60 protein-coding genes and 2 pseudogenes (1 of these 62 running past the window's edge) are annotated in these 57,671 nt (G+C 39.9%); 28 read left to right on the forward strand and 34 right to left on the reverse strand.

What is annotated here, in order from left to right; translation table 11 throughout:
- Positions 1-21: 21 nt before the first annotated feature.
- The 3 genes and pseudogenes from B2W36_RS02530 to B2W36_RS02540 all read right to left on the reverse strand — a co-directional run.
- Positions 22-507: pseudogene (locus tag B2W36_RS02530) on the reverse strand (transposase); the annotation flags it as partial.
- Positions 508-584: 77 nt separating this feature from the next.
- Positions 585-2,477 (reverse strand): P-loop NTPase fold protein, encoded by a 1,893-nt coding sequence (locus B2W36_RS02535; RefSeq protein WP_293886366.1) that lies wholly within the window; start codon positions 2,475-2,477, stop codon positions 585-587.
- A 224-nt stretch (positions 2,478-2,701) separates the two neighbouring features.
- Positions 2,702-3,421: a helix-turn-helix domain-containing protein gene (locus B2W36_RS02540; RefSeq protein WP_293886367.1), complete on the reverse strand. Its 720-nt coding sequence runs from the start codon at positions 3,419-3,421 to the stop codon at positions 2,702-2,704.
- 154 nt (positions 3,422-3,575) lie between these two features.
- Here B2W36_RS02540 and B2W36_RS02545 point away from each other — a divergent pair, with 154 nt between their 5' ends.
- The 6 genes from B2W36_RS02545 to B2W36_RS02570 all read left to right on the forward strand — a co-directional run bounded on the left by B2W36_RS02545 (position 3,576) and on the right by B2W36_RS02570 (position 9,028).
- Complete coding sequence (locus tag B2W36_RS02545) at positions 3,576-4,211, forward strand: DNA polymerase Y family protein (RefSeq protein WP_293886368.1); 636 nt, start codon at positions 3,576-3,578, stop codon at positions 4,209-4,211.
- On the forward strand, positions 4,189-5,238 hold the full coding sequence (locus tag B2W36_RS02550; protein WP_293886369.1) for a PHP domain-containing protein: 1,050 nt from the start codon (positions 4,189-4,191) through the stop codon (positions 5,236-5,238). The genes B2W36_RS02545 and B2W36_RS02550 overlap by 23 nt, the downstream gene beginning before the upstream one ends.
- Positions 5,239-5,733: 495 nt before the next feature.
- On the forward strand, positions 5,734-6,066 hold the full coding sequence (locus B2W36_RS02555; RefSeq protein ID WP_293886370.1) for a hypothetical protein: 333 nt from the start codon (positions 5,734-5,736) through the stop codon (positions 6,064-6,066).
- 156 nt (positions 6,067-6,222) lie between these two features.
- On the forward strand, positions 6,223-7,449 hold the full coding sequence (locus tag B2W36_RS02560; protein ID WP_293886371.1) for a nucleotidyltransferase domain-containing protein: 1,227 nt from the start codon (positions 6,223-6,225) through the stop codon (positions 7,447-7,449).
- Positions 7,439-7,891 carry a hypothetical protein gene (locus tag B2W36_RS02565; RefSeq protein WP_293886372.1) on the forward strand — a complete coding sequence of 151 codons (453 nt, stop codon included), beginning with the start codon at positions 7,439-7,441 and terminating at the stop codon, positions 7,889-7,891. Before B2W36_RS02560 ends, B2W36_RS02565 begins: the two co-directional genes overlap by 11 nt.
- Before the next feature lie 12 nt (positions 7,892-7,903).
- Positions 7,904-9,028 (forward strand): SAVED domain-containing protein, encoded by a 1,125-nt coding sequence (locus B2W36_RS02570; RefSeq protein ID WP_293886373.1) that lies wholly within the window; start codon positions 7,904-7,906, stop codon positions 9,026-9,028.
- A 144-nt stretch (positions 9,029-9,172) separates the two neighbouring features.
- On the opposite strand, the pseudogene B2W36_RS22610 reads toward B2W36_RS02570, so the two are convergent.
- Both B2W36_RS22610 and B2W36_RS02580 read right to left on the reverse strand, forming a co-directional pair.
- A pseudogene (locus B2W36_RS22610) lies at positions 9,173-9,654 on the reverse strand (SOS response-associated peptidase).
- A gap of 9 nt (positions 9,655-9,663) precedes the next feature.
- Positions 9,664-9,996 (reverse strand): hypothetical protein, encoded by a 333-nt coding sequence (locus B2W36_RS02580; RefSeq protein WP_293886374.1) that lies wholly within the window; start codon positions 9,994-9,996, stop codon positions 9,664-9,666.
- A 253-nt stretch (positions 9,997-10,249) separates the two neighbouring features.
- On the opposite strand from B2W36_RS02580, the gene B2W36_RS02585 reads away from it, so the two are divergent.
- The 7 genes from B2W36_RS02585 to B2W36_RS02610 all read left to right on the forward strand — a co-directional run bounded on the left by B2W36_RS02585 (position 10,250) and on the right by B2W36_RS02610 (position 14,780).
- Positions 10,250-10,468, forward strand: a complete 219-nt coding sequence (locus tag B2W36_RS02585; protein WP_349678858.1) for a toprim domain-containing protein — start codon at positions 10,250-10,252, stop codon at positions 10,466-10,468.
- Entirely contained in the window at positions 10,425-10,715 is a 291-nt protein-coding gene (locus B2W36_RS22560; RefSeq protein ID WP_313448134.1) for a type IV secretory system conjugative DNA transfer family protein, read from the forward strand. The genes B2W36_RS02585 and B2W36_RS22560 overlap by 44 nt, the downstream gene beginning before the upstream one ends.
- The gene (locus tag B2W36_RS22565) at positions 10,688-11,023 is read left to right on the forward strand and encodes a hypothetical protein (protein ID WP_313448133.1); all 336 of its coding nucleotides are present in this window, start codon (positions 10,688-10,690) and stop codon (positions 11,021-11,023) included. The genes B2W36_RS22560 and B2W36_RS22565 overlap by 28 nt, the downstream gene beginning before the upstream one ends.
- A gap of 52 nt (positions 11,024-11,075) precedes the next feature.
- Positions 11,076-11,585 (forward strand): TIR domain-containing protein, encoded by a 510-nt coding sequence (locus B2W36_RS02595; RefSeq protein WP_293886376.1) that lies wholly within the window; start codon positions 11,076-11,078, stop codon positions 11,583-11,585.
- The gene (locus B2W36_RS02600; protein ID WP_293886377.1) at positions 11,582-12,460 is read left to right on the forward strand and encodes a macro domain-containing protein; all 879 of its coding nucleotides are present in this window, start codon (positions 11,582-11,584) and stop codon (positions 12,458-12,460) included. Before B2W36_RS02595 ends, B2W36_RS02600 begins: the two co-directional genes overlap by 4 nt.
- Before the next feature lie 13 nt (positions 12,461-12,473).
- Positions 12,474-13,142: a hypothetical protein gene (locus B2W36_RS02605; RefSeq protein WP_293886378.1), complete on the forward strand. Its 669-nt coding sequence runs from the start codon at positions 12,474-12,476 to the stop codon at positions 13,140-13,142.
- Positions 13,143-13,265: 123 nt separating this feature from the next.
- Entirely contained in the window at positions 13,266-14,780 is a 1,515-nt protein-coding gene (locus B2W36_RS02610; protein WP_293886379.1) for a hypothetical protein, read from the forward strand.
- Between the two features lie 323 nt (positions 14,781-15,103).
- Here the strand turns inward: B2W36_RS02610 and istB are convergent, their stop codons facing one another.
- The 4 genes from istB to B2W36_RS02630 all read right to left on the reverse strand — a co-directional run bounded on the left by istB (position 15,104) and on the right by B2W36_RS02630 (position 19,104).
- A complete protein-coding gene (istB, locus tag B2W36_RS02615; protein WP_209582190.1) occupies positions 15,104-15,820 on the reverse strand; it encodes an IS21-like element helper ATPase IstB in 717 nt (238 codons plus the stop codon).
- A gap of 44 nt (positions 15,821-15,864) precedes the next feature.
- Positions 15,865-17,442: an IS21 family transposase gene (gene istA, locus B2W36_RS02620; protein ID WP_293886380.1), complete on the reverse strand. Its 1,578-nt coding sequence runs from the start codon at positions 17,440-17,442 to the stop codon at positions 15,865-15,867.
- Between the two features lie 660 nt (positions 17,443-18,102).
- Positions 18,103-18,453, reverse strand: a complete 351-nt coding sequence (locus B2W36_RS02625; protein WP_293886381.1) for an ATP-binding protein — start codon at positions 18,451-18,453, stop codon at positions 18,103-18,105.
- Positions 18,454-18,585: 132 nt separating this feature from the next.
- Entirely contained in the window at positions 18,586-19,104 is a 519-nt protein-coding gene (locus tag B2W36_RS02630) for a hypothetical protein (RefSeq protein WP_293886382.1), read from the reverse strand.
- Positions 19,105-19,850: 746 nt separating this feature from the next.
- Between B2W36_RS02630 and B2W36_RS02635 the strand changes: the two genes are divergently transcribed.
- From B2W36_RS02635 to B2W36_RS02645, 3 genes are read left to right on the forward strand one after another with little or no spacing between them, the layout of a single operon-like run.
- On the forward strand, positions 19,851-23,048 hold the full coding sequence (locus B2W36_RS02635; protein ID WP_293886383.1) for a SusC/RagA family TonB-linked outer membrane protein: 3,198 nt from the start codon (positions 19,851-19,853) through the stop codon (positions 23,046-23,048).
- Positions 23,049-23,077: 29 nt separating this feature from the next.
- On the forward strand, positions 23,078-24,427 hold the full coding sequence (locus B2W36_RS02640) for a RagB/SusD family nutrient uptake outer membrane protein (protein ID WP_293886384.1): 1,350 nt from the start codon (positions 23,078-23,080) through the stop codon (positions 24,425-24,427).
- A 1-nt stretch (position 24,428) separates the two neighbouring features.
- On the forward strand, positions 24,429-25,649 hold the full coding sequence (locus tag B2W36_RS02645) for a TlpA family protein disulfide reductase (protein ID WP_293886385.1): 1,221 nt from the start codon (positions 24,429-24,431) through the stop codon (positions 25,647-25,649).
- 49 nt (positions 25,650-25,698) lie between these two features.
- On the opposite strand, the gene B2W36_RS02650 is transcribed toward B2W36_RS02645, so the two are convergent.
- From B2W36_RS02650 to B2W36_RS02660, 3 genes are all read right to left on the reverse strand, one after another.
- Entirely contained in the window at positions 25,699-25,911 is a 213-nt protein-coding gene (locus B2W36_RS02650; RefSeq protein WP_209580628.1) for a hypothetical protein, read from the reverse strand.
- A 492-nt stretch (positions 25,912-26,403) separates the two neighbouring features.
- Positions 26,404-27,414 carry an AraC family transcriptional regulator gene (locus tag B2W36_RS02655; protein WP_293886386.1) on the reverse strand — a complete coding sequence of 337 codons (1,011 nt, stop codon included), beginning with the start codon at positions 27,412-27,414 and terminating at the stop codon, positions 26,404-26,406.
- 51 nt (positions 27,415-27,465) lie between these two features.
- Positions 27,466-27,867: a hypothetical protein gene (locus B2W36_RS02660; RefSeq protein WP_293886387.1), complete on the reverse strand. Its 402-nt coding sequence runs from the start codon at positions 27,865-27,867 to the stop codon at positions 27,466-27,468.
- A 193-nt stretch (positions 27,868-28,060) separates the two neighbouring features.
- Between B2W36_RS02660 and B2W36_RS02665 the strand changes: the two genes are divergently transcribed.
- The 6 genes from B2W36_RS02665 to B2W36_RS02690 all read left to right on the forward strand — a co-directional run bounded on the left by B2W36_RS02665 (position 28,061) and on the right by B2W36_RS02690 (position 31,828).
- The gene (locus tag B2W36_RS02665) at positions 28,061-29,251 is read left to right on the forward strand and encodes a hypothetical protein (RefSeq protein ID WP_293886388.1); all 1,191 of its coding nucleotides are present in this window, start codon (positions 28,061-28,063) and stop codon (positions 29,249-29,251) included.
- Positions 29,252-29,438: 187 nt separating this feature from the next.
- Positions 29,439-29,660, forward strand: coding sequence for a helix-turn-helix transcriptional regulator (locus tag B2W36_RS02670; protein WP_293886389.1), 222 nt, complete (start codon positions 29,439-29,441; stop codon positions 29,658-29,660).
- A 490-nt stretch (positions 29,661-30,150) separates the two neighbouring features.
- Positions 30,151-30,795 (forward strand): DUF6266 family protein, encoded by a 645-nt coding sequence (locus B2W36_RS02675; protein WP_293886390.1) that lies wholly within the window; start codon positions 30,151-30,153, stop codon positions 30,793-30,795.
- Positions 30,764-31,201 carry a DUF5675 family protein gene (locus B2W36_RS02680; protein ID WP_293886391.1) on the forward strand — a complete coding sequence of 146 codons (438 nt, stop codon included), beginning with the start codon at positions 30,764-30,766 and terminating at the stop codon, positions 31,199-31,201. Before B2W36_RS02675 ends, B2W36_RS02680 begins: the two co-directional genes overlap by 32 nt.
- A 212-nt stretch (positions 31,202-31,413) precedes the next feature.
- Entirely contained in the window at positions 31,414-31,668 is a 255-nt protein-coding gene (locus tag B2W36_RS02685) for a hypothetical protein (protein ID WP_293886392.1), read from the forward strand.
- Positions 31,652-31,828 carry a hypothetical protein gene (locus B2W36_RS02690; RefSeq protein WP_293886393.1) on the forward strand — a complete coding sequence of 59 codons (177 nt, stop codon included), beginning with the start codon at positions 31,652-31,654 and terminating at the stop codon, positions 31,826-31,828. The genes B2W36_RS02685 and B2W36_RS02690 overlap by 17 nt, the downstream gene beginning before the upstream one ends.
- Before the next feature lie 112 nt (positions 31,829-31,940).
- Here B2W36_RS02690 and B2W36_RS02695 read toward each other — a convergent pair whose 3' ends face one another.
- From B2W36_RS02695 to B2W36_RS02740, 10 genes are all read right to left on the reverse strand, one after another.
- Positions 31,941-32,360, reverse strand: a complete 420-nt coding sequence (locus B2W36_RS02695; RefSeq protein ID WP_293886394.1) for a c-type cytochrome — start codon at positions 32,358-32,360, stop codon at positions 31,941-31,943.
- A 91-nt stretch (positions 32,361-32,451) separates the two neighbouring features.
- A complete protein-coding gene (locus B2W36_RS02700; RefSeq protein ID WP_293886395.1) occupies positions 32,452-32,838 on the reverse strand; it encodes a hypothetical protein in 387 nt (128 codons plus the stop codon).
- 43 nt (positions 32,839-32,881) lie between these two features.
- Positions 32,882-33,538, reverse strand: coding sequence for a DUF1345 domain-containing protein (locus tag B2W36_RS02705; protein WP_293886396.1), 657 nt, complete (start codon positions 33,536-33,538; stop codon positions 32,882-32,884).
- Positions 33,539-33,549: 11 nt separating this feature from the next.
- A complete protein-coding gene (locus B2W36_RS02710) occupies positions 33,550-34,362 on the reverse strand; it encodes a hypothetical protein (protein WP_293886397.1) in 813 nt (270 codons plus the stop codon).
- A gap of 57 nt (positions 34,363-34,419) precedes the next feature.
- The gene (locus tag B2W36_RS02715; RefSeq protein ID WP_293886398.1) at positions 34,420-35,409 is read right to left on the reverse strand and encodes an LLM class flavin-dependent oxidoreductase; all 990 of its coding nucleotides are present in this window, start codon (positions 35,407-35,409) and stop codon (positions 34,420-34,422) included.
- A gap of 46 nt (positions 35,410-35,455) precedes the next feature.
- Positions 35,456-36,643, reverse strand: a complete 1,188-nt coding sequence (locus B2W36_RS02720; protein ID WP_293886399.1) for a class I SAM-dependent methyltransferase — start codon at positions 36,641-36,643, stop codon at positions 35,456-35,458.
- Positions 36,644-37,906, reverse strand: coding sequence for an aspartate kinase (locus B2W36_RS02725; RefSeq protein WP_293886400.1), 1,263 nt, complete (start codon positions 37,904-37,906; stop codon positions 36,644-36,646).
- A 23-nt stretch (positions 37,907-37,929) separates the two neighbouring features.
- Positions 37,930-38,721 (reverse strand): DUF3298 and DUF4163 domain-containing protein, encoded by a 792-nt coding sequence (locus tag B2W36_RS02730; RefSeq protein ID WP_293886401.1) that lies wholly within the window; start codon positions 38,719-38,721, stop codon positions 37,930-37,932.
- A 21-nt stretch (positions 38,722-38,742) separates the two neighbouring features.
- Positions 38,743-39,195, reverse strand: coding sequence for a GNAT family N-acetyltransferase (locus B2W36_RS02735; RefSeq protein WP_293886402.1), 453 nt, complete (start codon positions 39,193-39,195; stop codon positions 38,743-38,745).
- Positions 39,188-39,880 carry a YggS family pyridoxal phosphate-dependent enzyme gene (locus tag B2W36_RS02740; protein ID WP_293886403.1) on the reverse strand — a complete coding sequence of 231 codons (693 nt, stop codon included), beginning with the start codon at positions 39,878-39,880 and terminating at the stop codon, positions 39,188-39,190. Before B2W36_RS02740 ends, B2W36_RS02735 begins: the two co-directional genes overlap by 8 nt.
- Positions 39,881-39,953: 73 nt before the next feature.
- On the opposite strand from B2W36_RS02740, the gene B2W36_RS02745 reads away from it, so the two are divergent.
- Together B2W36_RS02745 and B2W36_RS02750 are read left to right on the forward strand one after the other, a co-directional pair.
- The gene (locus B2W36_RS02745; RefSeq protein WP_293886404.1) at positions 39,954-40,700 is read left to right on the forward strand and encodes a DUF4296 domain-containing protein; all 747 of its coding nucleotides are present in this window, start codon (positions 39,954-39,956) and stop codon (positions 40,698-40,700) included.
- A 22-nt stretch (positions 40,701-40,722) separates the two neighbouring features.
- Entirely contained in the window at positions 40,723-43,092 is a 2,370-nt protein-coding gene (locus tag B2W36_RS02750) for an endonuclease MutS2 (RefSeq protein WP_293886429.1), read from the forward strand.
- Positions 43,093-43,211: 119 nt separating this feature from the next.
- Here the strand turns inward: B2W36_RS02750 and B2W36_RS02755 are convergent, their stop codons facing one another.
- The 9 genes from B2W36_RS02755 to B2W36_RS02795 form a co-directional block, all read right to left on the reverse strand.
- Positions 43,212-43,547, reverse strand: coding sequence for a hypothetical protein (locus tag B2W36_RS02755; protein ID WP_293886405.1), 336 nt, complete (start codon positions 43,545-43,547; stop codon positions 43,212-43,214).
- A 10-nt stretch (positions 43,548-43,557) separates the two neighbouring features.
- A complete protein-coding gene (locus B2W36_RS02760) occupies positions 43,558-43,803 on the reverse strand; it encodes a hypothetical protein (RefSeq protein WP_209580661.1) in 246 nt (81 codons plus the stop codon).
- Positions 43,804-43,905: 102 nt separating this feature from the next.
- The gene (gene gdhA / locus B2W36_RS02765; RefSeq protein WP_293886406.1) at positions 43,906-45,237 is read right to left on the reverse strand and encodes an NADP-specific glutamate dehydrogenase; all 1,332 of its coding nucleotides are present in this window, start codon (positions 45,235-45,237) and stop codon (positions 43,906-43,908) included.
- A 522-nt stretch (positions 45,238-45,759) separates the two neighbouring features.
- On the reverse strand, positions 45,760-47,004 hold the full coding sequence (locus tag B2W36_RS02770; RefSeq protein ID WP_209580669.1) for a sulfate adenylyltransferase subunit 1: 1,245 nt from the start codon (positions 47,002-47,004) through the stop codon (positions 45,760-45,762).
- Between the two features lie 35 nt (positions 47,005-47,039).
- On the reverse strand, positions 47,040-47,930 hold the full coding sequence (gene cysD, locus B2W36_RS02775) for a sulfate adenylyltransferase subunit CysD (protein ID WP_293886407.1): 891 nt from the start codon (positions 47,928-47,930) through the stop codon (positions 47,040-47,042).
- Positions 47,931-47,984: 54 nt separating this feature from the next.
- Positions 47,985-48,686, reverse strand: a complete 702-nt coding sequence (locus tag B2W36_RS02780) for a phosphoadenylyl-sulfate reductase (RefSeq protein WP_293883488.1) — start codon at positions 48,684-48,686, stop codon at positions 47,985-47,987.
- Entirely contained in the window at positions 48,676-49,254 is a 579-nt protein-coding gene (locus B2W36_RS02785; RefSeq protein ID WP_209580672.1) for a precorrin-2 dehydrogenase/sirohydrochlorin ferrochelatase family protein, read from the reverse strand. Before B2W36_RS02785 ends, B2W36_RS02780 begins: the two co-directional genes overlap by 11 nt.
- A 2-nt stretch (positions 49,255-49,256) precedes the next feature.
- Positions 49,257-50,015, reverse strand: a complete 759-nt coding sequence (gene cobA / locus B2W36_RS02790) for a uroporphyrinogen-III C-methyltransferase (protein ID WP_293886408.1) — start codon at positions 50,013-50,015, stop codon at positions 49,257-49,259.
- Positions 50,016-50,027: 12 nt separating this feature from the next.
- On the reverse strand, positions 50,028-52,133 hold the full coding sequence (locus B2W36_RS02795) for a HEPN domain-containing protein (RefSeq protein ID WP_293886409.1): 2,106 nt from the start codon (positions 52,131-52,133) through the stop codon (positions 50,028-50,030).
- A gap of 148 nt (positions 52,134-52,281) precedes the next feature.
- Between B2W36_RS02795 and B2W36_RS02800 the strand changes: the two genes are divergently transcribed.
- From B2W36_RS02800 to B2W36_RS02815, 4 genes are read left to right on the forward strand one after another with little or no spacing between them, the layout of a single operon-like run.
- Positions 52,282-53,250, forward strand: a complete 969-nt coding sequence (locus B2W36_RS02800; RefSeq protein ID WP_293886410.1) for a PstS family phosphate ABC transporter substrate-binding protein — start codon at positions 52,282-52,284, stop codon at positions 53,248-53,250.
- A 1-nt stretch (position 53,251) separates the two neighbouring features.
- Positions 53,252-54,148, forward strand: coding sequence for a phosphate ABC transporter permease subunit PstC (pstC, locus tag B2W36_RS02805; RefSeq protein WP_293883478.1), 897 nt, complete (start codon positions 53,252-53,254; stop codon positions 54,146-54,148).
- Positions 54,141-54,992: a PstA family ABC transporter permease gene (locus B2W36_RS02810; protein WP_293883476.1), complete on the forward strand. Its 852-nt coding sequence runs from the start codon at positions 54,141-54,143 to the stop codon at positions 54,990-54,992. The genes pstC and B2W36_RS02810 overlap by 8 nt, the downstream gene beginning before the upstream one ends.
- Positions 54,950-55,759, forward strand: coding sequence for a phosphate ABC transporter ATP-binding protein (locus tag B2W36_RS02815; protein ID WP_209580682.1), 810 nt, complete (start codon positions 54,950-54,952; stop codon positions 55,757-55,759). The genes B2W36_RS02810 and B2W36_RS02815 overlap by 43 nt, the downstream gene beginning before the upstream one ends.
- Before the next feature lie 105 nt (positions 55,760-55,864).
- Here the strand turns inward: B2W36_RS02815 and bshB1 are convergent, their stop codons facing one another.
- From bshB1 to B2W36_RS02830, 3 genes are all read right to left on the reverse strand, one after another.
- Positions 55,865-56,596: a bacillithiol biosynthesis deacetylase BshB1 gene (gene bshB1 / locus B2W36_RS02820; protein ID WP_293886411.1), complete on the reverse strand. Its 732-nt coding sequence runs from the start codon at positions 56,594-56,596 to the stop codon at positions 55,865-55,867.
- A 125-nt stretch (positions 56,597-56,721) separates the two neighbouring features.
- Entirely contained in the window at positions 56,722-57,213 is a 492-nt protein-coding gene (locus tag B2W36_RS02825; protein WP_209580686.1) for a glutathione peroxidase, read from the reverse strand.
- Between the two features lie 19 nt (positions 57,214-57,232).
- On the reverse strand, positions 57,233-57,671 hold the 3' portion of the coding sequence (locus tag B2W36_RS02830; RefSeq protein ID WP_293883471.1) for a DUF4294 domain-containing protein. It continues 194 nt past the right edge of the window; the window shows 439 of its 633 coding nt (coding positions 195-633); its start codon lies off the right edge, out of view — the gene reads right to left on this strand; its stop codon occupies positions 57,233-57,235.

Genomic DNA, 57,671 nt, shown 5'->3' on the forward strand with positions numbered 1-57,671 from the left:
ACAGTTTACTTTACACCCTCATTCAAGCGGACGGTTACGCCATTCATTCAGTGCAGGAATCACCTTGTCGGTAATATTGGAGATCTCCGTAGCAGATATATCCATGGCATACATTTCCTTCACATAGCTTGAAATATCCCGTGTGCTCATTCCTCTGGCATACATGGAGATAACATTGCCTTCAAGCTCCTCCGTAATGATCAATTGACGTTTAGGGACTATCTTAGGCTCGAAAGTACCGTTTCGGTCACGACCGCTCTCCAATTCAAATTGTCCGGACTGAAGGCTTCGTACAGTCTTTCTTGTCTTCCCATTTTTACGGTTAACCTCTCCTGAAGCTTTACTTTCCTGTAGATGATGATCCAGCTCACCTTCAAGCATACTTTCCAAAAGATGTTTCAACATCGGAGCGAAAACTCCGTCCGTACCGCCCATTTTCTTGCCTGCATAAAGGCCTCTCATTGCTTCCTCTTTGAAGCGTTTAAAATCAAATTCCTCTTTTTCCATTTGCTGTGTCTAATATAAAAATTCTTTATTTGACACAGTTTACTTTACACCCTCTAATTAAACCTACATTTTTTCATTTAATTTTCGACATTCAAGGACATATCTATCCTCTCAATAGCACTTTTAATTTCTTCTTGAAGAAATTTTAATTTTATACTTCGGAGTGGATGAATTTCATTGTTTATTTGATATTCATGAAGTTTTTCATAAAATTCTCTTAAGTATTTTAATTCCTCTTTATACACCAGGAATTCGGCTGTATCGGATTCTATTTCTTTGTATCTTTTTTTTATGAAATTTGCAAAAATTTTGGTAGCACTATTATTTAAAGCTAAAACGATTCGTACAAATTCATCAGTAGTAATTATCCCAAATATTTGATCTTTATGGCTGAATTCTGCTATGTCCTGATGAAGACCATACAATGTATCACTAATGTTATTATCTTTTAAGTCTTTTAACTTCTCACATATTGCCCTTCTAGATATTTTGTGTTTCATTTTGTCGATCTTTTCTTTTGCAATTTCTAATAATTTTTGAAATTCATTCGTTCTAAGCGAATGGTATTGTTTTCCCCAGGAGTTCTCAGTAACATACTTCATTTCGTGGAGAATGGCCAGATCTGATATTTCAGTATTCTCAATGAGTTCTTTTGCTCTCTTTAATACTTTTTCTTTAGAATTATCCATCAATAATCCTTCATCAATTAATCGTAATAAAATACCCGATACATGAAGGATTTCAGTAATTTCTAAGTTGTTTTCTTCATAAAATTCTTCTTCTACAGATTTTCGTAATCGATCAAATTCGTTTGATTCAAGATCAAACCAAAACCATAAATGCTCCCAATCTTTACTAACTCTTTCAGGCTTTAATAAATTAGATGTTTCAATATCCTTTACAAGTAATTCGTGTGCACCTTTTTGTATATAATCGCTGAGGTTATTATCCTGAAATAAAATGTCTGTTTGGGTTACTGTATACCTATCTAAAATTTCTCGATAATCTTTATTTACATAGTGATTTGTAAAATGAAAGATATCAGCTTCATTGGGTTTTATAGGATTCCCAGTTTGATATTCAAGAAAATAAATCAAAAAATATGGATAGTAATTCTTAATGACAATTGCACTTCTGTCTTTATCCTCCATTATTTTGGGATTGATAAATTTGCAAAGCCTTTCAAATTCGAACAATGCCATTTGTAATACTCGAAAATTTTTAGTCTTCGAACAGGTGAATATTTCGGATGTTATTTTCTGAAAATCTTCGTACCTTCCATTAATTTGATTGTTGCCTTTCTTCAGAAATTCATCTATTATAGAGTCACTGTTTGATTTTAGTTCAAATGTTCTACCTATTATTTTCTCCTTGAATTTTTTATATTCAAATTTAGATTCTTCTCGGCTCGTTTCCTCTAACTTAGACTCATCAGTAACAAGAATTACTTTACATTTGGAATGTTCGATAAAATCATTCAAAAATCCAAACAACTCGTCTATTGGTAATTTGCATCTTTCAATATCATCAAATATTAATATTTTATTGCCTGTTATTTTTTCACTGTCTAATTTGAAAAAAAATAGAGAATCAGGTTTGAAATCCAGTATAGCATCTTTATTCCCATCTTGATTAAAATCAAAATCAATTTTAAGAGTAGTTTTTAATACACCACTCAATATTTTCTTTGTAGCTTTTATCCCTTTAGAATAAAAAAAAGGAGATATTTTAGCTTTTAAAATATCAACCACTTCTTTTTTGGATGATACCCCATTCAGGGATGCGTAAATAGGTTTTAAGTAGATTTCATCCTTCTTTAAAACCTCGCTTTCATTCTCCCATTTTTCAATAATTTTTTTGATAAAAAATGTTTTTCCTGATCCCCATTTTCCGGAAAGCATTACAGCAAACTTTACTTCATTAGATTTTACATAAAAATCTAGATAACTCTCAATATGTTTATTATCCATTTCACTAAATATATCTAAATTAATAATTATTCAGGTTATATACGTGAAGATATGCCATTTGGCAACTATTTTTTTGGAAGCTTTTCCCCCAAGTTTTTAATTTCGCGTAGTACAATATCCAAGTCATTTGGAGGTATTGGTATGGATGAAGTTGAGTGTGAAAAATACTCCCATATCTCGAAGATATCCTCAAATCTAACAATAAACTCCTTATATTCACTATTTCAGGACCTGCATAAAATATTTCCAGAGTCTTTAACTGTTATATCCTTGAATACAATATCTTGACCTTTTAAAACTATGATTGATAATGTATTTGGTTTTATTGTGTTCCAATCAGAGACAAATCGGCCGGTTACATCCATCGCTTCTGGAAATGGAAGCATAGAATCACCTTCAATGGGAAAAGTTCTGAATGTCCCATACTTAGGAAGATTTGGATGGTAGTATTTAGGCAATTCGGCTATAAAGTCGGTATCAGCAAAACCTCCTGCAGCATAACCTGCCTTTCCTTTAATAGGAACATACTCTACATTTTCATTATTACTTCGATCCACTGTTATTGCCAGCACACGTATATTACCCCCTTTAATATAGATATCATCTCCATTTTCCAGTTCTCGGAGTTTGAGTTCGCCAATTTTTGCTAGGTCAATTTGTAATAAGGTATCAATACTGAGCCGGTAAAATCTCGACAGCTTCAGTAGCTCGCCCCGGTAGTAGAAAAGGCCAGCATTGACGAACACTACCTGGACATCATCGAGATAATCGTCCAGCAGCTTTGGTCTTACCTGGGGCAAAGGTTCCTCTAGGCCACGCTCAAGGGCTTTCTGTATCCGGGAAACTGTCTTGCGGCACATCCCAAGTTCTGAGGCTATCTCCCGTATCGATTTCCCGTGGGATAGCAGTGTTTTTATCGTATTATACATTGCCACTTTATACATAATGTCGGACTTTAATACTCCGACAAGTTAAACCTTAATTAAAAACTTAAGGTGGTGGCATTTTAGTGAGAATATATGGAGGTATTTTAGTGAGAATTAACACACTGGTGCAGAAAAGTCATTTCTGACACCACTTTCTATCCGTAAAATACCCATGGTAGGGGAAAAGTCCTATACAGTCCTACGAAATATGGGTATCTCCCAAATTTATATCCTGCAGGAAATGGAAGTCCTTACCATCCGGAAAGTGCTGGGCGAAAATGGCGTATCGATCTGGAACAAAGCTAATGGCCTGGATAAAAGTCCTGTGGTACCGTTCCGGGAACAAAAGTCCATGAGCAGGGAAACCACTTTTGAGGCCTATACCACCGATATGGAACGCCTCAGGAAAACCCTGGTCTCCATGGTCGATCAGCTGGCCTATGAATTACGAAAGGAGGGCAAGCTCACCGGGTGTATTACTTTAAAGATCCGCTATTCCAATTTCGATACCCACAACCAACAGGTAAAGGTATCCTATACCAATTCGGATAAACAGATCACCGAAAAGGTGATGGAGCTCTTTAAAAAACTCTACAGCCGCAGGATGCTCATCCGCCTGATCGGAGTAAAGTTCTCTAACCTGATCACCGGTAACTACCAGGTAGATATCTTTAATGATACCATGGAAGAAATACACCTGATGCAGGCAATGGACCACATTCGTAAGCGGTTCGGGGTGGAATATATTATGAAAGGCATTTGTTTGGAAGGAAAAGGAGGGAAGTATGCTACTCAATTTGCACAGTAATTATAGCCTTCGATATGGTACAATGAGCCTGGACGACCTGATCGCCGGGATGATGGCCACTGGTCATGATAGTGCCGTACTGACCGATATCAATAACAGTTCTGCATCCATTGACTTCATCCAAAAAGGTCGGAAGGCAGGGCTGAATATGCTGGCCGGTATGGAACTGCGCCAGGGCGATGAACTACGGTTTATAGCCATTGCTAAGAATACCGAGGGATTCCGCGAGATCAATGAATACCGTACCCAGGCCAACCAGCGGGAACTGTCGATTCCAAGTCGAGCGCCGGAGTTCCGCAATGTATTTGTGATCTACCCATTCGGTAGTATAGCCGTAAGCCAGCTTCGGGATTATGAGTATATCGGTATACGACCATCCGAGCGAAATCTTATTGTACTGGAACCCAAAGGCAACTATGAGCGCTATGTCATACTCGCCCCAGTCAGCTACCAGCCAACTGATTATAAACTACATTGCCAGCTTCGGGCTATTGACCATAATATCTTGTATTCCCAGCTGGAGAAGGGCCAGGTCGCCCCAAAGGACGAAGTATTTATCACTCGGGTAAAGCTGCTGGAATTGTATCAGCAGTTCCCACAGCTCATAGCCAATACCAACCGGTTGATGGGCCAGTGTTCCTTTGATATGGATTTTAAAAAGATCAAGAATAAGGAAACGTTCACCGGTGCACGGTACAGCGATAAAGAACTCCTGTTATTGTACACCAGGGATGGATTTACCAATCGATATCAGAAGCACGACAAAATAGCACAGGAGCGGATTGCAAAAGAACTGGAGATCATTGAGAACCTGAACTTCTCCAGCTACTTTTTAATCACCAATGATATCTGCCGCTATGCAAAAGGCCGGAACTTCCATTATGTAGGCCGAGGCAGTGGTGCAAACTCAGCAGTTGCCTATTGTCTGGGTATAACCGATGTAGACCCCATTGAGTTAAATCTTCCCTTTGAACGCTTTCTAAATCCGAAGAGACAGTCACCACCGGATTTTGATATTGACGTGTGACACGAAGTCGCTCAGTTAGAATATGGCTGATGCCATTGGGTCAGTGCTTAGACCTATCTCTAATCCTCAGGAGCGTCATTGGTAACGATAGGGTTTGTTGCAAGAGGAGAACGCCTAAGAAAAATCCAAGTTCTATGGAGGATTCGGGTACAGAGAAGACTGGACGGGTGAAAGAAATGAATCTTCGTTGAGGTTGCGTTACGAAAGAATCACTGAAAAATGGAACTGATACAGTGACTTTGGGATATAAAGGAAAACTCACCGTCGATAGAGTGTACAAGCACCCTAATCCCCGCAATAAAGAAGGCACCCACCCCAGTCGCACTTCTACTGAGTGGAACGTGGAAACCCCAATGATGTCCGTAGTTATACGGTAGGTCCTATCGCAAGAGAAGATACAATTCCTCAGTGGGAACAGGAAGACCCGAGAAGCGAACGCTGGCATACTGAAAAGTACAGGGAATACATAACCTGCCAGATAGGGAAATACCCAACTTGAAAGAGTGCAGACGCGGGTCTGGTGAACGACCCAAAGCATGGGATTTAATGAAATACCTGGGCAGAACAATACGCATTGTTGGCAATTTTGTGACAGATAAAACCGTAAAAACCAAGCATGGCACCTATATGAAATTTGGCACCTTCCTGGATGTTGATGGTGATTTCTTCGATACCGTACACTTTCCACCTTCACTAGTAGCCTACCCGCTCCGGGATTGGGGACTTTACCTCATTGAAGGAAAAGTGGTGGAGGAATTCGGCTGTCCGGCAATAGAGGTTTCCAGGTGTGGAAAGATGCCATTAAAGACTGATCCGAGGAGTGTTTAATTCCCTTTTTTTGTGCCATTTTGTCTAAGTTGCAACTATAATTATAACCTTTTTTCAAAGAGAATTGAAGTATTACAATTAATTCATGACAAAATGGCTAATTAATGTAAATGGCTATTTTTTTGATATACAAATATTTAATCAATTAAATATTTTATGATTGGAAAACTTACATCTCAACAAAAACTTCAATTTAACAATATCCTAGAGGAGTTAGGCAGAAATCTTGATATCAGCGAATCTCAGCATAATGCAATCTCAAAGAGTTATGATGCAGTTGGCCTTCATTTGGCTAAACATGACTCATTACTTGGTAAATATGCGCCAGAAATTCTTCCTCAAGGTTCATTTATGCTCGGCACAATGATTCAACCCGTCCATGAAAACGATGACTTGGATATCGATTTGGTTTGCCAATTGGTCGGCAAACAGGAGTCATGGACCCAATATGATTTAAAGCAAGCAGTGGGCGACCAATTAAAGGCGCATGGCACCTATAAAAGAATGTTGAAAAGTCCAGAAGGAAGAAGATGTTGGACATTAGTTTATTCTGAAGATGCTAATTACCACCTTGATATTCTACCATGTATAGTTGACAGCGGATACCGGGTATTATTAGAAAAAGCCTTTTCTGATAACGAAATGGAGGAAGCAAACGGTTTAGCTTTAAGGATAACAGATAACCTTGAACCTAATTATAAAAGTGAAGCTAATCATTTAAATTGGATGAAAAGTAATCCTTTTGGTTATGCAAACTGGTTCTTCAATCAGGCTAGTTTAGAACTTTCAAAATCAGCACTGCTCCTTGAATCAATCCAACCTGTTCCAAAATACTCTAAAGATAAATTACCATTACAAAGAGTAATTCAAATATTAAAACGTCATCGTGATATGATGTTTGATGGAGATATTGATAAACCAATTTCCATTCTTATCACAACCCTTGCTTCAAAGGCATATGAAAAGGAAACAGATATTCTCGAAGCGTTAGTAAACATCACACAAAAAATGGCTGGACTAGTAACTGAAGAATATTCGAAAAAGCATGGGAGATATATAAAATGGGTCGAAAATCCAGTTAACCCTGAGGAAAATTTTGCTGACAAATGGGCGGATTACCCAAAAAGGGAGCAAAATTTTTACAAATGGATTATACAAGTCCAAAGTGATATGGAAGAGGTCCTAGGCTTAACGGGACTTCACCGGATTCAGGAATCATTTTCAAAATCTTTAGGTGCTCCACTGTTGGAAAAGACATTTAATAGTATCGCCGATAATGCTCGCTTATTGACCGAAGAAGGAAAAAGTAGATTGGATGTTAATGTTGGGATTACAGCATTAGGAGCAGCTGCAATTAAGCCTCACACGTTTTATGGCAAATAAACAAAAACCACTGGGTATCAGTGTACAGGCTGGAATGTTAAAAAGTATGTTTCCAAAATCGAGTGTAACAAACAAAAGGGACAAAGGGCTGATATGGAAACATAAAATACAGCCATCTCCTTTAAGTGACCAATATGTGGTAAAACTTGAATATGATTTAGGAAAGCCACCTCGTTTTTACGTCGTCGATCCGTTGCCTTTACCATTGTCGAAAAACGCAAAGAAACTACCTCACGTATATGATCAAAAAAAGCAAAGATTGTGCCTATATTATCCAGACGGAAAACAGTGGAATTCATCAATGCCGCTTGCTAAAACAGTAGTTTTATGGGCATATGAATGGTTATACCATTACGAACTTTGGCTTGGGTCAGACGATGACTGGAAGGGCGGGGGAGTTCACCCTTATAAAAATCAAACAAAAATTGATAATTTAAATTAACTAACCAAAACTATGAGTGTATCTTATATTCCGCAACCGGTTAAATTTATTCTATGGGGAAAATCAGCCGGAAGATGTCAATATAGAGGGTGTAATACTTCTTTATTTGAAGATGCTTTGACTAGAGGCGAGTTTAATCAATCTTATATTGCCCACATTGTTGCTGATGAACCTGGTGGCCCCCGCGGCCATTTAACAAGGTCTGCCGAATTAAAGCAAGATATCAATAATCTGATGTTGCTTTGTGACTCTCATCATCGCTTAATTGACAAAATTGATGTAGAAGGTCATCCTGAATCATTGTTAATTGAGATGAAAAAAGAGCATGAAAATCGTATCGCTATATGTTCAGATATATCTTATGACATGCAAAGTTATATAGTAACTTATAAGGCAAATGTGGGTGCACACACGCCTATGTTGACTTATGAATCTGTTCGTGAATTTCTACTTCCAACTCATTATTCTGCTCAATCATCAGCGATAGATCTTGGATTGTCAAATAGTCCGCAGCGTGATAGAAATGATATTTTCTGGCAAACAGAAATCGACAATTTGGAAACACAATTTAACGAACAACTCAGACCAAAGCTAAGAAAGAATAAAATTAAGCATTTGTCTCTGTTTGCATTTGCTCCCATGCCGCTATTAATTAAATTGGGTACGATGCTTAATGACATTCAACACATTGATGTTCATCAACCTGTTAGGAATCCTAAATCTTGGAATCTATCTAACCAAGGCGAGGATTGCGAATATATAGTAGAATACCCTGAAAAACCAGGCTGTCCAAAAGTCGCCCTTAATATTTCATTAAGTGCAACGATCACAAATGATAGAATTACTTCTGTAATGGGAGAAGATTGCTCTATTTATACATTGACTATAGATGAACCGTTTAATGATTATTTAAAAAATAAAAGTCAACTTGCGAGCTTTAGTATAGCAGTTAGAAAGTTACTTAATGAAATAAAAAGTAATTACGGTTCAGGGATTGAATTAAATATATTCCCGGCAATGCCAATAGCTACTGCAATTGAGTTTGGACGCGTTTGGATGCCAAAGGCAGATATGCCTTTAACCATTTTTGATGAAAATACAGGGTTTAAAAAAGCAATTGAAATTAAGAACGCTTAGCGAAGTATTATTTGTATTAGCAATTTGCATTTTACTTAAATCTTTAATACTTTAAAAATCCACGGATACATATCCGTGGATTTTTTGTATAAATTTTATACTGTCAAAGAAAATGTACTATTTTGATATTTTCAATTTCACAGTTTATACTTCATATTGCAACTCCGGAACTTCTGCGTAAACAAATGCTTTAACAAGAGTTCCGGTTGTTTTAAAGTCCTTTTCTATCGTATAAGCTTCCATTTCTTTGGCGCTGATCTGGTAAGTAGCGAGTTCATTAATACGCTCTTCTGAAAGATCGCCCATCATCCATTCCCACGCCAGTTCATCCGGAAGCATGGTCGGCATCCTGTTTTTGGAATTATGGATCTGTCTCATTAATGAGTTGGCTTCTGTGGTAACCAATGCCACAGTGTCAACCGTTTCTCCGGTATCCTTGTCCGTCCAGTCCAGATCGCAGCAATAAAGAAATACTCTTTATCCTTTAATCCAATATGGTATGGATATTTTTTAGCTGTTTTAAGCGTTTCTCCGGTCCGTTTATTAGTCGGATAAATATGTTGCCATTCATAGAACTCAGAAGATAGGATAAGGCAGCGTCTTTCCAAAGCAGCTTTTCGGAACAACTTCTCCTTTCATGTCCCAGGATCTACATAAAGTAGTTCTTCGCCTTTAGTATTTAGGGTTGTATAAGGTTGGTTCCATTTCCTTGTTGCATCTTTGTAGCCAAATCGCATTTTATTAACAGCATCCCTGTTTTTTGTATATGGTGGAATAAAGCCCCATTCCATCTGGACGATATCGAAGTTAAATTTATCTTCTGTGGGTTTGATAACCGCAATATTGCCATAACTGAAACCATCATGGATATTCTTATCCAGGAAGTCATAGTTTAGGACTGCTTTTTCCAGATCCATCACGCGAATAAACTCCGCGCGGTTAACTTTTTGTCTGTTATAATAACACATACGCTATTCTCCTTTAAAATGAGCCTCTATAATCGCTCCAATATCTTCTGTTTCTTTTCGCCCAGCCGGTATACTCGTCCAGATCATCCCGGCATAGCTTTTCATTCGGGTAAGCACTAGTGGTTTCCTTTTATCACTAAACGATATATAAAACACCGTGTTCAGATGCCATCCAGGTGTTTGAAGGATAAACTTCCTTTCTTTTCTTCAGCTTTATGCAGCAGCTGGAAAATCCCGATCCTCCGACTTCCTTATTTTGAACAGCACCACAATGGTGGCCCAGGCTATTCCACTTTTACATACCTATCATTCAGTGAACCTCTATTTGGATAATGATCCGGCAGGAGATAGGGCAACCTGTTTAATAAAATTGGAACTACCCAAAGCGAAAGATAATCGAATCCTATTTGCTGGTTATAGTGATCTGAATGAATATCTATGCGCTCAGGGAATTATGGCCTGGATTGTTTGACGAGTTTACAACCATATATCTTAGTGATATAGATAGCCTAATCGCCACAGCCCGGAGCAATAAAGTTGCTACCTTTCTTGCGATCCAGGATATTACCCAGCTCAGGAAGGACTATGGAAAGGAGCAAGCAGATGTTATTATGGGTATAGTTGGTAATATCATTTCCGGTCAGGTTACAGGGGACACCGCTAGCTATTATCTAATAGGATTGGTCGGATTATGCAAGACCGACAGAGCCTGTCCATAAACCGTAATGATACCTCTATAAGTAAAAGTAAGCAACTGGAGGCAGCTGTTCCTGCATCCCGTATATCTGCATTAAGCAGTGGTGAGTTTGTAGGAACAGTAGCCGATAACCCTGAAGAAAGGATTGAACTAAAGTCATTTCATTGTTCAATTCAGAATGACCACGCCGCAATAAAGGCTGGAACGCAATCCTATTTGTCCATCCCTATAATTCGTAAAATAGATCCAGTGATTGTCCAAAGGAATTATCAAGCTATAAGGGATGAAGTTAGGAAAATAGTAAATGCGGAGTTGCAAAAAATTATTTAGAATAAATTTTAATTTCTTAAATACTGAAAATGTAAAAATAATTCCTATTCTTGTGGAACATTTATTACCTGTTTATTTTATGACGCCAACTTGTTACATCTGTTTTGATGGTGATAAAGACATACATCACTATAGACTTATGACCGCATGGAATGAAAATCCAAGGTTTAATTTTAATTTTAAAAATGCTCATGATCTTTCTCAAGCACGAGATACGAGTAGTGAGGAAACCATTAAAAGGAGCTTAAGATTTAGATTAAATTCAAGTGACATTCTAATTGTATTATTAGGGGAGTCCACAAAAAACTTGTTCAAATTTGTACGTTGGGAAATTGAAGTAGCTATTGAACTTGGATTACCTATAATTGCTGTTAACTTAAACGGACTAAGAACAATAGACTCTAATAGATGTCCAGCTATTTTACGTGATAATTCTTCAATTCATGTTTCTTATAATTCAGCGATTATAAATTTTGCTATTTCTGATTGGCCAAAACAATGTAATAATTATAATAGTGCACGTTACTATTTCGAATCCGTATATAAAAGTATAGGACTATGAGATTAAGATATTATTTTAAGTCAATATTAACTAGATCTTATTGGTCATATGCCCTCTTTAGGATAGATTCAATAAAGACTTTTATGGCAGTTTTAGGGGGGATTTGGCTATTTGTGGGAATATTTGGTGATATTAGGCTCATCGATAAAAACAATATAAATTATTGGTATTTATTATATTTTGGAATATTTTCTTTATTGGTTGTGATTTTTACAAGAAGGCCCTTGACTAAAATTATTTACAATCATCCTGGAAAGGATCTACAAATAGAAGTAAAAATTGGTAACCTCTTTGAAGTTCCTGGACAAAAAATTATTGGAACAAACACTACATTTGATACTGATTTTTCAAACAATATAATTTCTCCAACCAGTCTTCAAGGGCAATTTACTACCAAATATTTCCAGACAAATATGGCAGGACTTGATCAACAGATTGATAACCAGTTGGCTTCTTATACGTTCCAAACAATCAGCAAACCTGGCAAAACTAAAGAATATGAATTAGGTACTACAATTAAATTCGATTTTCCAGGTGAAAGATTTTACCTTTTTGCAATGGCTGAAATGAATACCCAAAACAACGTTAAGACTTCCCTTAAGAAAATCCATATTTCGTTAGAAAAACTATGGGATTACATTGAAAATCAAGGAAATCCTACAGACACTGTTATCCCCTTGATTGGTTCAGCCTATGGAAGATTAAATATCAGTCGAAAGAAATTAATAGCAGAAGTTGCACATTCTTTTATTTTAGCAAGTACGTTAAATACATTTGTGCCTAAATTAACAATAGTTATTAATCCTAAAGATGTCGAAAAATTTGAACTTAATTTGTTTGAAGTTAAGGACTTACTTAGGCACTACTTACCATAATAGCTTTTAAGAAATGGGAAAGAAAAATCAATTTCAGGATGAATTGAATGTTCGTTGGAGTATTTTAGTTATTGTAAAACAGGTTGCTAAATCTGCAAATTATTTTTTTAATCCACCTTCGAAGCTGGAATCTAATTTTATTAATCGAAGAATTGAATTAACCTTTGTTAGGTGGGCAATATGGCGACTATTAATAATTGAAATTTCAAAACTTGTCAGTTCTTCAGAATCTCAGAAGTTTAATGTAAATAAATTAATTAATAAGCTTAAACCTGGTGGTTTTTATTCCAATTTGGAATTTGATGCGAATATGCTGGAAGATTATCAAAAAAGACTTGAATTACACAAGGGGCTAATTGAGGAAATTGAAAAGTTTAGAAATAAAGTTTATGCCCATAATGATGAGTCACCTTTTCTTAATTTAGAACCTAATTTCAGTATTGATGATTGTATTGATTTAATTTTTTTAATTGAGGAATTTATAGCCTATTTAGGCTCGAAAATACTAAATACTTCTTTCATTTGTCCATCATTGACACTCACCGAAAACAGCTTTGATTATATTTATGAATATGCTTTAAGTGAGCAACAGCATAACATTCAATTAGCAGAATCTAATGGATTTTCTTATAAAGAATTCACTGGATGTGATATTTTTTTGGAAGAAAGGAAATGGGGATAAAATCAAATTAATCTTTGAATCTAATTAAATATGATAGGTAGAAGTTATGTGTATAAATAGAATAATTGGAACGACGTTATTTTTCGGAACAATTTTTTTAGACAGCAGTTTTTATAAATAATAATGAAAAAGACACTTGAGGTTGATTTAGAATTAGAGTATTTAAATTTACCGAGTAGATTTGAAGTTTTAGAACGGGAAGTTTCTGAAAAAGGACTGAATATTGTGCAAATAGTACACGAGGTAGCGGAAGCTAAAAGTCAGATACAGAATTTGTTGCAAAGACTACATTTTAAAAAAATTGGTATTTTTAAAGTTTTCTATGGTATTTCGGGAGCAGGCAAAACGACATTTATCAAAACTTTATCTAGCTTTTTTGAAAAAATAGAGATTATACCGATTGAAAAGGATTTGGATTTGAGTGAAATACCTAAATATATCCAAAAGGAAAAATCTGAAAAATTAAATAATATTGTGATCATTGAAGATCGAGATAACCCCAATGAAACAGAAGTCGATCTAAAAGATTTTTTTGAGGAATTAAGGAGATTATTTAGACAACCGAATGGAAACTTTTTAATTATTTGGCCAATAACTGACTTAGAGATGGCAGAATTTATTTCAAAACTCGCGTGGAAAACTGGTAGAGATAGTGTGACGCCGCAAGAAACTCCTTTTCATTTTAAAGGAATAGATAAATCTCATTTTTTTGAAATTGCGGATGTTACTTCAAAAAATATAAATGGTACAAATTTAGAAGGCTTTGGAATTACAAAATCTAATACCGAAGTAATTCTTCGTAATTCAGAAACTATTGGTCAGTACTTTTCCAAGCTTGAAAATTTATCAATAGAGCTTTCCACAAATAATGAACAATTTTTAAAAAACAGAAAGGTCCCCAAAGTTTGGATTCTATTACCTGGAGACGACACAATTGAAGTTGATAGAACCGTAAAATCTTTAACACAAGGAATAAAAAATAAAATTGATATAGATCGCTTTATTGCCACGTTAGATGATACATCGAACAAGTCCGCATATTTAAATGATTGGCGAAAGAGAAGAGATATAGCTGCATATTTAATGAGATTATTGGATGTAAGAATTATTCCTATTTTTCCTAATTTATCTCTTAGTTGTATAAGAGCTTTTGGTGATGAAATACTAAAAACTGATTTAGTTAAAAAAGACGAAAAGGAAGAACGGGCAATTGAAATTTTTAAAAAGAGTGTTTTATACAAATTGTTGTTTGAAGAATCGTCATCAATTCCATCGTCCCCAAAAAAAACTGAGGACAGTCAAGTTTATGAATATTTAAGAATTCAAAAGCATGCAGAAAAGGAAGACAAATTGCTTAATAAAGCTTTGGGAGATGCATTAATTGATACTTTGGATCATGATAGCATTAAAGCAATTGTTTATATTGAAAAACAAACTCTGGAAGGTTTTAGCCTTAAACCTGACATTCAAATTCATAAAGATGATAAATCTGTAATTTGTTTGGAACCAACATGGAGAACTTCAGGCAGAGGAATTAATGGTGAAATCTCAGAAAGACAAAATTCATTAAGCACAGGGCAAATCCAACAATATGTTTTAAACAAAGTAATGGAATACGTTAAAGAATTAGGATACTAATAGCCTCATATTCCATCAAAACTCATTTTTTATCACTATTCAATGTGTGACATTTCCATCAGTCTACTTCTGCTGACATGTATTATAGTGCCCTCATTTTGACGGTATACTAATCGCACTATTGCAAGCAGTAAACAAATATGCCATACATTTAATCGATCATCATTACAAACTATCTCGAGATATTCCAAGCCGTCTTTTGATAAGTTAATTTTCATCTTCAAACAGTTATTGTTGGATATAATGTCGATGTTGACCCCTGCGCTGGACATATTGACCCCTCTATCAAGGCTTTCTTCAGTCCAACTGATGACCTGACAATATTACTTCTTTTTTCTTAGACTTTCACCTTTAAGTTCGATTCTGTAAGATCCATGGATCAGTCTATCGAGTATTGCGTCTGCAATTGTATCTTCACCGATTACATCATACCAACTGGCCACAGGTAGCTGACTGGCAATTATTGTCGAGGCTTTAGCGTGTCTATCTTCAATTATTTCCATCAGATCCAGCCTTTGCTGCTGGTCCAGATTTACCAGGCCGAAGTCATCGACAATAAGCAGGTCTGTTTTTGATATCCTGTCCATCAGCTTGTGCAGTGTACCTTCCAGGCGGGCCATTTTAGTCTTTAGAAGTAGTTTTTGCAGGTTAAAGTACAGGACTTTATATCCTTGGGCACAGGCTTGATGGCCCAATGCCGAAGAGAGGAAGCTCTTCCCACAGCCCGTAGCACCGCTGATGAGTATCGGATCTCCTTTTTTGATGTACTCGCCGGTAGCCAGCGTAGTGATCAGTCCTTTGTCCAAACCTCTGGTAGCGACCATGTTTATCTCCTCTATCGAAGCCTGATAGCGGAACCCGGCATTCTGTTTAAGGCGCTCAAACCTTTTTTCATCCCGTTCATCTGATTCTGCCTGTAGCAATAGGGACAGTCCTTCGGAAAGGGTGAGCTCTGTACTGCGGCGGGTTTCATTCAACGCTTTCCAGTTACGCTCCATACCGTGTAAGCGTAAGGCTCTCATCTGTGTTTCAATATTCATCTTATTTTATTATTTGTTTATTTAACTCTGTTCATTCTTACCCATCACTGTATTGCGGCTCCATCGTTTGACTGATCAAACAGTGTCGGCTGGCTGCCTGCATAATACGCTCTTCCCCTGATATTGGCATGCTCCGGCAGGGAGCTTTTTACGGAAGTTTCTTCCTGATTGTTTGCTGTTCCATTTTCAAGTACATTCCTAAAGTAGTAGTAGGTATATAGTTTATTTTTTAGTACGTAACGACATGCTTTGTCAAACTCTTCTGCCGGGAAGTCCCGTTTTAGCCTGAACAGTCCGTCACAGGTACGGAATAACTGTTCGGGATAACGTGCCCGTTCAAACAGAGCCTCCAGAAGTTTGGCGAACTCCGCAGAGTGTGCTTTTGCCCTTGTCAGGTACGTTTCATGCGAGCGTTTCCTATACGCCTGATGTTCGGATTTTAAATGTGTCGCCAGAGTGGTGTACGCATTTTCCCTGTAACTGCGTATGTGCGAGGCAATCTGTTTGCCCCGACAATAGATCGAGAGCATACTGCGTGTGTAAATGATCTTTACCTTTGCTCCGATATAAGCGAAGGGTACGCTGTAATAGTGTTTATTGCGCTGCAGATAGATATGTCCGTTATCCCCAACTTTGAGTTCAGCGTAGCTCTTCAGCTCGAAGGGTTCTTTGGGAAGTTCGCCCAATGCTGATTTTTCGGAACTTAAGAACCGCTCTTCCCGGCAGTATGGCTTTTGCTGCATCCGGGTCTGGTTGTGCTTTAACATACAGGCCTTTATAGCTTCATTGAGCGTATGAATATCAAAGAACTGTCTGTTTCTCAGTGGTGCAAAAACACGGGTATAGATCATTTTTACCTGATTTTCTACCAATGATTTGTCTTTTGGGCGGCCTGCATGCGCCGGAACCACAGCTGTGCCGTAGTGATTGGCAAAGTCTTCCATGGACTGGTTCAGGACCGGCTCATATTTATCGGCCTTGATGACCGCTGCTTTGAGATTGTCGGGGACAATGGCCTTGGGCACACCGCCAAGGGACTCCAGGCAGCTGCTCAGTGCATAAAAAAAGTCGGGGGTCTGCTGAGATGGTACAGCGATGGCAAATCCATAGTCTGAAAAGGGCAGGCAGGCCACAAATACCTCACAGGCGACCAGCTCCCCGGTGGACCTGTCAATATAATGGAGCTTTTTTCCGGAAAAGTCAATATATAGTTTATCACCGGCGGTATGTTCAATCACCAGGCTGCCCTTACGCGAGATAAGCTGTTGCCTTAAATGATAGTTAAACTGTGGATAGCTATAACCCGTGGGGTCACTTTCTATATATTCCTGCCAGAGCAGCAGTTTGGTAACTCCGGTACGTTTAAGTTCTTTTTCATAATAGTCAAGACGGCTTTTTAGGTACTCAAACTTGTCCGCCTTATAAGCAGGATTCCCCGCGTGAAACGACTTTTCCAACAGGGGATCCTCCTGTTTAAGAAGTTCTTCCGTATTGAAACCGCCGTCGGCCATCTTTTTGAGATAGGACTTCACCGTATTCTTGCTCATACCAAGGATGCGGGCGATTGTTTTTATTCCGCTACCGCCCTGGTACAATCTGATTAATTGCTTTATCTGACTCATTCGTTTTGGTTTTCCAGCCATCAGTGATCCGAATTGTTTGATCACTAAGTAACAAAAACTACTTGCTAAGGGGTCAGCATGCTCCAGCGCAATGAACTGAAAAATGAATTAGGGGGTCAACATCAGCCAGTATGGCAGTTGAATAACAGCTTTAAACGCACTACGCATCCCTAATTCTAATTCAATTTTGAGGGGTCAGCTTGCTCAAGTATATCCAATTGTAAATCTTCCCTGTTGTAATAATATGAACCCAGAACTTTTTTGAATCTAATTTTCTTGGTAACTGTAAGGTTCTCTAAAGTAGAAGGAGATATGTCCATCAACTTTCGAATAGCTTTACTTCTGATCTATAAAAAGTCATCTTTGCTATGGTCAAAAGTAGTCTCCAACGTTTTTTAATATCAGCGATCATTCTTATTCTGAATAATTCAAGATCTGCTTTTGTTAAAATTTCCATAGAATGTTTTTTGACAAACTCAAAAGCATCTTTAAGGCTAAATAATGATGGGAGCTTTTCGTAAAAATTCTTACATTTTCCTTAAAAATCCTATGATTTTATTGTGAATTGATCATTCCAAAAAAAGTTAAACCACGGATTTTAGATGGAAGTACACCAGATTTAGTGACCAATAACCCGAGCTATTTTACAACTGGATTGTATTAACTATCAAACTTAATAATTTTTTTCTTTCTCAAAGACTTACCAAGTGGCGAGATTCTATGTGTGGAAACTTTCAATCTGTCCATTATCGCATCCGCAAGTGTCGGCTCATCAATAAAATTGTAAAAATTGTAACATGCTTCAATTGGTAGCTGAGAAGTTATGACAACAGAGCTATTTTCATATCGGTCTTCCAATATATATAGCAGTGGGAGCCGAGTCTCGGCGTCTATTGTTTTTAACCCGAAGTCATCCAATATGAGTAACTTTTGTTTTGTGACACTCTTTATCCATTTTAGATAAGTACCATCTAGCCTGCTTTGTATAACAGTATCGATAAAGTGGTTCATACTGAAGTATCGGCTACCTACTTGACAGAAACAATCATTGGAACAACACATCCGTATTAGTTAAAAATGAAACATGGACTTTATGAGCGATAGCTTTGCCAGTGATGGATTATGTACTCCAAAGACATATAGCTATTTAGACTTATAGATATTTACTTCATTACCGTCAACTATTTCGGTACCTGCGACAGATATCCGTTCACTATTCCTAGCCATTGAGCTAGATATATATGAGCTAGAATAATTCCATCCTAAAGATTCAAAAAACTTTTTGATTTTATCGACTATCATACCTGTTGAACAAAATTCTTTGTTATTCAATAGGTAATAAGTTATTGCATATGTAATGCTTGGACGTTTTTCCAATAGACTAAAATAAGCTACATTATTTTTATGAATCTGCTTAAGGTTATTACGAGAGCCTATTTCAATCACAATATCTGGTTCATTCAGCTCGATTAGCGATTTATTGAAAAAGGCGCTGGCTTTATTAATCGCATCAATATTAAAGAAAGATTGCCCCTTTCTTATTCTAGATAAGGTTCTAGTTGATTTCTCAATAAGATGTGCAAAATCGCTATCTTCAATACCATTATTGTCTATTAGCTTCAGGATATTTTCAGTAATTACCTTTCTATTTATACCGGTCATAGGTCAAATATGGGACACTGTCGAATTACAAAAAGTGACATTTAATTCTTTTTTTGTGATTTGTTTATTATCTTTGTATAGAAAGAGAGCAGATGCTTTCGGAAAGAATTTAGGTATTTTAAGCAAAGAGTCTTGCGGCTACATTTTCTGACGCCGTAACGCAAGGCAGTAGTTCTGAATACCCATGTCTATTCTTATATAAAAGCTTTTAGTATATTTGCTTGATAAGATAGATATGGGGCTACTGTTAGTCTGTGTTACGTTAGGCGTCAGAAACTTAATTTGTAGCCACAGCATGTAGCCCTATATTTATCAAGCTACCTCCTGATACAAGACTCGTTTAACCAATAACGAGTTATGATTATTAAAAACAAACATTCAAAAAATCCCAATCCGCCTTAATTCCATTAAGGCTAGAGGTCTGTATGACCATCCGAAAAAGTGTCATTGTAAATATATCATCTGCTTTGTAACCAATTAGAGACTACTATATCGGAACATTTTTACGAGTTATTCTAATAACCTGATCCATCGCTTCCGCGAGGAAAGGGGAAGATTATGACCATTTTTAAAACCTTAAAATGAACAATTTTATAAGGACCGGGAGAAGTATAGCCTGTTCAAAGCAGGCTGCCCAGCATGTAAATTTAGCAAATACACAAACTAATTGTATTACAAATAAAGCATATAGCTTAAGAGAACTATTAATTCTAAAGACTCTTTTAGTAATTGCTACCGTATTTCATATGTTTAGTTTATCAGCTCAGACGCCCCGCAAGGACAGCGGGGCGGAAGGGTTGTTATCTGTAAGTGGTACTGTTGTATCCATCATCGATGGAAAACCCATCCAAGGGGTTTCCATTCGAGTAGATGGTGAAAAGGGTAGGGCTTCTTCCCATAACGATGGCTCCTTTTCGCTACAAGTCTCAAATCCTAAAGGCACTGTTTCATTCTCCCACATGGGATTCACGCGATTAGAACTGCCTTATATAGCTGGGGTATCATTGCAGGTAAAATTGATACCAATAGAGAACCAATTGGAAGAGGTGGAGGTCGTTTCTACAGGCTACCAAACGATTCCCAAAGAGAGGGCAACGGGGAGTTTTGAAGTAATCGGAAAACAACAGCTCAATATCAGCAAAAGTACCAACATTATAAATCGGCTGGAAGGCTTGTCGCCCGCACTCCGTTTTGAGAAAAGAGTGGAGGGACTGTCTCCCTTGCAGCAGTTATCTGTCCGTACCACTTCTACCTACTATGGGTATTATAACCCTTTGGTTATATTGGATAACTTTCCTTACGAGGGTGATATCGCAAATATAAATCCCAACGATATTGAATCGGTAACCATCCTTAAAGATGCTGCGGCGGCATCCATCTGGGGAACGCGAGCAGGAAATGGAGTGATCGTTTTGACTTCAAAAAGAGGGACTAAGGATGGAAAACTAAAACTGTCAGTCCAGGTAGCAAACCAGTTGGGAGAAAAGCCGGATATCTATAAAAAACCTTACATGTCCAGTTCATCTTTTATGGAGATGGAAGAGCTGTTATTTAAAAACAATTTTTTCGACTGGCAGATCACTTCTTTGGATCGGAGCATTACGCCAATGGTTGTGTTAATGGACAAGCTGCGCAAAGGCGAGATAGATCAAATAGCCTATGATCGTCAGAAAGCTGAATGGAGTAGACAGGATGTGCGAACAGATTACTTAAAGTACATCTATAGAAACAGCTATAACCAGCAATATGCAACCAATATAACGGGGGGCGGTGCTAACTATGATTTTCAGGCGAGTGTGGGATACGATAAAAACCGTAATAACATTCAAAATGGAGGTCTGGAAAGGGTTACTGCCCGGTTGGTGACAAACATCCGTCCGGTCAAACAGTTGGAGATCGGCATGCAGCTGATGTATGGAAACTCTGCCATGAAAGGGATGGGTACTGATTCGCAGCTTTCTTTTGGCTCCCTGTATTCTGGCGCAGGACGTAGTTTTTATCCTTATCTCAGGTTGGTCGACGATGACGGAAAGGCTATTGATCTGGAGACGGTTACGATCCGTAAATCTTACATCGATACGCTTGCGGGTGGAAGGCTTATGCCAGCCCACTATAATATCTTCAACGAAATTGCCAGCAGTGAAAATAAAAATAGTACCGAAGATGTCACGCTCAATTTAAGTGCGAACTGGAAATTGACACCTTCCATCAGCGCAAATGTAGCCTATCAATTTCAGAAGTCAGCAAATAAAATGACCAACTGGCAGGGGATCGATTCTTATTTTACACAGCATTACATCAATATGTTTACGCAATGGACGCCAACCACGATAACACGAAATGTACCAATCGGTGATATTTTTTACCAAAACAATGGTATCATAAATTCACATTACCTCAGGGGAAATCTGGCTTGGGATCAATCATTCGATCGGGATCGACATAAAATCAATGCCATCGCTGGAGCTGAAATGAAGGATTTGAACAATCGGATGGATGGGCACAACCTCTATGGTTATGATCGCAATACATTGAGTTATGCACGTGTGAATTACCTAACCAATTTCCCTTTGCTGAATGGGATCATGGGATCAGGACAGATCATTGATGGTGTCAAATTTGACGAGCTGAATCAACGGTTCACGTCTTTCTTTGGTAATGCGACCTATACCTTTCTGGATCGGTATTCTTTGAGTGGGAGTATACGTAGGGATGCGTCTAATCTATTTGGTGTGTCAACCAACAACAGATGGCAACCGCTTTGGTCTGCTGGCTTAGCATGGGATATAACAAAGGAATCTTTTTATCATTTCGAAGCGCTGTCTAGAGTGAAAATCCGGGGAACCTATGGCTATAATGGCAACGCCAATAATTCTTACTCAGCCAACCCGATTATGGAATATAGCGGTACGCATAGTATTACCTCGTACCCTTATGCCTACATGATCAATCCTTCCAATCCGGATTATAGGTCTGAAAAGGTCGGTGTTTTTAATCTCGGGCTTGATTTTGCGGCCCTCGGTAATCGTATTTCGGGAACAGTAGACTTTTATAAGAAAGATGGCAGGGATATCGTTGCTAGGGGGATGGTCGATCCAACAACAGGGTTTGATTCACAGATCTTGAATGTCGCCCATTTTGCCGGCCGCGGCATTGAAGCTAATCTGCAGACCGTAAATATCAAAGGAGGCAAATTTTCCTGGAATTCCAATCTGATACTCAATTATCAGCGAAATATTACTAAAAAATACAATTATAGACCCGCGCGGGCAGATTCATACCTTGATGCAGCTACCTCACCAAACCCGGTGGAAGGCCGCGATCTATACGGACTGTATGCCTACCCGTTTGCAGGACTGGATCCACAGACTGGTGAGCCCTTAGGTTGGATGAATGGCGAGAAGAGTAAGGAGTATACAAAATTTGCTTCTTCACCCGTAGAGACGCTTAAATTTATGGGATCAACGATTCCGCTATATTCGGGTTTTGTACGTAACACCTTCAACTACGGCCATTGGTCTTTAAGTACAAATATTCAATACAAGTTAAAGTTCGTATTTAGAAGACCGACAATAAATTATTCGGCTTTAGCAAATTACTGGACAATGAATGAGGATTTTGACCATCGCTGGCGGCAGCTAGGGGACGAACTGAAAACCAATGTGCCTGCTTTTATATATCCGTTAAATAACGCACGTGACAATTTTTATACCTTCTCTGACGCGGTTGTTGAACGGGGAGATGCCATCCGCATAAAGGACATTAATCTGAATTATAATTTTAATGGCTTGGGCAAAGGGAAAATTCGGGGTCAGGTATTTTTCAATATGGATAATATGAACTTGATCATCTGGAAGAAGACAGGGTATAATGTGGATTCTGATTATTACCGCTCCATACCAATCCCACGTACGTACACGCTGGGCGCAACACTGAACTTATAAATCGAATTGTTATTTAACACGAATTGAGAATGAAAAGATATCCTATTTTATTTATCATAGCCCTACTGTTTACCTTGGCTGGCTGTGATAAATTTTTAGACAAAAAAGCTGATCTAAAAATGGCTATTCCAGAATCGATTGAAGATGGAGAGGCCTTAATGGACAATTATAGCATGTTAAATCAAGGCTATCCTTATATCGGTGAATTGTGTAGCGACAATTTTCAAATGAGCTATGCAGACTGGTCTGCGATCACGATTGATGAGGATAGGGACCTGTTTGTATGGAATATAGAGGCTGCTCCACCAGCCACGCAATGGTCTGCGCCTTATCGGGTGGTTTATAATGCCAATCAAGTACTTGCAATGATTGATAAATTGCCCAGCAATGATCGCTCGCAACAACTGAAAGGTAAAGCCTTATTTTTTAGGGCTTATGCCCATCTAGCGTTGGGTGAACTATTTGTGGATGTGCCGAGAGCGGATAAAAGCAATGCAGCTAAAATGGCTATTCCTTACCGTAAAACGCCAAATATTGAGGAGCATAGTCCCAGAGTGACCATTGGGGAATTCTTTGAGCAGTTGCTAGCCGATTTACTGTCGGCTACCGAGCTACTGAAAGATAACAATGATAAGGCTTCTAGACCCTCTTACACAGCCAGTTTAGCTTTATTGGCAACAGTATATCTTTATCTCCAAGATTATGAGCAGGCTGCCTATTATGCAGATAAATGTCTGCAACGAAATGCTTCTTTATTGGACTTCAATGTGCTGAACCAGTCGAGCAATACGCCAATTTCGAGATTTAATACGGAGGTGTTATTTCAAGCTATATCAAGTGGGAGTGCGACTTATACCCGCACACGTTGGAAAGTGTCTGCAGCATTAATGGAAACTTATCAGGCTAACGATCTGCGCAGGACAGTGTTTTTTATTAATAATAACGACGGTACCTATTCCTTCAAAGGAAATTACGACGGTGTTTTGAATCAGGCTCCATTCAGTGGCTTGGCTGTAGACGAGATATATCTTATCAGGGCTGAATCAAATGCTCGGCTAGGCAAGATTGCCTTGGCACTTAAGGATATCAACGATCTGCTACGGTCGCGGTGGAAATCCGGTACGTATACAGATCGTGTAGATACTGATCAGGTTACACTATTGAATTTTATCTTACAGGAAAGGAGAAAAGAACTGATTATGCGCCAGCGGCGCTGGCCAGATCTAAAAAGATTGAACCTCAAGGCTGAAACGGAAGTGACTTTAAAAAGATCGTGGCCAGAAAAGCTGGCAGAATTACATCCGAATGCTCCTCAATATACTTTTTTGATACCATTTGCTGTCCTCAACAATTCTATGCTTACTCAAACTGAACGATAAAATGAAAACATTGATTAAAAATATGTGTGTTATAGCTTTGTTATTGCATACAATACATCCTGCTTATTGTAGCATCTCTCAGGCAGATACATTGACTACTGGAATGAAAATGCCCAATGTGGATATGGGTACTCTTGAAGATGGTGTCCCGTTAGGAAAGTTTTCACAACAGGCTGCGCGTCTTGTCATTCTTGACTTTATGAATTCGTCTTGTTCGAGTTGTATAGCCGCGCTGCCTAGGCTGTCTCAGGTTGCCAAGAAATTTGGAAAAGATATTCAGATTTATCCTGTAACCTATGAGGATCGCGGCCGGATAGCTAAAATGAGAAAGTTAAATGATATTATAGCTGCCACAGATTTGAAATTTATTGTTGAAGATAAGAATCTAAAAACGCTTTTTCCGCATCAGACCGTTTCACACGTGGTATGGATTCTCGATGGTCTAGTGAAAGGAATTACTCATGTGGAATACCTGGATGAAAAGATGGTAAATACCATGCTTAAAGATGGTAAACTTGATGTGCCTCAGAAAAATGATTTTAAAACCTTTGATTATTCGAAATCACTGAAGGATCTTCGTTACCCCCTAAGATCGTACGCTGCTCTGACTGGTTATATTCCAGATGCTGATACCAAATTTGGTACGGATATTTCGTCTGATTCAAGCAGTATACGGGAGTATATGATCAATGCGCCGATACTTTCGGCCTATATGCATGCTTATGGAAAAACTACGCGATTGCCATATATGAAAGCTGATCGGATCATAATAGAATCAACCCATCCGGAAAAATATTGTTATGCCTCCGATCGGGATGGCTACGAAAAAGATTGGTTATTAAAAAATGCGATCTCGTACGAATTTGAATTTACAGAGCGAGAATCAAAGGATAAGCGAATGCGAAGTATTATTCAAGATCTCGACAATAGGTTAGATGTAAAGACATCGATAGAAAAAAGAATGATTGATTGTTGGGTTATTATTGATGGTAAGGACAAAAATAAAAATATGCAGGATGTCGGCCAGTCCAAAAGAGATTTTGTATTTATGGCAGACCTCAATAGTGCATATCCTGTTATTTTGGATGAAAGTACATTGGATAACAAAATTCCGGCGAGATCTCATCAGTCTTTTGATGAACTAAGATCGTTACTGCTTGACGCAGGTTATGATCTTGTCAAGGCAAAGAGAGCAACGGAGGTTTTTGTATTGGTAGATTAAACAAATTAGGGTGCATATTTTTATGCACCCTATAATTAAAATGGCATGTCTACGACTTTAATGTCACATGCGATGTATTCGTCCTGGTATTTAAAGCTTCGAGCATTTCGTTTCTCAAATCTTCTGTAATATCTGGTTTTCCCCCAACATTAGGAGCGTCGATAGTACAGATTTGATTATTGCCCGAACAACCAGGTGATCCTGCTGAATAACTGTCTGGATTACCAGGGTTACTTGGATCATTTAATTGAAATAAAGCCATGTTGCAAAATTTTAATTTGTCAAATCTTGTTTATTAATCAGCTACATCCAGGATGTATCCGGTTTCACAGATTCTGCCGGGCTGACCGAAACGCCGCGTGAGGCCAGCCCTTTTCACGTAAATGCTGTATCGTACCGCCACACGGGAATGTGGTAAACCTGCGGCCGTGCCTGTCACGTACAGGACCAGCACAGCAGCAGGTCACTGAAAGCAAAAGTTTCATCTTCGCCAAGCCAGAATATTTTCGCTGCACCAGTTGCGAAGGCCATTGCCGACGTGGGGCGCTCATATCCGCGGCGAGTGGTTGTTCATTTAGCGAATTTACCCTGACTCGTTGTGTACGCTTTATACGCTCTTGCTTGATCATACTTCTTTGTTTATAAATTCACCCAGTCCTATGGGTATATGGTTCATAATTCAAAGATATGACCGACGCTGCGCCTAATTTGACATAAAGCGCATCAGGATTTGACAAAATCCGTGAATCTAAACCTACCCCCGCTTTTTGGAATTAAAGGTAAGCTGTTGGTAGGCAGTCGGAGATAACCCGGTCTCATTTTTAAAAAATCGAGTAAAACTAGAAATCTGACCAAAGCCACAAAAGTCCGAAACGAGCTTTACAGGCATTTTTCGATCCAGCAGATGCTTTGCCTTGTCGGCCAATACCTGGTTGCGAAAATGCAATAGCGTCTCGCCATAGCGCTGCATATGGTATCTGTTGAGTTGATCTTTTGCAACGTGCAGTTTAGCAGCAATATGTCCAATCAAAATCCGTTCTTCCGTTTCTGCGATCTGCTTGCTGATCAACGCTCGGGCCTGTAGAGCCAAATAGTCATGATGGCTCAGGAGACCCTGAGCTTTGAGTAGCTTATTTTTGCTCAGAAGGAGCAGATCCTGAATTTTGTGAAGGATAATACTTTTGGGTATCAACGGCTTCTTGCTGAGTTCCCTCGTGAGCTCGGCAAATAACTGTCGGGTCTGCTCCATAGCGGCAAAGTCCAGGCTGACTCGGTACTGTGCGAGTCTGCCTTTATGCGCTGCGATCACGCTGGAGAGATACTCAAAGCCGGGAACGCCGCCGATATGAAGCAGATTCAAAGGTAGTGTAAACCCTTGAATGTGATATGTTCCGGGTTCAAATTTTACTGTAATTTCAGTTTCGGGGACATAGAGAAACGCACCATGCCGCGGGCGGAAAATAAAGGTGTCTTTGACCTGTGGCTGGCTGTAATGGATCGGCGCACGCCCTGCGAGATGGTAGAGCAGATGGGTCTGCGGACTGCATATCTCAAAACGGATTGTTGTTGGGCTATGCACTTCAAACTGATAGCAATAGCTCTCCAAATTGCCGGTCTGCAGATACTCCTCAAACAGACAAATTTGTGGATGGCATAGCAGTCTGGTCCGGCTACCGGGCAACCGCTGTTGAAAGGATTTTGTGAGCGTACTCTTGCTCACAAAATCCATTGCTTCTTCTATCAACCTGAATGATGGGGTCCGCATAGCGCTGGTATTTTTGGGGAATAGGCCACGTCTGTTTCGGAGAAACGTGGATTAGCTGCCTGCGGAATTCCGATAAACAATGCGGATAGAAAAATAACCTGTCGGCAACAATCTGTTCGCAACAGGTAGGTCACTGGATGAATTGTATCGTGAAAGGATGATGTCCTTTGGTGTGTCTTTTTCTTCATCGACCGAGCTGCTGTTCTTTTGGAAGTCAACGGCTAGGCTGTTGTTCCAGCTGTCGGCAATCCCGATGCTAAGTTCGGTTTTGAGTGCAAGCGACATGGTATTCAGATATTGGATCTGGCTGGGGCGTAGCTCAAAATAGGCATGCATAAAGCCGACAAAATCGCTCATGACGGAGTTGATGATAGGAAGACGCTCGGCATAAGGAAGGGTCAATACTTTTAGCTGCAGGTCGTTTACACCTGCTTGGTCAAATGTTCTTTTCATATTTTTGCTGTTACGTAAAACCACAAATAAATCAGCTAAAACCATAGAAAACAAATTCTTTGGTTGGATATGACAGGATTCGGTATATTTTGACGGAATGTTTCTCTGGTAAATTAGTGTTATTTTAAAGAAATTTTGTAAGTTTGAGGTAAGTGTTTTTTTTAACCAATTACCATACGAATTTGTATTCCTTATGCGATCGGAGAATTTAAATAAAAGTAGAAGATTATTTCCGTATTTATTAAAAACTGTTATTGCCCGGTGGAGCCAAATAGGCTATTATCCACTTCATTTTTTCTTTTGCATTATCCTTGCTTTGATCATCAATGTGGGTTCTGCCGGCAGCGAGATGCTCGGCCGTATCCAGAGCAAGCGTTTTATGGCGGTATGGATCGGCACGGTCTTGCTGTTGCTGGTCTACGCTATGCTGATCAGCTACATACATGCAGCCTTGGTGGTTAGGCAGCGGTTCAGTACGAATACCAAGCTGAATTTTATAATCTATCTGCTCTGCGCATCCGGTGTTGTCCTGGCTATCCACGGCGTCGTACTGGAAGTATTGTTACCGCACAGGCCGGGATTGATCTTGCTTTCGCGATGGTATCTGACCACTGATTTTTGGTTTTTCTTTCCCATAATGACCGCCTATATACTGTTGGTAAATCGCTTTCCTAAATGGGTATTGCTCGATTGGCAATCCTTTGTTCAGACCGCGATCCAGATACCTTCTGGGGCCAGGCCGCAGCTCGATCAAGATCCCGCGCCACTTTTAGTAGCAGGTGGATCCGAAACTGATGAAAATAGTGATTCTCTTGAACATGTGACCGAGCAGCTGGTTAAGAGCCCAAGGCAGCTACCCGGGCAAAATGTCCACACCACAGCAATCGATCTCCCAGCTGTGACAAAATCAGAATCCCAGGCTACACTGTTCAGTTTGTGGCAGCGCGATCGGGATCGGCTAGCACTGATGGTCTACTTTTTGCGTAAATGGGAGGATAAAGAACCGACAGACGGAACCACGATAAAATGCCTGCACGCGGTGATCATCTATAAACAACAACGTACGGCAGATGTCTATCTGCATGACGGAAAGTTGTGTCGGATAGAGGTGACCACTAAAGCACTGCGTGATAATCCATGGTTGGTTAAAATACGGGCGAGAGTGTATGTCAATATGCTCTATTTTCGCGTGCCCGTAAATCGGCCCACCATGTTGGAACTTACCGCTGAGATCAAGGAGAAACTACATCGATTGTTGCCGGAGGATAAGCTCAAAATAATGGTCACGCCCTCGCGTGAGCTGCGCAACAACATCAATAATTTTTGGGGAATAATAGATACGCTAGATGAAAGCAAATTGGAAGAGGAATTTAATCTGGCTTAAAACAGAAGTATTGTCTAACGCTGTGGTGATGGAGCCGCTGCACAGTGCCAATTGTGCAAAGTGACTCGTTTCGGCGACCAGCATGTTTAATTGCATGGTTATGTTAAATTTAATGAATCGCATATGTGACCTTTTGGAGGTCATAACCTGCTTACTAAAAGCGATATTGACGCATATAACAGAAGAAATGAATAAAGTATCTACAGAAACAGCGGAGATACCTTCCGAACTGGATCATATGCTTGATATCGCTGATGTGCTCGACAAATTGGGTATCTCTGAATCGAAGTATTACCGGCTGGTCCGCGAGGGAAAGCTTAGGCCGAGGAAGCTGGGCAAGCGGCACTATTATTACTTGTCAGATTTACATCAGCAACTGGAAGAAAGTAGGCGCAAGGGGCGGATTTAGCAAGTTGTAAAAAAAGGAGCCTTTTGGCTCTTTTTTTATTTTCTGGGAGCAAGCGAATGGAAGTTCCCTCACGTCGCTACGCTTCGGCAGCGGTTCGACGACGCTATGGCTATCCTTCGACTTTGCCTCGACACAGCTAGGGGACAGCCTCGACGCTCCTTCGGGTGGGCTTCGACAACGCTTCGAGTCGGCTTCGACTCCCAGTCGAACAGCACCCGAACAATACCCGAACAGCAGCCGAAGCGGTGTCGAAGCTGTCTGCAATCTTTTCCGAAGATGTCCCGAATACAATCCCTTAACGACTCAAAGGACTGCCGAGGGGCTGCCTATCTCTTAAAGTTGACAGGCAATGACAGCATGGCCACCCGTGTACTATCAATCCCTGCATTTATCCTTCTACTGAAAAAAGTCATGCTAATTTAGCTCTTGCTAGCAAAACAAAGACTGCTCATGACAGTCGTAATTATTTATTATTTAAACATGTATAATCATGGCAAGATTTTTAAAAGGTATACACGGAGCTTACTCTGGGAAAGTAGGAAGTGTAATAGGAAGCAGTTGGCGAGGTGTGGATTATGTCCGCTCACTCTCCAAGATTACAAGCAAAAAAGCGAGTGAAGGACAGATCGCACAGCGGGCAAGATTTGCAACCGCGGTAGCTTTTCTTTCGCCGATCAAGGATCTACTCAACCTGGGCTATTCGGACAAATTGCAGAGTAAAGCAACAGGCTACAACAAGGCGTTACAATATCTCCTGAATTATGGTGGCGTCACAGGTACTTACCCTGCATTCGAAATAGATTATGCAAAGATCGTTATTTCCAAGGGCTCATTGGCAACGTTGATGGGTGCGGAATGGTCAGAAGCTTTTCCGCAGGAGATCATGTTGACATGGGAGCCGCAGTTCAACAAACTTAACGCGTTCGCCGGCGATTCTGTTATTCTGCTCATGTACAACAGCAGCAAGAATTTCTTTAGTATCCTGGAGTCTGCGACTCGGGAAGAAGCAAGTATGAGTTTCAAGCTACCTACCAGCTACTCCGGTGACACGCTGGAAGGCTGGGTATTTACCGGTCATCAGGATGGTATCAAGACCTCTCCGAGTGTTTATCTGGGTAAACTATCCATTAGCTAATATGGCTGTTAAACACACCCTGCTGCTCCTACGAAAGTATGGAGCACGGGGAACCAATGGGACCATCAGCTATCAAGGCGAAGAGATATGCCATACGATCGAGCTGCCTGATAGAAATAATATACCACGGATTAGCTGTATTCCAATTGGTCGATATAAGTTGGAGAAACGGCGCTACCCCAAACATGGCGAGCAGATTGGCATCCCGATGGTGCTCGGCCGCGAAGCAATACTGATCCATGCGGCCAACAATGCGCTCCGGGAATTGCAGGGCTGCATTGCGCCGGTAACGACGTTAACAGGCGAAGGTACAGGGGATTATAGCGGCAAGGCCTTGGCAAAGCTCAAAGCGCTGGTGTATAGCCTGTGGGATATGGGGGATGAAGTGTATTTGAGTATTCGTTAAACATGAAGGGCTGGAATAATCAATTGCTTTCTTTTGTGTCATCTTTTTAGTTCTCTGGCTATATGAATCAAACTCGTTACACTCGGACAGTGATTCATATCCACGCCAGATTCCGTCAAAGCTTGACAGTCAGAAGGCTATATTTTTTATTCATTGCCCTTCATATTTATCAAAGGTGAGTTGATGGTGGCGCTACTGAAAATGCAAAAAGTATGAAAAAAATCTTTAACAAAATAGGACAGGTGCTGCAGCTGGTGCTGGCGGCTCCTGTTAAACTACCGGGAAAGGTAGGCAACGTATTGAAATACCTGGCCTTGGGGTTGGGGATCGTGGAAACGGTATTGGATGAAGATAAACCCCAACCGGAGGTAAGTGACGGAAAATTGCCATCGGAAGCTGATTTGAATGTGGCAAACGATACGGCCAAAACTACGGCTGAAAGGAGCGCGGATGATGAAAGTGAATAATATCCGTATCTCGGCCATAGGCGGTACCCTCTGTTCCATCTGGGCCAGCATTTCCCTGGGGGATGTGTTGCAAACAGCCCTGACAGCGGCACTGGGTACTTTGGTCAGTTTTGCCACGAGTAGGCTACTGGGCAGATGGCGCAACAAGCAGAAAAGGTGAGTGGTAATTAAGGCGCACGGTATTGTGCGCCTTTGTCGTAAGACGAAGGTCCAAAACAAAAAGAAAACACCATAATACAAGTACTATGGTGTTACATGAATATGTGGTTTGATTAGTTTTTCGCTAAGACCATCTCGGGTTCTTCTTTTCCGCCATGACAGGTTTTACAGGATATTGCTTTGGCTGGAGAATCGTCCCAACTGCGGTTAAAATACTTTTTGTTGATCTTTTGGGTCATCTTGATCATCGCCCGCCCAATATCCTTTTTGTGGTTCTCATCACTGGCAAAATCCAATTTCTTAGGATCTTCTTTTGATGGTGCATGACAGAAACCACACTTTACGCCCAAGGCAACGTTAAATTCCTTCATGGTGGAAATCAATTCGTCATGGGAAATATTTTTTGGGAGAACTTTTAGATTGGTTGGTTTTGGCTCTTCCTTTGGTTTGTCCTGTTGGAAACTAAATGCACTCAACGCAAGCGCAATAGCCAACACGGATGCAATCGCACCTAATTTATTGAATTGTTTCATTTCTCTCTTCCTTTATGCTTGACTAAATATAGGGAGAAAGCAATAATTTTCAAATAGAAAATGAAATTAATATGACAATTTAGATTGATTATTAGTTACGGACTGCATTTTCAACAACCCAACTTTGGCTATTTGCCTGATAATTGATCGTTAATCGTTTTCCTTCAATTCTGACATTCTTTAATCCAGTCGTGTCAGCGGATACCCAAGTAGTATCGTTTTCTTGATTCAATCGAAGGGAAGTGATATTAGGGATACCTGTGAAGAACTCGACTTTATAGGTATCGCCGCTTTCTTTTAAAACACGAATAAGCCGATTATCCCGATCTACTTCCAACGAATTATCCTGGTATTGGATACGCCCAATAAAACTGCCAGCTGCTGCTGCACCGGCGCTATTGCCATCTTCATTTTTTGCACATGAAGCTACTAATATAATGATTATACAGACCGAGACGAAAGCGTTGAAAAACTTCATGGGTGTAATTTTTGCTCTAAATTAAGGTTTTTTGATTAAAAACTCAATTGATTAAGCCTGAAATGATGTTAATTGTCAATGCAACAACAAATGTATTTAAAGCAAAGGAGAGGAGACCGTGAAAAAGTGCTACCCGGCGGATCTTTTTTGAGGATATCCCCACGTCTGAGACCTGAAACGTACATCCCATAACGAATGAAAAGTATGCAAAATCCAGATAATCAGGTTTGTCGTCACCGGGAAACGCTAAGCCATCACCATTGGATTTATTTTCGTAATATAGACGTGCATAATGAAAGGTATAGATGGTATGAACCAAAATCCAAGAAGCCATCATGGCTAGGATGCAGATGACGATAATATACGCATCCTTCAGCTGTTTGTCCTTGCTGGAGATAATGATCATCAGTACAGAAACAAAGCAACCTATAGTGACCAAAATGATGAATAAGGAGACAAAAAGTCGGCTTCCATCTTCTTTTTGCGCTTTCTTTGCCATTGTTCCAATCGACATGGTATAAAATGTAAACCAGGATATGGCGATGTAAGATACACAGAACCCCAGCCAGCATAGCAGCAGGTTTAATAGCGGAAGGGATTGGATTGGAGAAATAAAGTAGATCAGTAAAAACATGCCCACTGAAAGCAATGCGCGATCAATGGATTTCATTTGATGTAAGTAGTCGTTTATTCTAGCCATGTTACCCAGCTTTAACAATCAAATTGTGCATCAGCTTCAAAAGTGAGTGCATTGCCATGATTGGATAAGAATAGAAGCATTGCTTCTTCCTCATAGTGACGCGGATTGGAAAAGATAAAATCCAAAACACCATCCCGGTCGATATCCCCAACGAAAAGTGTGGACATAAATACATCATCATATTGATCAATATGAAATAGGGTTTTTTCTTTGTTTTCTTTATTTGAAAGGTAGCGTAGTTTGTAATTGGTCACCTCATGGAATAATTTCTCGTGACCTTTGTCATCGGTTTGCACCTCTGTGGATTTAATAGTTCCCAATCCCCTCAGGGTAACTTTTTGATTTTTATACGCATATTCGACCGATTCTTGAGGCCATATTTCGGAATGGGTAACTTTTAAATTTTCTAATGCACCGGCTTGGAGTCCTTCCAACTTTAGGAATAGCAATGAATTTCTTCGTGATTCAATGCTTCGAAGTGGAACGCCAGCACACTCGTCATAACCGTCTTTTATTTCATAATCAACTTTTTCCAGGTAATATTTGCCATTTTCTTCATAAAGGTCGTACCAATCTTTATTTAAAACAGCTGTAGGATCTCGCTTTTCCCAAACGCGGTAGCTGCGTACCATCAAAATCTGTCCCTTCTTTGGATCTGCGATGGTGGGCTGGTCAACTGTACTGCTGTCCACAACGACGTCGGACAATGTGTCAGAGGCCTTGACCGTGTCGGATTTTCCACCGACCTGTTGAGAAGTGGGATTCGTGCATGCTTGGAGGGAAAACAGTCCCATTAGAAGTGCAAAGGCATTATAGATATTCATATACGGTGAATTTAGTTTAAATATATAAAATTCACCGTATATAAATCGAGCGATTTTTTAAGCGAGTGCTTCTTTTAACAAGGAAAATGACTTAAGGCATTTTTCATCGTCGAAAATATAGGAAGTAGCGATAATTTCATCTACTTTGTGGTCTTTTACAAATTTCTCTATTTGTGGACGTATATTGGCTTTGTCACCAATGAAAGCACATGAAGCCATACTTTTAACAGCTTGCTCTATTGCCGGTATACCTTTGTAAATTACTTCCGGAGTGGGTTCTGATAATGGTCTTCTTGTATTGGTTACGATGCCAGCAAAGAGATTGAAGAAACTGGTTGCTAAAAATTCGGCTTCTTCGTTGCTGTCTGCGGCGATAACATTGACGCACGACATAAAATAAGGTTTCTCCAATACGTCAGATGGGACAAAGTTTTGATGATAGATCATACTTGCCGAAGCAAATTGCGCTGGTGCAAAATGTGTCGCAAAAGCATAAGGAAGCCCTAAGCTTGCCGCCAGATAGGCACTGTCGGTACTTGATCCCAAAATGTACAGGGGTATATCCAAACCTTCACCCGGAAAGGCACGTACTTTTGCATCGAAATTGTCTGCGCTAAAGTAACGTTGCAGATCTTTCACTTCTTGAGGAAATTGAAAGGCGGTATTTAGGTTGTTTCTGCGTAAAGCCATTGCCGTTAGTTGGTCTGTACCTGGAGCACGTCCTAAACCGAGGTCAATACGGCCCGGAAATAAGGTTTCTAAAGTTCCAAACTGCTCTGCAATAACCAAGGGGGCATGATTTGGCAACATTATCCCGCCAGATCCTACACGAATACGGTTTGTGTTTGATGCAATATGTTGTATCAAAAGGGATGTTGCTGAACTCGCGATATATTCCATATTGTGATGCTCTGCAACCCAAATCCTTTTAAAATCCAGTTGTTCTATATGTTGGGCAATTTTGACCGTACGAGCTAAGGCGCTCGCTGTATTTTCTCCTTTTTTTATAGGAGCCAAATCCAATGCTGATAACGCTATTTTATCCATGCATTAAAATTACACAGAAGATTTTCGACAATTGTAATGAAAATGTCTATTCTATAATTCGTTGTGTATGTATGACACAAAATTGATCATTTAAGGTTGTCGTAAAGAATAGGAAAGAATTTCCTCCATCCCTGATTTTGAATTTCTTCTTGATTTCTTCTGTTTTGAGTGGAAAATTTTTGGCAATAATCCCTGATTGAATTGACGGTTTATTTTTTTTGAAATCACTGAAGGACTCCACTTGCTTTATCACAAATACTTTGCCCGGAAAATTTTCGATCTGTTTACCTGAAGTGTAGAGGTGCGTGTTTTTATGTAATTTTTTGACATCAAATAGCTGTCCAATGGTTTTAAAGGCGCCTGCCTTGGAAAGTGCAACATCTGGCTCATACAAATAGGACAGTGGTTCACTGTATTCATTAACCACGGCGCGTTCACTTTCATAGGTAAAGGATACGACCTGTTGTTGCCCATGGAATAGCCGCACAGCATGAATGGCAGCTTCACCCTCATATCCTTTTTCTTGCACGAAAATAAGTTCTTTACAGTCATTCTGCAGCGACAACACATACACATCTTTGACATACCGCAGTTGATGCAATGCGGAAGTGATGTCCAGTAGTGGTGCAAGTTTGCTGATAATGTGATCCGTGTGCTGGAAAAAGTCATCCTGCAATTGGACTAAATTAGGTTCACATTCATCCAATAGAAACACTTTTTTGTTTTGAACTCTTCGAGAGGGATCCAGATAGATGTAGTCGAATCGTTTGGTTGCGTCATGGAGGATGTAATCCACACCGTTAGCGGGAATGACGTCAAGATTGTCGGCCTTTAATACAGCCGCATTATGTTTTGAGATGGTGGCTAATTCAGGATTTAATTCACAGGCAGTAACCTGTGCGGCCCGTTTTGAGAAGTAAAAGCTGTCTACACCGAAACCACTGGTGACATCCACTAAGTGCGTTCCCTCATTTATCAGTGTGCTTTTAAATAATGCGGTTTTCTCCGAAGAACATTGCTCCAAGTTAAGCTTGGGGGGAAAATAGATTCCCGGCGTATTGGCCCACAGGGGGATTTTTGTACTTGCGCGTTGCTTCCCGTCCAGTTGAGTAGCAAGCTCGGACGGCGATATTCCTTCAAAAGGAGATTTTTTAAGTGCAATTTTAGCAGGAGACTGCTCCGCGTTTCTATGCAGAAACTGCTGAATCTCCTCTTGAAGGATCAGTGTATTCATTTATATTTTCTTTACGAGAAGCTGGCAAGTATAGGTGTCTTTTAGTTCGCTTATCACTTCCTTATCAACCAGAACTCGATCAATGGTCTCTTGGTTGTAATAGCGAATAGTAATCAGTTCAAGTCCCGATTCATACTTGACCTTGAATTTCTGCTCAAGCTCGCTAATTAAGTTTTCCAGATTTTTTCCTGTATCGTCTACCGAAACGGTGAAATTGATGGCTGTATTATGCATCATATTTATTTTGATACGATGCTCATGGAATAGATTGAAAATGTCTCTTAAATTATCTTCCACGATAAAGGAGAAATCCCTTGGCGAGATGGAAATGAAAATTTGGTTTACCTTAAAGATGAAGGACGGAACGGGCAAAGTCTGATTCGTACTCCTGATCATCGTTCCCGGCGAGTCGGGATCGACAAAAGAGCGTACATTCAATGCAATTTTCTTATTCTGTAAGGGCTTGATGGTTTTGGGGTGAATGACCGTTGCACCATAATAGGTAAGTTCAATGGCATCCGTATAGGATAACTCAGAAATTAGCTCTGTTTTCTCAAACCATTTTGGGTCGGCATTGAGTACGCCGGGCACATCCTTCCAAATCGTTACATTTTCAGCATTCAAGCAGGATGCAAAGATGGCTGCGGAGTAATCTGAACCTTCGCGGCCTAAGGTGGTTGTGAAATTCTCTGAAGTAGAACCTAAAAATCCTTGTGTGATGACAATGTATTCGTCGAGAATAGCGGGAAGCTCTGCGCGAATTTTTTCTTCCGTTTTGTTCCAGTCTACGACAGCCTCACGATAGGTATTGTCCGTAAATATATAATCCCGTGCATCTATCCATCGTACCTTTTCACCAATAAAGGCGACATACGCTGCCACAATCTTTGTCGAGATAAGTTCGCCCATCGATACAATTTGATCGAAAAGATAATCATATGAATCTTGAGGTTCCTCCTCTAAAATCCACTCGATCTCGACAAAACAGTTTGCAACTTCATCAAATATCGGGTGTTCACCCTCAGGAAATAATTCTTGAAGGATACGAAAGTGAAATTGTTTGGCCTCATCCAGTGTCTGGAGTTGATTGCCCGTGTTGTTAACATATTCTTTGGTCAATCTTTCGAGAAGGTTGGTCATCTTTCCCATAGCGGATATGACAACTAACAAGGCGTCGCCTTTGTATTTTGAGATAATCCGTGCTGAGTTTCTGACGCTTTCAGCATCCTTGACGGATGCACCTCCAAATTTAAAAACCTGCATTTATTTATTAGTTTAGTTGATTGCTATTTAATACTATGAATATACTGTAATCCTTTGTCTGAAATCAAATGACTGAAAGCAGCGTAGGGAATGCGCAATTCAGTCATCCCTTCAGCATAGGATTTGATTTCATAAACATTGTAATGAAATAGGATGTCGTCTTTTTCGAACGTAAAATTAGCTGCGAGCGAAAACTTACCGTCTTCAAAAAAATACTTTCCATTTAATAGTTCATCGCTACTTAACCCTTCCTTTGTCCGGAAATATTGCTCAGCGATTTGGACAAACTTATCTTTATTTTGTGTTGGAATAATGTCATCAATCACAATCTGTTTGTTTGACTGTCTATCGAAATTTGAATAAAGGGTAAAGTGGTCACCATGCGCACCGCCCGTGTACTCTTCCTGTTGTGTTCTTAGCCCCAGAAAAACAGGCGTATTGGCGATCACATCAACCTGTAGCTCCCGGTTCCAGGTTGCCGTAGATCTGCCGTTATTATCCTCCACATATTCATTGTAAGCATTAATAAACCGATGGGCAGCCTCCTGCATACTGGTATCGCCTTCGAGATGAACAATATCGGTAATGAGATCATTGATCTTATCTTCCGCAAAAACAGGATATTTTGCGCGAAAATACGTCGTGTCCAGTCGATTTTCTTCCTTTAGAAAATAATTGCTATGCTCGTCTATGCTTTTTTTACTATAGGAGAGTGTATCTGCAAGTTGAATACCATCAGCAGGTGCACTTTGGCCATTGCAAGCGTAAAACAGATAGCTGATAACTAATATTTTTAAGGAAAAATGAAACCGCATTGAACTGATTATCTCCGTTATTTAATAAGTAATGGATACATTGAGCCATCCCGCATCAAAGTCCGCTTTATATTTTTCATAAAATTTAATGGCCGGTTCATTCCAGTCTAAGACCTGCCATACCATGCCATGGTAACCGCACTGTTTGCCGTAGGCCAGCGTCTGATCGAAAAGTAGTTTTCCAATTCCTGATCCGCGCATATTTTCTGTCACAATTAGATCTTCCAAATAGAGTCTTCGGCCTTTCCAGGTTGAATATCTGGTATAATATAATGAAATGCCGACAATTTCGCCCGCTACTTCTGCGACAAATGCACCCCAGACAGGGGATTTTCCAAATCCTGCATCCTCAAACTCCGATAATGAGACCGTGACCTCATCGGGTGCTTTTTCGAAGATGGCCAGTTCATTGATCAATTCGAGCATCCGTGGGCAATCAGATTTAATAGCTTCTCTTATAAGTGGTTTAGTCATTGTTTTTAAAGTGTTTGATTACTCTTTTTCCAAAGATTGTACTTCCTATACGCACCATCGTCGAACCTTCGCCTATCGCCAATTTATAGTCGGAGGACATGCCCATGGAAAGAATGCTGAAATGTTCGTCTTTTCTGTAGAAACTTGCTTTGACCCCATCAAACAACATTTTAAGCTCATAAAATTCAGCTTTTATTACTTTCTGGTTATCGGTATTGGAGGCTATCCCCATCAAACCGCAAATACGGATGTTCTTCAATGCAAGAAATTCATCGTCGCGGAGCAGTTCGATGAGTTCAGCATGATCAAAACCAAACTTGGTGTCTTCCTCAGCAATATAAACTTGTAAAAGACAATCTATAATGCGTTTGGATTTTTGAGCATGTTTGTTAATTTCCTTCAATAATTTGAGCGAATCAACAGATGCAATTAGACTGATGAAAGGAGCAATATACTTGACCTTATTCGTTTGAAGATGGCCAATCATATGCCACTGAATATCTTTAGGTAAAAGCTCCGCTTTCTCAACTAACTCTTGAACGTGGTTTTCGCCAAAAATACGTTGTCCGGCCTCATAGGCTTCCATGATATCCGAGTTGGATTTTGTCTTCGATACAGCGACGAGTTGTACGCCGACAGCTTCAGTTTCCAATCTTAACGCTTCTAAATTACTAGCAATACTCATTTCCGATATAGTTTTGATGATGTAAAAAGTGCCAAATGTCGGTGCTTTTTGTAAATTTGTACAAAACTACGAAATGCTACGATTAATACTGAATCTACTTGCAGTCATTTTTTTATTTGCTGCCTGTGTACGTACAGGGGGCAAAGATATTATCTCCGAAAGTGAGTTTGTGGATGCACTTACCGAAATTCAATTGACAGATTCATACCTTAATATTTTGCCTATTGATAGCGCGCGCAAAGTCATATTGCCTTTGTACCAAGTTACCTTCGATAAATATGGTTTGGATTCCGTTTCTTTTAAAAAAAATCTGGACTATTATGGAAAGGATGCCGAAGTCATGTCTGCTATTTATAAAAAAGTGGAAGAAAATCTAACAAAAGAAAATAAGTTTTATGCAGACATAGATAGGAGAAAACAAGATTCTATCCGTAGCAGAGACTCGATTGTTAATGTACGTATTCAGGATAGTACCAATCGGGTTATGCGTGCGCAACAAGCTTATCAGGAAAGAATTGCCGCACTTATTCATTATACTCCAGATACAGCAAAATTGAGTTTTAGAGAAGCCGCTTCGTCTTTTAATCGCTATTTCCAAATGAAAACCGGTATCAGCGTAGATGGTTATCTTATGAATCAACTAGCTGTAGGCAGTCCAACTTTACCAGTTGATGCGTCTTCGGGCGCAGGGAGTATTTCGGGTAAGGATACTATACGAACACCGAAGGAGGTTCCAGTTCGGCAGTTACCAACGACAGAACTGGACAGAGGACCAGTGCTCAGTCCGCCGAGGCAAATGAAGCCTCCGGTAAAACTTTAACCATTCAACGAATATGATTTCTATGGTATATCCATTAAATGCAATAGATAAGCTCGGATTTTCCGAGATAAAAGATAAAATAAGACAAAAATGCTTGAGCGAATCGGGTAGGGATTTGGTAGATAAAATTCAGCCGCAGACCCGTTTTGATCAGATTGATCGATTTTTACGACAGACCAGTGAGTTTAAAGACCTTCTGGTGAATGACAGTGCATTTCCTGTCGAGAATTTTTTTCCACTTCGGTCCATTATCGAAAAAGCTCGGGTAGAGGGAGCTTTTTTGCTTGAAGAGGAGTTCTTTAAAGTATTACTTTCATTAAAGACTGTCTACGCTATCATCCGTTATTTTAACGAACGTGAGGGACTTTATCCCAATCTTGAGATTCTCTTTGAACATTTACCGATAGAGAAAGGCATTATTCGCGATATCGAAATGGTGATCGATGAGCGCGGAAAGCTCAAAAATAATGCTTCGCGATTGCTGCTGGAGATCACGCAACAGATTCAAAAGGCCGAGCAAGAAGCTTTAAAGCGCATCAACAGTATCTTTAAAAGTGCGCAGGATAGTGGATGGACCGCCGATGGTAATCTTACCATACGCGATGGAAGGCTTTGTATTCCCATCTTAGCCGAGAATAAAAGGAAGCTTAAAGGTCTGATCCATGATGAATCTGCTACAGGTCAAACGGCTTATATAGAGCCTGAAGAAGTCTTTCAGTTGAATAATAAAATTAGAGATTTAGAATTTGAACGCCGACGAGAAGTTATTCGTATCCTAGTGGAACTGACCGATAAAGTTCGTCCGCACCTTCCGTTGTTGCTTTCTTATCATGGACTACTGACAAAAGTAGATTTTGTACGTGCAAAAGCACTTTTTGCTTTGGACATCGAGGCCGAAATGCCTGAATTGTCCAAAGAAGTGGAGATTAATCTGGTGAATGCTAGGCATCCACTTTTATTATTGAATCACCATCATACTGTTGTGCCGCTGAATATACAAATTGACGATGTCCAGCGTGTAATTGTTGTTTCGGGACCAAATGCAGGGGGTAAATCCGTCTGCATGAAAACGGTAGGCCTATTGCAGATCATGGTGCAATCTGGGCTATTAATTCCTGCTGACCCAACGACGAAAGTGGGCGTTTTTAAGCAGATATTTGCAGATATAGGGGATGATCAATCGATAGAGAGTGATTTAAGTACCTATAGTGCGCATCTCTCGAAGATGAAATATTTTACGGAATTTGCCAATGGGCGTACCTTGGTTTTAATCGATGAGTTTGGAACCGGTACCGATCCTTTGTTTGGTGGACCTATCGCTGAAGCGGTATTAGAATCGCTCAATAAAAAGCAGATTAGAGGCGTAGTGACGACACACTATTCTAATCTGAAGGTATTTGCGAGCAATTCGTCCGGCTTAGAGAATGCTTCGATGTTATTTGACAATCGAGAAATGAAACCAATGTATATCCTGCAGATCGGTAAACCGGGAAGTTCCTATGCATTTGAAATTGCTCAAAAAATTGGCTTAGGCAAGGAAATATTGGCGTCTGCGAAAGGCAAAATTGGTGTGGAGCAAAAGAAAGTAGACAACCTTTTGATTGATCTCGAAAGAGAGAAGAAAGAGGTGTTTGATACCAAAGTTGCGATCACTAAGCGGGAGAAGGAACTTGAGACCCTCAAAGCAGAATACCTGGAACTACAAACCTATCTAGAAGAAAATAAAAGAGTCATTCTGAAAAAGGCTAAAGAAGAAGCGCAACAGATTATAAAGAATTCGAATAAACTCATTGAGAATACGGTTGCTCAAATTAAATCTGCCAAAGCCGATAAAGAAAAAACCCGTGAATTGCGGAGCAACCTAGATCAAGCTCTTCAGGCAGTTCTACCGAAAGAACAACAGGTCACAAAACCTGCAATTAAAGAGCGCGTTGTGGAGTCTGCAGAAATAGCGATCGGGGATTGGGTACAAATTTTGGATAATGGCGCCGAGGCACAGGTGGTAGAAATTGCTAAAAATAATCTTATTCTGGCTATGGGGGAACTGCGTACCGTTCAAAAACGGAAGAATGTGATTAAGCTAGAGGGACGGGAAGGAAAAAAATCTGCAAAAAGTTTATCAAGGTCAACATCTGCGGGTTCGGTGGCGGACTTTAAACCTGAAATTGATCTAAGGGGTATGCGAACGGAGGATGCGCTTCATGAGTTGGAGCGTGTGCTGGATAGGGCGGTGATGATCGGTTATCCGTCGCTAAAGATCATTCATGGAAAGGGTGACGGAATTTTACGCAAATTTATCCGTGATTATCTCCGCAAATATAGTCATGTTAGTCGTTTTGAGGACGAACATCAAGACCGTGGTGGTGATGGTATCACCTACGCTTATTTGTAGACAAAATGAATTGGAGCTCAAAAGGTTGCTATTGTGAGCTCCAATTTTCGTTTAAATTTTTAAAATTTATGTGGTCGTTAGCTGGCGTCGAACGGCAGCTTTCGTCCTGTAAATTGAGCTTACATCGTTTCTTTACCACCAAAGGTTATCAGCACCATACCGGAGATAATGACAAACATACCCAGTACCTGCATCCAGGTCAGCGGACTTTTAAAATACAGTGCCATGGCTAATTGCACGGTCAAGAATGTGCCACCAGAGCATAGGGCTATAACAATTGGCTGAGATACATTTTTGAATAATTGTACCAGGAACCAGCTTGCAGAAAGCAGAATAATATTTCCGACAATCAATGTTGTCCATTTATATTTTGGATGAATTCCACCGAGTTTAAATAGGATGGACGAAATAATTTGGCAGGCCCAAAATGCAGTAAAATAGATATAATTCAACATAAATTAGCTGTTATTCGTATCGGCTGTAAGCGTTGTTAAAAGACTGGCGCATCAAGGCGAATTGATTAATTACAGTTTTCATAAATTCTTCATCGAGTAAATCAAATACGCCGTTTACACCACCAATAATATCCACTTCAGCAATTTTATAGGATTGCTCCAAATTCCCCTGTTCAAACTTAATAATAAATTTTTGGTTCATGCCAAATATTGAAATCTTGCAATCGGGATGGGGAAGTTCAGCTATTAGTCTCATGGAATTCTCTAGTTTTTAAATTTAGCATAAAAGTATAAAAAAAACGCCCAAATGCAATGCATTTGAGCGCTCAGGATTATGATATGATTAGAAAAAGGCTTTTTAGACGATACCTTGGGCTTTCATGGCGTTTGCGACTTTGATAAAGCCTCCAATATTGGCACCTTTTAAGTAATTTACAAATTCACTTTCCTTACCATATTTTAAACAGGTTTCGTGGATACTCTCCATAATGGTTTTTAAGCGATTGTCGACCTCTTCGGTACACCATTGTGTACGGATGGAGTTTTGAGACATTTCCAAGCCGCTGACAGCAACTCCACCGGCATTCGCTGCCTTACCTGGGGCGAAACTGATCTTTGCATCTAGAAATACTTTAATAGCTTCAGCTGTGGAAGGCATATTAGCACCTTCGGCTACACAGATACAACCATTTGCCACTAGCATTTTGGCATCGGATTCATCCAATTCATTTTGCGTTGCACAAGGTAATGCAATATCGCATTTAAATTGCCAAGGCTTTTGGCCCGGGAAGAACTGGGCATTCGGGTATTTGGATGGATATTGATCCAAACTTCTTCCTAATGTAGCTCCAAAGGCCATTTTTTCGGCGTCAAAACCATCCGGATCATACAATGTTCCTAAGCTGTTTGATACTGTAATTACTTTAGCCCCGAGCTGTAATGCTTTTTCAACCGCGTAAAATGCCACGTTGCCGGCCCCAGAGACTGTCGCTACCTGACCTTTTAATGATTTTCCCTGATGTTTAAAAATACAGTCAACAAAATACAATAAGCCATATCCTGTCGCTTCTGGACGTATATAGGAACCGCCCCACAATTCTCCTTTACCCGTAAGAACACCAGTAAAATTATTTTGTAAACGTTTAAATTGACCGAATAAATAACCTATTTCACGTCCTCCGACACCAATATCTCCGGCAGGAACATCGGTGTCAGCGCCAATATGGCGATAAAGCTCGGTCATGAAACTCTGACAAAAACGCATGATTTCATTATCCGATTTTCCTTTGGGATCAAAATCGGATCCGCCTTTGCCACCACCAATCGGCAACCCAGTCAAACTATTTTTAAATACCTGTTCAAAAGCAAGAAATTTAAGGATACTCTGGTTAACAGAAGGGGCGAAGCGAAGGCCGCCTTTATAAGGACCAATAGAACTGTTCATTTGAACACGGTATCCGCGATTAACTTGTACTTGATGGTTATCGTCCAACCAAGTTACCCGGAAAGATATAATACGCTCGGGTTCAGTAAGCCTTTCAAGAATCTTTTGTTCGAAAAATTCAGGATGGTGTTCTGTAATATAAGGAAATAGGTCCTCGGTAACTTCTTTTACAGCTTGCAAGAATTCTGGTTCATTTGGATTTCGTTTCTCAACGATCGAGATAAACTCGTTATAATTTTTTGACATGTTTAATTAGTAAAATTTCCCTTTGGCTGGCACTAATTTATGTATTTTTTAACGAATAACCAATATTTGTTAATTATTTACAAATAATAATCTATTCTAATGAAATTTAACTTTTTGATTTTTTATATGGAATTATAGAATTTCTGGCGAAGTGTGTGTGTAACAGTCCGTTTGCCGTATATTATTCGAATCTACAGGCATATGAAAGAAAAAAATTCACTCTTGATAAAATAGCTGAAATTCTGGTATCTAATATGTTAAATATCTCAATATAATCGTTTATTTCTGGCAATTTTTTAACATGAGGCTGCCGATTCTTAGATATAGTAATTCTTATATATTGATTAATTATAATTTATATTATGTTAAATAGATAGTTTTAAGTTACCCCTTTTGTTGTCTTAACCGCTCGCTACTGATGTCCAGTATCATTATCGCGATTGTCTAAAACAAAAAGGAACTCAGCTATTGCTGAGTTCCTTAAAAAAATATTTAGGTTGAATATTTGCGATGAATACGATATTAATCGACAGCTTGAATCATTAAGGCGCCTACGGTTAAATTTGTCCTCGGATCAATAACGATGGCCTGAGAATTCTCGGAGTTTTCTTCCTGTAAATCGAATACGAGGTTTTCAGCAGATTTAATTGTGATTCGTCCAATGTCATTCAGCCTGATGATTTCATTGTACACTTTTTCCTGTGTATTGATGTCAAACTTATACAGCACATCAACGATCTTTATTTTGGTCAATTTACTGTGACTTTGTACAAGATATATTTGATCTGTGTCTAATGGTTTATTGTCAAACCAGCATACATTTGCCTGGATATTGCGTTCGAACTTTGGTGGATTTTCAACACTTGCTATGGTATCACCACGGCTGATGTCTACATCATCACTGAGATGGATAATGACCGACTGGCCATTTTCAGCCCGTTGAAGCTGCTGTCCATTGAATTCAATCGCTTTAACAGTGCTATATGTTTCTGCTGGATAAACAATGACTTGATCTCCAATCGTTAATCCTTCTCCTAATACCCGTCCCGCATATCCCCTATAGTCATGTAAATCATCCGTTTGCGGACGTACAACCCACTGGACAGGAAATCTCCAATTTGCCGCCTCATTTTCATGTATTTCCACGTGTTCGAGGTAATTCAACAGCGATTCACCTATATACCAAGGCATCCGTTCAGACTTATGGACAATATTATCCCCCTTCAATGCTGAAACTGGTATAAAATCAACATCTTTAAGCCCGAGGTTTACCGCCAACGCCAAATAGTCGCTTTTGATCTGCTCATAGATTGCCGCGCTGTAATCAACCATGTCCATCTTATTGACACAGACAAGTACTTGCTTCATTGCAAGTAATTTAGCAATAAAAGAATGGCGTTTTGTCTGTTCAATGACACCCTTTCTCGCGTCGATCAAGATGATGATCAAATCTGAGTTGGATGCGCCTGTGACCATATTCCTGGTATATTGAATATGTCCTGGAGCATCTGCTATAATATACTTTCTGTGATCTGTTTGAAAGTATTTATAAGCCACATCAATGGTAATTCCTTGCTCACGTTCGGCTTTAAGTCCATCCGTTAATATAGCCAGATCTACCGTACCGTCATCATTTTTGCGGTTAGCACGTTGTATAGCTTCCAGTTGGTCGTCCAGAATCGAGTTGGTATCGTATAATAATCGGCCGATCAGGGTGCTTTTACCATCATCTACAGAACCGGCTGTAATAAATTTCAATATATTCATTGTTGTCAATCTCAGGTATTTGATTTGAAATAGGGTTAAAAGTATCCTTGTTTTTTACGCTCTTCCATAGCAGCTTCAGATACTTTATCATCCATACGGGCTCCACGTTCACTCACGGTTGATGCTTTGATCTCAGCGATAATATCGTCCAGTTCTGTAGCCGTTGAATCCACTGCAGCAGTACAGGTCATGTCGCCAACTGTTCTGAAACGTACAGATTTCCGCTGAATAATGTCATCGGCGTCAATATTGAGAAATGGGGCCGCTGCCATCAACTGTCCATTGCGCGTAATGACTTCCCGCTCATGACTGAAATAGATCGATGGCAAGGCTATTTGCTCACGCTTAATATAATTCCAAACATCCAATTCGGTCCAGTTGGAAATTGGGAAAACACGTACATTTTCGCCTTTGTTTATCTTGCCGTTGAAAATGCTCCATAGTTCGGGTCGCTGTCTTTTGGGATCCCACTGGCCAAACTCGTCCCGTACAGAAAAGATACGTTCTTTAGCACGCGCTTTCTCTTCATCTCTACGTGCCCCTCCGATGCAAGCATCAAAACCATGCTTCGAAATCGTATCGAGTAAAGTTACAGTCTGCAAAGCGTTACGGCTTGCATTTTTACCTGTCTGCTCAACCACTTTTCCTTGGTCTATACTATCCTGAACATAGCCGACAATGAGTTTCTCCCCGATGTCTTCAATCAATGAATCTCTGAAAGTAATGGTTTCGGGAAAATTGTGCCCTGTGTCGATGTGAACCAATGGAAATGGAAATTTACCTGGTCTGAACGCTTTTTTTGCTAGGTGGACAAGCGTAATCGAGTCTTTACCACCCGAAAATAAGAGTGCAGGCTTTTCAAATTGGCCAGCTACCTCCCTTAATATATATATTGCTTCCGCTTCTAAATGATCTAAATAGTCCATTCTCTGAAAATAATAAAATTTAAATTAATGAATTTGGGTTTAACTGTAGTTTTGTTAAGATTTAACAGCGTGCAAACCGCATTCTTTTTTACTTTGATCTTCCCACCACCATCGGCCGGCACGGAAATCTTCTCCCTCTTGTATCGCTCGGGTACAGGGCTGACAACCAATACTCGGAAAACCTTTGTCGTGTAATACATTGTATGGGATATAGTGTTCCTTACAGTACTTTTTTACCTCTTCAAAAGTCCAGTCAAACAAAGGATGTATTTTGATAATTTGGTTTACCTCATCGTATTCGATAAAGTCCATGTCATGTCTATTGGTAGACTGGTCCGAACGTATCCCTGTTATCCAAACTTTCTTTCCGCTGATTGCACGTTGCAACGGCTCAATTTTTCTGATTCTACAACACTCTTTGCGGTTTTCTACCGATTCATAAAATGAATTTGGACCCTTCTTGCTGATAAAATCTTCCAATAACGTGTTATTAGGACTGTACGTTTTAATCTGCAATGGATAACGCTCCAGTGTACGGCTCCATAACGAATAGGTTTCCTTAAACAGTCGGCCGGTATCCAATGTGAATAGTTGAATATCCAGATTATTTTTACCGATCCATTCCGTGATGATCTGATCCTCTATACCGAACGAGGTTGAGAAAATGACTTCCTTAGGAAACAACGAAGTCACTGTCTGCAGGAGCTCCACTCCTTTTTTATCTCCAATAATTTCTTTAAGTTCCTTAACGTTCATGGCGTAATATATCTTTTGTATGCTCGTTCAACTTCTTTACTTTAAATTCGAAGTCCCCTTTGAGCTGATCCCGATAAGTGCTCATGAGTGACAATGTTTCGTCTATTTCCTCCGGTAGCAGGTCATTTAGCAACTCTTTCAAGCGCTTAGCTATCGTTGGTGACTTCCCGTTTGTGGAAATGGCGATTTTCAGATTTCCCTTTTTTACAATAGATCCGAGATAGAAATCACACAATTCAGGTTTGTCTGCTGCATTAAACAATATATTCTGTTCGGATGTTAAACTGCGGAGTTGATCATTGAGTTCCATATTGTTGGTTGCTGCAATGACGAGCTGTTTGTTCATCATATCATCTGAGGCAAACGGGCGAACGTGTAGATCAATCTGCGGATACTTTTTTAATAACTCCGCAAATTCTGGGATAATTTCCATAGCTACAATGGTCAGATTCAATGTTTTGTCATTGGACGCCAAAGCTTCAAATTTCTCCAGTGCAACTTTTCCTCCCCCGACAAGCAGGGTGTGGATCTGATTAAGTTTAACGAATATGGGAAAGAGTTGGTTCATGACTACAATGCTAATGCTTTTTCTTTAATTTCATGAAATGAACGGTGTTTAGCGACAACATCACCGATTACGATGATGGCAGGAACTCCTACTCTTTTCTCTACCGATTCGTCAAGAATATTGTCTATCGTGCCAAGTACAACCTTTTCATTCGGTAACGAACCGTTTTGAATCAGTGCGATAGGTAAGCTATGTAGATTTCTTTCGCGGTAAATGGCTACGATTTCAGCCAGTTTACCATACCCCATCAAAATGACTACCGTAGCTTTGGATTCCGCGGCCAAATAAAGATCCGATGACAAAGAGCCGTCTGACTTTGAGCCCGTTATGACCCAGAAGCTATCACTAATTCCACGGTAAGTCAGCGGAAGTTGCTGCAATCCAGTTAGTCCAATGGCAGATGAGATCCCGGGAACAACTGCTGTTTCAATACCAAATTGCTGGACATAGTCAATTTCTTCCCCGCCACGACCGAAAACAAAGGGATCGCCACCTTTTAAGCGGACAACACGTCCATAATTTAACGCATAATCTACCAATAGACGATTTATTTCATCCTGCGAGGTTGATAGTTGTTCAGCACGTTTTCCAACATATATTTTGATACATGATGTTTGTGCATAGTCCAGCAATTCATCATTTACCAACGCATCATACAAGATGACATCAGCTTTTTGTATGGCTTTGATTCCTTTCAGGCTGATCAATTCCGGATCGCCTGGTCCAGCTCCCACTAAAGTTACTTTTGCTTTTATTGACATTCTATTCCCTCCCTATACCAGTATCGGTGTTAAATTTTTACGTTGATAAACCTCATTGATAAACGTTGTAGCTTCTTTTAGGTATCCTGTTGCAAAGTGGTCGCTCGGTTCATTTTTACTGATCTGTAGTACCAATTCTGGAAAAGTTTTATCGAAACTGTATTCGCCTGTTTCCACAAAGTGAATTTGGAATTCGTTGATGACCGTGTTTTGGGTACTGGCACTGATTCCTTTATCCAACAATAGCGCCTTAGCAGCCTGTACAAAGGCGTTGTAAGCGTGGTAAATCGCATCAGAGAATTTTGACTCTTTAAATGTTTCATTTGCCCACTGCAATTTCTCTTCAGCCTCATAAATTAAGGTAGCAACCAAATCTATGACGACCCCCGCACACTCTCCTACACCGATAGCTGTCTGGAACGTTTCTTCGTGGCCCCAGTCTACAAATTCATCTGCAGCTAGGTTGGTAAGATCCGATAGCGGTTTCAGGAGATTGTAGAAGTAATTTTTGCCTTGTCTGTCATAATAGGCGTGAAAGTTTTCGTTTTCATCCGCATTTTTCTTGTAATCATTTAGCACCCACTCAACTACATGTAATACGCGCTTAGTAGGTACTTTAATGATACGTTCAGCAACTCGACCTTCACCATTACCGATGGTGCCGCCTCCTAGCATTACCTGTGCAGCCGGTACGACCTTACCTTCCGCCTTTACCGAACTCCCATGGAACCCAATATGCGCTAGACCATGTTGTCCGCAGGAATTCATACAGCCTGAAATCTTTATTTTTAGATCCCGATTAAAGACGAAATCCTGATGGAACTCTGCAATGTAGGATTCGATCAAGCGTGCCATTTCCGTACTATTCGAGATACCAAGGTTACAGGTGTCGGTACCTGGACATGTTGTTACGTCTGCTGTACTGTCGTAACCTGCCTGGGCAAGATCTAAGGATTGAAGCAATTGATAGATATGCGGTAGGGATTTTGCCGTCGCATATTTTAATAATAAGCTTTGGTTTTGTGTGATGCGGATATCGTCTGCAATTAAATCTTTAAGTCCAGCGACGAATGCCCTGGCTTTATCCGTACCAATGTCGCCAGTGGAAACGCGGACATACACCCCGTAGTATCCTTTCTGTTTCTGTTCGAAGGTATTGGTGTTTTTCCAAACCTGATAATTTAAATCACTATCCAGGTCGAGGGATGACAATTGCTCGTCATTTGGCGCTGCAGGTTGCTCAATCTTATTTCGGTCGATTGGGTAGGTTTTTACCTTTGTTGCAATTTTTTCAGCTTCAATTAAATTGAGCACTTCTTCTAAGCCCAATTTCTGAATAAGGTATTTGAAACGGGCTTTATTACGATTATTTCTTTCGCCATAACGATCAAAGACACGAAGCGTGGCTTCTATATAAGGGATAAGTTCATCTTCCGGCAGGAATTCATTTGTCATAGATGCCAAGAAAGGCTGAGAACCCAGTCCGCCCCCCAACAGCACTTTGAAACCACGTGTTTCAACACCATCAACAAATTTTAATTTTGGAATAAAACCAAGGTCATGAATATAGGAAAACGCGCTATCTTCATCACTAGCAGAAAATGACATTTTGAATTTCCGGCCCATTTCCGCACATACGGGATTGCGCAAAAAATATTCAAAAGTTGCCTGAGCATACGGTGAAACATCAAAAGGTTCTTTAGGATCGATGCCCGAACTTGGCGAAGCTGTGACATTGCGCACGGTATTTCCACATGCTTCCCGTAATGTTATGTCATCTTCAGCTAACTTTGCCCAAAGCTCGGGAGTGCGATCTAAACTTACATAATGTATCTGTATATCTTGGCGTGTTGTAAGGTGCAAATTGCTGCTTGCATATTCATCTGATATTGCTGCAATTTTAAGCAATTGCTTGAACGTAACTTTTCCAAATGGGAGTTTTATACGAACCATTTGTACTCCAGGTTGTCGTTGTCCATATACCCCCCGAGCTAAACGCAACGATCTAAATTTCTCGTCTGCTATCTTGCCTTCGTGGAACAATCGAATTTTTTTCTCAAGTTCGATAATCTCCTTTTCCACGACTGGGTTTTCTAATTCTGTACGAAAGCTTTGCATAAAACTAATAAAATCTATTGATTTGGTATTCTTTTCTCGATGTCAAATGTAAAAATATTTTTTTAATATTCTATAATATCTACCAAATTAATATATATTTGCCCTATAAAATTTAATATACAAAACCTGTAGACTATTAGGTGTAACGATGAGAAAGTGTTTTATTGTACTTGTTTTAAGCGTTTTAATTATATTGAAATTGACTTCCTGTGCGCCTGAAGTGAAGAATGGATATACAGAGGAGCATGGTTATGAAGGTAATATTTCGCTATCGGGAGCTTTCGCACTATATCCGTTAGCTGTAGTATGGAGCGAGGATTTTAAAAAAATACATCCGAATGTTCGCTTTAATATTTCAGCTGGAGGTGCTGGAAAAGGAATCGCCGATGTGCTGACAGGTATGGTTGATATTGGAATGGTATCGAGAGATCTACATGAGCAGGAAATAAAAAAAGGAGCTGTTCCGATTATTGTGGCAAAAGATGCTGTTATCTGTACAATTAATCCGGCCAACCCGAATTACCCGGCGATTTTAAAGCGTGGTTTGAGCCGTGAAGAATTGCTGAATATTTTTGTAAATCGAAAGTTTAAGACCTGGAAGGAAATTGATCCGCAGTTTACGGCAGATCCTATCAACGTGTATGTGCGTTCTGATGCCGCTGGCGCAGCGGAGACTTGGGCCAAATTTTTTGGTCATAAGCAAGAAGATCTGCAAGGTATTGGCATTTTTGGTGACCCAGGTATTGCGCAGGCTATTAAAGATGATAGGCATGGGATTGGGTTTAATAATATTAATTATGTCTACAATCTGAAAACTAACAAGGTTTTTGACCGTATAGCTGTTGTTCCTTTAGATATTGATGAAAATGGACGTATCGATGAAAATGAACAGTTTTATGGTACACTACCTGAATTAACAGAGGCCGTAGCCACGGGCAAATATCCGGCTCCGCCTTCAAGGGAGTTAACCTTTGTAACGCGAAACAAGATCGAATCCCTTCTTTTGAAGGAGTTTATTTCTTTTGTGCTTCAGAAAAATGCACAGTCGCAGCTGCTTGAAAATGGTTATGTTCCACTAAATGAAACACTGGTAAAAGAAGAACTTAATAAGTTATAGCATGCTAAATACTCGTCTCGTAAAAGATATCCTCGTTAAGCGGACCACTTTACTCCTGTTGCTACTATCACTCTCAGTTGTGGTAATTATAGCGGTTGGTTTGACGGTCAAATCAATTCCTTTATTTGAATACAGTGATATTTTTCAGCTGTTAGCGGGCAAGCTGTGGTCACCAATGAAAGGGTCTTTTGGCTTTTTGCCATTTATAGCCGGTACGCTTGCTGTTACTTTGATCTCGCTAGTAATTGCAATCCCATTGTGCATATTAACTGCTGTGTACCTAACAGAGTATGCGTCTGATGCGTTGAAAAACATGATGCTTCCATTGGTCAATATCTTAGCTGCAATTCCACCTGTTCTTTATGGAGTCTGGGGTGTGTTATTTATTGTGCCGCTGATTCAGCTGTACATTGCACCGATTTTTGGTGTTGTGACCTCTGGATATTCAGTGCTTGCTGGGGGCATTGTATTGGCTGTGATGATCTTCCCTATCATGATCTCCATTATGGTGGAGGTTCTTCAAACCATTCCTTATGATCTGAAGGCTGCCTCACTATCTTTGGGAGCAACGAAATGGGATACCATCAAACACGTTATACTCAAAAAAGCTAGACCGGGCATTGTTGCTGCCATCGTTTTGTCTACATCCAGAGCTTTTGGTGAAACGATAGCGGTATTAATGGTCTGTGGAAATGTTGCAAAGGTGCCGACTTCGATATTTGATGCGGGGTATCCTATCCCTGCGTTAATTGCCAATAATTTCGGAGAGATGATGTCAATCCCACTTTATGAGTCAGCTCTGATGTTCTCAGCGCTGCTTTTATTTGTGATCATATTTATTTTTAATTTAATTTCCCGTCTCATATTAAGACGACTGGAAGGAGGTCAGCATGGATAATACCAGAAGACGGTTACTGAGCGAAAAAGTGGCGAAAGTTTTTATGCATCTTTCGGGTATAACGGTAACAGCTTCGCTGTTTTTTATAGTCGGCACGATATTGTATAAGGGACTTCCCTATCTCAATTGGGAAATGGTCAGTCAGTTACCAAAAGGTGGGTTTTACATCGGAAAGGAAGGTGGTATTTTGAATGCGATATTGGGTTCGATGTACTTGGCTGGTGTTTCAACTGCGCTGTCTGCGCTGATCGGGATTCCGATTTCGTTGTATCTGAATATCTATTTGGGAACGAATTCCAAAATAACACAGTTTTCGAAATTATTGTTCGATGTATTGTATGGCGTCCCTTCAATTGTCTATGGTGCTGTAGGTTTCGGAATTATGGTCTATTTGGGTATTCGGGCTTCCCTATTGGGAGGTATTATTACAGTAACCCTACTGACTATTCCAATTGTGGTACGTACTGTGGACGAGTTGATCAAGACCATTCCAGAAGACCTGAAAAACGTTACCCTTTCATTGGGTACCACCCGCTGGGAATTGGCTAAGGTGATGCTGAGAAGTGTTCGTACAGGCCTACTTACAGCTGTTTTACTAGCCTTTGGTCGTGCCATCGGTGACGTGGCGGGAGTTTTATTGACTACTGGTTTTAGCGATAATCTCCCTAAATATATCGATGAGCCGGCGGCAACATTACCTTTATCTATATTTTTTCAGTTAAGTAGCCCTATCCCCGAGGTACAGGGTCGGGCGTATGCCTCAGCTTTAGTTTTAACAATCATTATCTTAATTATTGTAGTATGCACTCATATCCTTCAATCGAAACAAAAGAATCGCCGATAGTAAATCCCTTGATAGATCCGCATATTGAAATAAAGGATCTTAACGTGTATATTGACGGACGTCATATACTGAAAAATATCAACCTTGCATTGCCAAACAATAGTGTAACTTCCATTATTGGACCATCGGGATGTGGGAAAACAACGCTTTTAAAAACACTAAATAGGTTGGTAGACGATACTAAGGGGGTTGAAATAACAGGTTCCGTTCTGGTTAACGGCGAGGATATCTATGGTAAGAATGCCGAAGTAACGCATATCAGGAAGAAGATGGGGTTGCTTTCACAGAAACCTTATCCATTGCCAATGTCCATTTACGATAATGTCGCCTATGGTCCACGAATACATGGTACCCGAAGTAAGAAAGAGCTGGATAAGATTGTCGAAACTCAATTGCGTAATGTTGCTTTATGGGACGAGGTAAAGGATCGTTTAAGTCACTCCGCTAGTGGATTGTCTATTGGCCAGCAGCAAAGGCTCTGTTTGGCGAGAGGTCTCGCTGTAGAACCTGAAATTATCCTTGGGGATGAATCCACATCTGCTTTGGATCCATTGTCGACTGCTAAAATTGAAGAACTACTCATCGAGCTGAAGAAAGATTATACTATCGTATTGGTGACGCACATCCTACGGCAGGCGCGACGGGTATCAGACTATATACTTTTTGTCTATGATGGTGAAGTTCTTGAGTTTGGGCCAACAGAACAGGTTTTGTTAAATCCCCAAAATGAAATTACAAAACAGTACGTGAAAGGATTTATTTCCTGAGTGTAGCAAATATATTAGCAGGATGAATGATGCGGGATCGTTCTAACTAAAAGATGAATGATCCCGCATTTTATTTTGCCACAGTATCAGTTTAACTATAAATCCTTATTTTAGCTGAAAAAGATCATCTATTCCCAATATTTTCTTTGATGTAAATCCTTCGGCATATTTCGACTGGATATAGCGTCCAAATTCGCGTGCCCTCGCAGCTGTTGATTCCATGAAATCGGGATTGGAAATATAGGTCTGCGGTTCATCCGGGTTCACATTTTCTCCGGTATAAAATTGAGTTTTATAGGCGAGTACAGATTTTTCTTTAATAGGATAATAATCCGTTATATCAATGACAACATCAGGTTTGATATAGTAGTCCTGTACAAATTGGAGTACCAATCGGGGGCGGTAAGCTTCTTGAATAAGATTGTCCTGGCCGAGCGTTTCCACCCTCCTTAAGCCCGCGAGAAAACAGGCTTCATTGACCATTTGCCCAGCTCTTCCATGGTCTGGGTGGCGATCAGTAATGGCGTTTGTAATGACTATTTCCGGCTGATATTTCCGGATAGCTTTTATAACCGCCATTTTTTCCATTTCGGCATTTTCAAAAAAACCATCTCTCAGTCCAAGATTCTCTCTAACGGTTAATCCTAAAATTTCTGCGGCATCTTTTGCCTCCTGAGATCGGGTCTCTGCTGTGCCGCGCGTACCAAGCTCACCTTGAGTCAAGTCAACAATTCCTACTTTTTTTCCTTCAGCAACATATTTTGCCATCACACCCCCGGCGCCTAGTTCAGCATCATCCGGATGGACAGCAATGACAAGTAGATCTAATTTTAGCATATAAATAATCCTCTATTTAATTTAACTTCCCTTCTTATCGTAAATCATTCCGTTTAACCGATGAGTGGTCTTGGCAATTTAGAATATGCTATAGGAAGCAGCTGCAAAGGTAAGCAGTTTAAAGATTACTCTTGTAAAAGACGTTCAATATTGCGGCAAATTTTACTTGATAATGGCGAAGTAATTGGATAATAGAAGTCTATGACTTCTCCTTTCCTATTTATCAGGTATTTGTGAAAATTCCACAAAGGTTTACTGTTGATATTTCCGTTTTGCTCTTTATTGGAAAGAAAACTGTACAGGGGGGATGTATATTCACCAATAACATGGCTTCGTTTAAAGACAGGGAAACTCACCTGTTGATTGATTCTGCAGAATGTTTCTAGCGTGCCACCAGTTAATGGTTCCTGATTCCGAAAATTATTTGCTGGAAATGCCAAGATCTCGAAGCCTTGATCTTTGTACTTTTGATAGAGTTTTTCGAGCGATTTAAACTGTCTGGTCAATAGACATTGACTAGCGGTATTGACGATGAGCAGTACTTTCCCTTCAAAATCTGCTAGCGATCTTTTTTTACCGTTAAACTGGAGTGCATCGAAGTCGTATACTGTTTTCATCTGGTTTTCGTTTAAGTGTTCACATAACAGGCTGTGTTCTCGACTTTTCGAATTCCCTAATAATATTTTCAATGGCAAAGTCTTCTTTAGGGTCATAAGTCGACTTTAAGTTGTGCCCAAATATTTTTGCAACTCCTTGGTAGAAAAATGCGGAAAGCCCGCCCTTCATTTCTTTTACCATTTCGTAGCCGGTATGTCCGGTATAGCGATCGATCAACTTAATGAGTATTTTGCCTTGAGAAACCGTCATATTTTTGATTTCTCTATCAAACATCTGTTTGACATCGTTTTCACATTTCTCCACTAGGGCTTTTTGTTCTTTTTTGTCCGCCGTCAACGCAAGTTCTCTATCCAGTTGATCATATCTTTTTTGCGCATATATTGCATAAGGCAGAACCTTTAGGACATTTCTTCTAAAGCGAAGATATTCTCTGCGCGCTTCTTCACTCGACCAAGTT

The sequence above is a fragment of the Sphingobacterium sp. UBA3549 genome (assembly GCF_002376635.1).
In the GTDB taxonomy this organism is placed as follows: Bacteria; Bacteroidota; Bacteroidia; order Sphingobacteriales; family Sphingobacteriaceae; genus Sphingobacterium.

Bases quoted from the DNA above. Each gene is read 5' to 3' on its own strand.
- B2W36_RS02700 (WP_293886395.1), bottom strand. From the start codon at position 32,838: ATGAAGTTTTTCAACGCTTTCGTCTCGGTCTGTATAATCATTATATTA.
- B2W36_RS02630 (WP_293886382.1), bottom strand. From the start codon at position 19,104: ATGACCGGTATAAATAGAAAGGTAATTACTGAAAATATCCTGAAGCTA.
- B2W36_RS02685 (WP_293886392.1), top strand. From the start codon at position 31,414: ATGAAAAAAATCTTTAACAAAATAGGACAGGTGCTGCAGCTGGTGCTG.
- B2W36_RS02760 (WP_209580661.1), bottom strand. From the start codon at position 43,803: ATGAGACTAATAGCTGAACTTCCCCATCCCGATTGCAAGATTTCAATA.
- B2W36_RS02635 (WP_293886383.1), top strand. From the start codon at position 19,851: ATGTTTAGTTTATCAGCTCAGACGCCCCGCAAGGACAGCGGGGCGGAA.
- B2W36_RS02610 (WP_293886379.1), top strand. From the start codon at position 13,266: ATGAAAAAGACACTTGAGGTTGATTTAGAATTAGAGTATTTAAATTTA.
- B2W36_RS02825 (WP_209580686.1), bottom strand. From the start codon at position 57,213: ATGAAAACAGTATACGACTTCGATGCACTCCAGTTTAACGGTAAAAAA.
- gdhA (WP_293886406.1), bottom strand. From the start codon at position 45,237: ATGTCAAAAAATTATAACGAGTTTATCTCGATCGTTGAGAAACGAAAT.
- B2W36_RS02655 (WP_293886386.1), bottom strand. From the start codon at position 27,414: ATGCGGACCCCATCATTCAGGTTGATAGAAGAAGCAATGGATTTTGTG.
- B2W36_RS02725 (WP_293886400.1), bottom strand. From the start codon at position 37,906: ATGCAGGTTTTTAAATTTGGAGGTGCATCCGTCAAGGATGCTGAAAGC.
- B2W36_RS02640 (WP_293886384.1), top strand. From the start codon at position 23,078: ATGAAAAGATATCCTATTTTATTTATCATAGCCCTACTGTTTACCTTG.
- cobA (WP_293886408.1), bottom strand. From the start codon at position 50,015: ATGTCAATAAAAGCAAAAGTAACTTTAGTGGGAGCTGGACCAGGCGAT.
- cysD (WP_293886407.1), bottom strand. From the start codon at position 47,930: ATGGACTATTTAGATCATTTAGAAGCGGAAGCAATATATATATTAAGG.
- B2W36_RS02605 (WP_293886378.1), top strand. From the start codon at position 12,474: ATGGGAAAGAAAAATCAATTTCAGGATGAATTGAATGTTCGTTGGAGT.
- B2W36_RS22565 (WP_313448133.1), top strand. From the start codon at position 10,688: ATGCAAGACCGACAGAGCCTGTCCATAAACCGTAATGATACCTCTATA.
- B2W36_RS02535 (WP_293886366.1), bottom strand. From the start codon at position 2,477: ATGGATAATAAACATATTGAGAGTTATCTAGATTTTTATGTAAAATCT.
- B2W36_RS22560 (WP_313448134.1), top strand. From the start codon at position 10,425: ATGAATATCTATGCGCTCAGGGAATTATGGCCTGGATTGTTTGACGAG.
- B2W36_RS02705 (WP_293886396.1), bottom strand. From the start codon at position 33,538: ATGGCTAGAATAAACGACTACTTACATCAAATGAAATCCATTGATCGC.
- B2W36_RS02650 (WP_209580628.1), bottom strand. From the start codon at position 25,911: ATGGCTTTATTTCAATTAAATGATCCAAGTAACCCTGGTAATCCAGAC.
- B2W36_RS02780 (WP_293883488.1), bottom strand. From the start codon at position 48,686: ATGAACGTTAAGGAACTTAAAGAAATTATTGGAGATAAAAAAGGAGTG.
- B2W36_RS02715 (WP_293886398.1), bottom strand. From the start codon at position 35,409: ATGGATAAAATAGCGTTATCAGCATTGGATTTGGCTCCTATAAAAAAA.
- B2W36_RS02625 (WP_293886381.1), bottom strand. From the start codon at position 18,453: ATGAACCACTTTATCGATACTGTTATACAAAGCAGGCTAGATGGTACT.
- B2W36_RS02730 (WP_293886401.1), bottom strand. From the start codon at position 38,721: ATGCGGTTTCATTTTTCCTTAAAAATATTAGTTATCAGCTATCTGTTT.
- bshB1 (WP_293886411.1), bottom strand. From the start codon at position 56,596: ATGCTAAAATTAGATCTACTTGTCATTGCTGTCCATCCGGATGATGCT.
- B2W36_RS02665 (WP_293886388.1), top strand. From the start codon at position 28,061: ATGCGATCGGAGAATTTAAATAAAAGTAGAAGATTATTTCCGTATTTA.
- B2W36_RS02755 (WP_293886405.1), bottom strand. From the start codon at position 43,547: ATGTTGAATTATATCTATTTTACTGCATTTTGGGCCTGCCAAATTATT.
- B2W36_RS02795 (WP_293886409.1), bottom strand. From the start codon at position 52,133: ATGCAAAGCTTTCGTACAGAATTAGAAAACCCAGTCGTGGAAAAGGAG.
- B2W36_RS02660 (WP_293886387.1), bottom strand. From the start codon at position 27,867: ATGAAAAGAACATTTGACCAAGCAGGTGTAAACGACCTGCAGCTAAAA.
- B2W36_RS02580 (WP_293886374.1), bottom strand. From the start codon at position 9,996: ATGTGTTATTATAACAGACAAAAAGTTAACCGCGCGGAGTTTATTCGC.
- B2W36_RS02695 (WP_293886394.1), bottom strand. From the start codon at position 32,360: ATGAAACAATTCAATAAATTAGGTGCGATTGCATCCGTGTTGGCTATT.
- B2W36_RS02600 (WP_293886377.1), top strand. From the start codon at position 11,582: ATGAGATTAAGATATTATTTTAAGTCAATATTAACTAGATCTTATTGG.
- B2W36_RS02670 (WP_293886389.1), top strand. From the start codon at position 29,439: ATGAATAAAGTATCTACAGAAACAGCGGAGATACCTTCCGAACTGGAT.
- istA (WP_293886380.1), bottom strand. From the start codon at position 17,442: ATGAGTCAGATAAAGCAATTAATCAGATTGTACCAGGGCGGTAGCGGA.
- B2W36_RS02570 (WP_293886373.1), top strand. From the start codon at position 7,904: ATGAGTGTATCTTATATTCCGCAACCGGTTAAATTTATTCTATGGGGA.
- B2W36_RS02810 (WP_293883476.1), top strand. From the start codon at position 54,141: ATGGATAATACCAGAAGACGGTTACTGAGCGAAAAAGTGGCGAAAGTT.
- B2W36_RS02770 (WP_209580669.1), bottom strand. From the start codon at position 47,004: ATGAATATATTGAAATTTATTACAGCCGGTTCTGTAGATGATGGTAAA.
- B2W36_RS02710 (WP_293886397.1), bottom strand. From the start codon at position 34,362: ATGAATATCTATAATGCCTTTGCACTTCTAATGGGACTGTTTTCCCTC.
- B2W36_RS02550 (WP_293886369.1), top strand. From the start codon at position 4,189: ATGCTACTCAATTTGCACAGTAATTATAGCCTTCGATATGGTACAATG.
- B2W36_RS02675 (WP_293886390.1), top strand. From the start codon at position 30,151: ATGGCAAGATTTTTAAAAGGTATACACGGAGCTTACTCTGGGAAAGTA.
- B2W36_RS02545 (WP_293886368.1), top strand. From the start codon at position 3,576: ATGGTAGGGGAAAAGTCCTATACAGTCCTACGAAATATGGGTATCTCC.
- B2W36_RS02560 (WP_293886371.1), top strand. From the start codon at position 6,223: ATGATTGGAAAACTTACATCTCAACAAAAACTTCAATTTAACAATATC.
- B2W36_RS02540 (WP_293886367.1), bottom strand. From the start codon at position 3,421: ATGTATAAAGTGGCAATGTATAATACGATAAAAACACTGCTATCCCAC.
- B2W36_RS02565 (WP_293886372.1), top strand. From the start codon at position 7,439: ATGGCAAATAAACAAAAACCACTGGGTATCAGTGTACAGGCTGGAATG.
- B2W36_RS02720 (WP_293886399.1), bottom strand. From the start codon at position 36,643: ATGAATACACTGATCCTTCAAGAGGAGATTCAGCAGTTTCTGCATAGA.
- pstC (WP_293883478.1), top strand. From the start codon at position 53,252: ATGCTAAATACTCGTCTCGTAAAAGATATCCTCGTTAAGCGGACCACT.
- B2W36_RS02750 (WP_293886429.1), top strand. From the start codon at position 40,723: ATGGTATATCCATTAAATGCAATAGATAAGCTCGGATTTTCCGAGATA.
- B2W36_RS02745 (WP_293886404.1), top strand. From the start codon at position 39,954: ATGCTACGATTAATACTGAATCTACTTGCAGTCATTTTTTTATTTGCT.
- istB (WP_209582190.1), bottom strand. From the start codon at position 15,820: ATGAATATTGAAACACAGATGAGAGCCTTACGCTTACACGGTATGGAG.
- B2W36_RS02690 (WP_293886393.1), top strand. From the start codon at position 31,652: ATGATGAAAGTGAATAATATCCGTATCTCGGCCATAGGCGGTACCCTC.
- B2W36_RS02735 (WP_293886402.1), bottom strand. From the start codon at position 39,195: ATGACTAAACCACTTATAAGAGAAGCTATTAAATCTGATTGCCCACGG.
- B2W36_RS02740 (WP_293886403.1), bottom strand. From the start codon at position 39,880: ATGAGTATTGCTAGTAATTTAGAAGCGTTAAGATTGGAAACTGAAGCT.
- B2W36_RS02785 (WP_209580672.1), bottom strand. From the start codon at position 49,254: ATGAACCAACTCTTTCCCATATTCGTTAAACTTAATCAGATCCACACC.
- B2W36_RS02800 (WP_293886410.1), top strand. From the start codon at position 52,282: ATGAGAAAGTGTTTTATTGTACTTGTTTTAAGCGTTTTAATTATATTG.
- B2W36_RS02645 (WP_293886385.1), top strand. From the start codon at position 24,429: ATGAAAACATTGATTAAAAATATGTGTGTTATAGCTTTGTTATTGCAT.
- B2W36_RS02815 (WP_209580682.1), top strand. From the start codon at position 54,950: ATGCACTCATATCCTTCAATCGAAACAAAAGAATCGCCGATAGTAAAT.